This window comes from Pseudocolwellia sp. G5-9 (assembly GCF_055808995.1).
Genome location: NZ_CM147893.1, coordinates 519,042 through 576,712 on the forward strand (window position 1 = coordinate 519,042; position 57,671 = coordinate 576,712).

Sequence of the window (57,671 nt, forward strand, 5' to 3'; positions counted from 1 at the left end):
CTAAAAAGCTTTCTACCATTAAACCAAATATAGATGTTTCACCGTTTTTAATTTGATCTGCAATTGAATTTGCAACATCTATCTGTTTTTTATGATCTTTGTAGCTATTTCCATGACTACAATCCACCATTAATTTGGTCTGAATACTCGCTTTTTCTAATGATTCACGCGTTTTTTTTATATCTTCTTCATGGTAATTCGGAGTTTTGCCACCACGTAAAATTACATGAGCGTGCGGGTTACCATGTGTTTGATAGATACACATTTGGCCACTTTTGTCTGGTGAATATAAAACATGAGGTACACTTGAAGCTTTAATGGCATCTAAAGCTATTTGAATATTACCGTCAGTTCCATTTTTAAAACCTACTGGACATGAAAGAGCTGAAGCCAATTCTCGGTGAACTTGGCTTTCTGTTGTACGTGCACCAATAGCTCCCCAACTGATCAAATCAGAAATATATTGTCCGGTTACCATATCTAAAAACTCAGTACCGGCAGATAAACCTAATCTATTAATGTCCATTAACAAATTACGCGCAAGGTTTAACCCTTTGGCTACGTTGAATGATTTATCTAAATTAGGATCACTTATTAAACCTTTCCAACCTACGGTTGTTCTAGGTTTTTCAAAATAAACACGCATTACAATTAACAGCTCGTTTTTATGCTTATTACTTAATACTTTAAGTTTTTTTGCGTAATCAATAGCGGCTTCGGTGTCATGAATTGAACAAGGACCAATAACAAGAAGTAGTCTGTCGTCTTCACCGGTTATGATGCTTTCAATGTTTTTTCTACTTTCGATAATAAAATCAGCGGTTTCTTGATCAAGAGGAATTTGATTAGCTAACTCTGCTGGAGAAACTAAGTTATCAATAAGGGTTGTACGTAATTCATCAGTTTTAATTGTCATGGGCATTTCTAAAAGAGTTGTACTCAAAGTTGATCGGTAAATATTATGAATAAATTGTACAGGTAAAAAGCATGTTAGTTAATGATTAGCGTAATTATTATTTTTATAAAACGCATTCAAAGTACACATTTATTAACATACACTTTATAAGTAAAAAATTTTGAATGATTTAGGTTTGTGATCATCATTTATTAATTATGGCGTGATATACTAGCAAACATCTTAAACGTTGCTGAAATATAATAATTACATGTTACCTAGGATTGATCACCTCGAAGTCGTAGCTCCGCTATATCAAGAATTTGCCCGTTTATTACAAACTAAGCCCTATCAAGGCGATATTAGTTGTCAATATAGCGCTCGTTTATCTGTTGCAACAGATAACAGCGTATATCAACAATTACCGCAATTAGTGTTAAATCCACGTAATAAATTCGATATTCAAATAATTACTCAACTCGCTAATGAAGAAAAATTTAATAACATTAAATTTAGCGCAAGAGGTGGTGGCACAGGCACTAATGGACAAAGTTTAACACCGGGTATAGTAGTTGATTTATCTAAATACATGAATCGTATTTTAGAAATCAACATAAAAGAAAATTGGGTTAAAGTTGAAGCAGGCGTAGTTAAAGATCAACTTAACGATTACTTACGTCCATTTGGTTTCTTTTTCTCTCCTGACTTATCTACAAGTAACCGTGCAACTATTGGGGGCATGGTTAATACGGATGCTTCAGGACAAGGTTCTTTGGTATACGGGAAAACCTCTGATCATGTTTTAGGGTTGGAGTCTATTTTAGCGAATGGTGATTTTTTAAAAACATCACCTATGAGCATGGATGAAGCTGTAGAGCTTTCTAAACAAGAAACAAGTTTAGGTAAAATTCTTAAGCAAATTCTTTCATCTTGCAAAGATAACCGTGAACAAATTATTGAAAAATTTCCACGTTTAAATCGTTTTTTAACAGGATATGATTTAGAGCATGTGTTTAATGATGACTTAACGCAAGTTGATTTAAGTAGAATAATTACAGGCTCTGAAGGTTCATTAGCATTTGTATGCGAAGCGAAACTAAACCTAACACCTATATTAAAAGCTAAAACGTTAATCAACATAAAATACGATAGCTTTGATTCAGCGTTAAGGCATTCACCTGCATTAGTTGAAGCAAAAGCCACATCTGTTGAAACCATTGACAGTAAAGTCCTTAATCTTGCTAAACAAGATATTATTTGGCATTCAGTAAGTGACTTAATTACTGATGTTGAAGGTAAGGTGATGGATGGTCTTAACGTAGTTGAATACAATGGAATTACTGTTGAAGGCTTAGCTGATCAGGTTGCGGAATTAACAACTCGACTCGACCACGATATTGCAAACAATATTGGCGGGATTATTGGTTACCAAGTTACAAGTGACTTAGCCAGTATTAATAAAATGTACGCTATGCGTAAAAAATCTGTAGGTTTATTAGGTAATACTAAAGGTATTCAAAAACCACTCGCTTTTGCTGAAGATACGGCAGTACCACCAGAAAATTTAGCTGACTATATTGGCGAATTCAGAGCATTATTAGACAGTTATGATTTACAATATGGAATGTTTGGTCATGTAGATGCAGGGGTTTTGCATGTACGCCCAGCGCTTGATATGTGCGATCCAGAACAAGAAGTTTTGCTCAGAGAAATATCAGATAAAGTTGTCGCATTAACAGCAAAATATGGCGGTTTAATGTGGGGCGAGCATGGCAGAGGTTACCGTAGTGAATACGGACCAGAATTTTTTGGTGAAGCACTGTTTTTAGAGTTGCGTAAAATAAAAAGTGTTTTTGACCCATTTAATAAAATGAATCCAGGTAAAATTTGTACACCTATTGAATCTACTGAAGAGTTAGTCTCGGTTGATGCAATTAAGCGTGGTTTTTATGACAGACAAATTCCGGTAAAAGTTAAAGAGTCATTTCAGTCAGCATTAGATTGTAATGGTAACGGATTATGTTTTAACTACGATGCCGACAGCCCTATGTGTCCTTCAAGTAAAGTAACGCGTGACCGTAGACATTCGCCGAAAGGTAGAGCTGGTCTAATGCGCGAGTGGCTACGCTTACTAGAGCATAGGGGAGTAGATATTCTACAATTAGAGAAAGACGTTAATGGCTGGTCAGTAAAACAACTACTTGACCAAACATTATTTAAAATGAAAAGTCGTTTCTCTAGTGAATATAAAAACGATTTTTCTCATGAAGTGATGGAAGCTATGTCAGGCTGTTTAGCATGTAAAGCATGTGCTAGCCAATGTCCGATCAAAGTAGATGTTCCTGACTTTAAAGCGCGTTTTGTTAACTTATACCACACGCGTTATTTCCGCCCTTTGAAAGATCACTTAGTCGCAAACGTAGAAGTTATTACGCCATTATTAGCTAAGGCACCAAAGTTAGTTAACAGTGTTTTAGGTACTAAAATTTATGACGCGTTTTCAAGTGCAACAATTGGCTATGTAAACACGCCATTGTTATCAGTACCAACGCTTGATGATAGTGTTAATACTCATGTTAATAATGGATTATTTGAAGCGTTCGATTTAGAAAAGTTAGAAGCATTAACCGAAGAAGAAAAACAACAATATATATTGATAGTACAAGATCCATTCACGTCGTTTTATGATGCTAAAACGGTTGAGTCTATGATGTTGTTAGCAAAAAAATGTGGATTTAAACCGGTATTGTTGCCGTTTAAACCGAACGGTAAAGCACAGCACGTAAAAGGCTTTTTAGCGCGTTTTGCTAAAACAGCTAAAAATGCTGCAGAGTTCTTAAATAAAATACATGCTCTTAATTTACCTATGATTGGTTTAGATGCTTCTTTAGTTCTTTGTTATAGAGATGAGTACAAACAAGTTTTAGGTGAAGATCGTGGTGAGTTTAATGTTATGTTAGCCCATGAATGGTTACTGCCAAAGCTAGATGTTATTAAAAGTAAATTTCAACTTGCCTCTCCAATAGAATATAAGTTGTTCTCACATTGCACAGAAAAAACAGCTTTACCTAAAAGTGAAGCACAGTGGATAACTATATTTAATGAGTTAGGCTTGTCTTTACAAAAAGAGAGTGTAGGTTGTTGTGGTATGGCTGGTACATATGGTCATGAAAAAGTGAATTTAGAAAAGTCTAAAACATTATTTAAATCAAGCTGGGAGCCTAAGTTAGAGCGTTTAAACGCACAACAAATTGTGGCAACTGGGTTTTCATGTAGAAGCCAAACTAAACGATTTGCTGATTTAAAAGCGCGACATCCTGCGCAAGTGTTAGCTGAGTTGTTATAATTTTTTATCAAGTTATTGATTTTAAAGGTTAAAAATAATAAAACAAAAAGGTCAGATAAAATTTTATCTGACCTTTTTATTTGAGGTGGAATTTGTAGTTAAATAGATACAAGAATTATTATTTATTTATTTTCTGCTTTCTCCAGCCTAACAAACCAATAATTATAAACATAAACCAACCCATCGAACCACCTGAGTCGCTACTTGAGTTGCTTTGATTTTGATTATTCGTTACGGTTGTTGCAGCACTAACAGTTATGTTATTGCTCACAGTTTGTGTTTGATCATCAGCATCTGTTATCGTTAAATTCACCGTATAAGTACCGGCAGCAGCATAAGTATGGCTAGGTGTTGCTGAAGTATCTGTTTGGTTATCACCAAAATCCCATAAGTAAGTGTAGGGTTTGCTTCCTCCTGTCACATTACTCGTAAAGCTTGCGATTAAATTATTTTTGGTTGATGTAAACGAAGAAATCAAGGGATTGTCTATCGTAATACTTTTACTGAAAACAAACGATTCACCTGTTTCATCTGTTACCGTTAACGAGACAGTATATGCGCCAGAATTCTTGTAGTTATAAACATCAGAAACCAAGGTTGAAACACCTTCGCTATCACCAAAGTCCCAACGATAAGTAAAGCTGCCTTGGCCACCCGTTAGTGTGGCACTATAATTCAACTGCGTATTACTAGCTGATAAGTTGATGTCACCTTGTATGGGTTCAGCAACGGTAATTGATTTTGATAATTGTTTTTCGCCACTGTCGGTTGAATAAGACACCTCAACATTATAAGTGCCCGCATTTTGATAAGTGTGGTTAATGGAACTTCCCGTTAATTGAGTACCATCGCCCATCTCCCAAATAAAACTACTGCTATTGGTTACTTCATCGTCTGTAACTGAAAGGCTAACAGTTAATCCGTTTTGTGTTTTTACTAAGCTACTCACCTCATTTTTTGTTAATAAAATAGAGGCTGTTGAACTGTTAGATGCTTGCGTAATAACTTCCATATTTAAACCTAACGTAGGGAGTTTGATACCTGATTCAGGTTGAAGTGGTGAAGCGTAGTTGTTTCGATCATTAAAAATAGCGTTATTCGTTAATGAAGTATCGAAATTCGATACGCTTTGCGTGTATAAACTAAAAGCGGCATCACGTAATTGTTTTTCAGTGGACATTATTGAGTTATTACGTTTTATTAAGTTTTGGTCTGCGTCAACTACGCCAATAAATACTTCACCTATATGTTGACTTATGTTGTTATCTTCAACACCTTCATTTCTATACCAAAGTAAAACGCCTGGGTCGTAATCTAACTCAGGTAATGCTGAATCGGTTACGCTATGGTTACGTAATTGAACATAGTAGTAATGCTCAGCTCCATCTATTTTATCGGTTATTCTGCTAAAGCCATTTAACGTCACTGGAGAGAGGGTTTCAGCACCATTATTAAATAAGGTGCCAGTACTAGAGGTTATTTTAATATCATCGGTTACAAATCCATAGCCTGATGTAGACTCATCAGTCACATACTCAATTTCAATATTGACATTTTGATTACTAAAACTTGATAAGTTAAAGGTTAAATCAACCCAACCTAACGGTAATGATGAGCCAGTGAGGTTAGTTGATTCACCACTAATAAAGTTTTTTACTTGTGGGTGATATTCGTTAGTAGCCTTTGTATGATTTCCTACAAGTACCTGATTATTTACTTTCACAAGAATGTAATCGTAATCTTGCTCTATATCCCATCTAGCTTTCATACTTAATACTGGGTTGCTACCAGAAATTGAGGCGTTGAACCTTAAGGTATTATTTAATTCATCACCTTTATCGGAATAATATTGGTAAGTACCAGAAAAAGGTTGGCCAAAATCTTCAGGAATATTAGGTAAGTTAATCTTTATTTGATTAACTCCACCACTGTGGTTGGTCGCGCTATTTATTGTTAATGTTTCGTTTAATGAATCTGTTAACGTGATATTTTGTTGGTTGATCCAATTTCCTTCATATCGTGTTTGAAAATATTCTCTAGCATAAGGGCTAAAGGATACCGGTTGCGATCCTCTAGGGCTTCCTAACCAGCTACCACTCCCCATAACAGACCATGCTTGAACGGGAGCACCAATATCATCGTTACCTGTATCGTATTCGTCAGGTACACCTAGATCATGTCCAAATTCATGCACTACTACACCAATAGAGGAATCTATTGGTGTTATGGTATAACCAAATATTTTAGTGGTTGAGCCTTCAACATTTATAGGTTGGTTGTTGTCATCAAATACAAAAAATCGATGCGACCAAATAGCGTCTGAACCTAAATTTCCTCCGCCAGATTCTTCACCAATACTTGAATGAAATATCATTAAATGATCTACAATACCGTCTGGTTCGTTAATGATGCCATCGTTATCGATATCAAAGTAATCCGTTTTGTCGTAATCGCTTAAATCTATTTGGTTCTGTGTTATCGCTTTAGTTACGGCTTCAATAACGAGTTCACCTACATTACTATCATTTTCATCGTTATTATTCGCACCATAATATTTTGCATTGTTATCTGCTGTTATCCAGCCATAAGTGTTACCTGTAAACGAAAGGCTTTCGCCTGATTCATGCTGATAATATTGATAGGCAGACTGTAAATTTTGATCAGAAGGGCCGTTATAACCTGTAGCTGAAAACAATAAATCTTCATAATGAGATTTAGGGTACTCATTGTAAAACATATCTGTATCGCCAGCACTTAAACCATGGTTATCATGCTTCAAGTCTTGAAAATCAATCATAATAGCGAGTACTTTTACCGTGTTTTTTACATCGGCTGAGGCAAAGTTAGGGCTATTGATTTTTGATAATTGATTTTTTGATTTTGATGCTGAAGTATTTGACATAGCATCAAGGGTTGCTTGATGTTGACCCAATATTTGTTTGTTTAATCGGTTAAAGCTATCATTTGCTGGTGCTCTTTTTGACAGATAAAGATTAACCGCTTCTTGTTTTTCTATTTCTGTAGCATTTGAAAATAATATGCCTCGTTTTTCTAACCAATAAACAATTCTTTCTTTATTAATTACACCAAGATCTGTCGGTGTAACAATTTTAGGTATTGTTTCAGCATAAGAGAAATTACTCGATATAACGATGCTGGTTAAAAGGGAGATTTTAAAAATTTTATGCATAATGAGTTTTCTCTAATAGGGGAGTCAAAGTTGCCTGTTTCGACGAAGGTTTGCACGACTTACTTGATTTCTTTTTAATAAAGTCATTAACATACTGAGTTATTTCTTCATCAGTCATACTATTATTTATTTTACCTTCTTTAAATAACATATCTTTAATTTTACTTTTGTCTTTAATTGGTGGAGCAGTGAAATTTTTACAAGGACTAGTAAGTGAGGGAAGAGTTGAAGCCTCACTTGTGCTTTCTTGAGTATCTTCAATACTATTAGTTTGTTGATTTTGACAAGCCATAGCACTTATTGAAAATGATATATATATCAATGGTTTTATAATCCGTGTCTTCATATTGTTCCTTAATGTAAAAAGCGATAACTAAACATTTATTATAATTGCATAATCAATATTCAGCGTTATTAATTGAATGTTTTATTATAATATTTATTTTAAGCTTATTTGTAAGTAAAGTTACGATTTAATAGGCTTTAAGCTAAATTTAAGTAATACATTGTTAATGTTAGTCATTTAGCTATAGAATAAACCTATTCATATTATTTCTATTTTTAGATGCCATGCAAAGTACTTATATAGCTCGACAAGCAATCTTTAATCGACAATCAAAAACTATTGGATATGAATTATTGTTCAGGGATAGTCCAGATAATAAGTTTCCTGAAATAGATCAAGATGTAGCTACATCTAAATTAATTATTCAAAATCATATTCATGGCAGTATTAGTGCTATAAGTTTAGGTAAACCTGCTTATATTAACTTTACCGAAAAAAGTTTAATTAACAAGTATCCATTAATGTTTGATAAGAGCTCTATTGTAATAGAACTTGTTGGCCATGAAAAAATTACAGACAGACTCATAAAGATTATTAAATATTATTTTGATAAAGGCTACAAAATAGCGTTAACAGAGTACAATTTAAGCGAACAATGGGATGCTTTGTTTCCGTATCTTTATTTATTAAAAGTAAATTTAGACAAGGTAAATCCTAAGCAGTTACCTGCTGTTGTTAAACGCTTAAAACCTTTTAATATAAAAATTTCTGCTGAGCGAGTTGAAACAAGATTTCAATATTTGTCATTAGTTGAAGTGGGGTTTGATTATTACCAAGGTTTCTTTTATCACGAGCCTGAAATTATTGAAGGTAAAGCATTAACACCTATTAAAACTCAAATGCTTGAATTAATGAGTGAGACCTTTAATTCACCATTAGTTTACGAGCGCATAGCCGATATTATCAGCCATGATGTAAACCTTAGTGTTAGTTTACTTAAAATGGTAAACAACGTTGCTACAGGGACTCGGGTTGAAATCACCTCACTTAAGCAAGCTACAGCATACTTGGGTGAAGAAAAACTTAAACAATTTGTAGCAATACTTGCTTTATCTAAATTAACCACCGACAAAACAGATGAAATATCTAAGCAAGCGTTAATTACAGGTAAGTTAATGGCATCTATTGCGTCTCATAGTAAATTTGCTTCAGTACGTGATTATGCATTTATAACAGGGTTATTAAGTTCAATCGAAGTCTTACTTGGTATGCCTATTAGCGATATTGTTAAAACCATGCCGCTAGCTAAACCTATTGAAGACGCATTAATTAATCGTTCAGGTGTTTTAGGGGAATTACTTGATTTCACTATGCATTATATTACCGGGCAAGATGTTGATATTGTTGAGCAAATGAACGCGTATGAGTTAAACAGCGAAACACTACATCAAGAGTTTATTGATGCAAGTTTATGGTGTCAGCAGCTGGCAAGTTAATTTATATGAAAATGATGTACACCACTATTGGTACAAATAACATGAGTAAAGCCGTTGAGTTTTATGATGCTTTATTTGAATCTGTAAATATTGAAAAATGGATACCAGACGGTAGAATTGTTGTTTACAGAGGTGATGGTTTTCTTTTTGGTATCGCAGAACCTTTTGACGAAAAGCTAGCAACGCCAGGAAATGGCGCTATGTTAGGCTTTATGATGGATTCGGTACCACAAATTGCTGAATTTCACGATCTAGCGATTAAGCTGGGAGGAACGTCAGAAGGATTACCAGGACCTCGCTCAAAAGGTCCTGCTGCTTATGTAAGAGATATTGACGGAAACAAGCTTTGTTTCTTTTGTATGGATTAGATCGCCTTTTATATTTGACATAGCATTAATATAAAGTGTGATTTCTACAACCTCTTAATTATTTTTAAAATTCAAAACACTTATATTTTTTTCATTCAAACAATCAAAAGGAATATTATTTGAAAAAAATTAAATTATCTCAAGATGAGAATCTTTCGATAAAAACTAGCTTTAGATTACTTCCTCAAGAGTTTCAACAACTAGATTTATACATTTCAATTCCAGAAGAAATGGGTATTAGCGCAAGTACATTAACCGAAGAGCAGTTTTTTTATAGTAGTCTTTCATTTAACAGTGCTTACTTTTCTGAAAATTTACATCTACCTTTAGTACGTAGTAGATTTGTCAGTCAACAAAAGGGTGAGCAAAGTGATTATCGTAGTAATTTAAATCTTTTTTCATATCAACTGCGTGTTGCAATAGAAACAGATATAAAACATACCCTTAAAATTACTGATGTTGATGAATTTTATGAAAGAGCTATTGATGTTGCCAAACAAACAGAGTCATTACTTAAAAAATTAAGACGATATACACCACCAGACACAAAATTAAGTTCTTACTTTGAGAACATTGACAACTTTTTAAGCTGGAAAACAGAGCAGTCTTTTTTAAGGTTATTATCTAAAAGTCCAAAATCTACAGAGCATTTAGAGCAGAAAAATAAACTATTTGAACTCTGTAAAAATGAGTCTAATTATAGAATTGATAAAAAATATAATTCTACGGTAACACTGGAAGATCCAAATAGAATTACTAATAAAATGCAGTTGTTGCAACGCTTAGGTGAATACGGTGTTGTGTTTTCTAAAAAAACAACCCATTTAAACGTAAACCTTAAACGTTTAGTACGGGGCTCTGTAACGGCCATTATTATGGCATTTGTTATGTATATAGTGCTGAGCGCTCGTACTGCCTTTACCGAAGTCACTGTTGTACTTATTGCGTTTTTAGGTTTTATTTATGGTGTTCGAGAAACATTTAAAGACGAAATCACCAGTGCAATTTGGCGAATGATACAAAGAGGTCGACCTAAATGGAGGCACACTTTTTCAAATAGTTTAACTAAAGCTAAAGTATCGATTCAAACGGTGTGGCTTGAATATATAAAGAATACCGATCTTCCTAAAGATGTAGATGAGCTATTTCAAAAAAGAAGGCAACAAAACAAGCTCGATGCACATCTTTTACATTTTAAGTGCGACTCAAAAGTTACCGTTAAAGCTTTTTTACCAGGTTATGAAGAAATACAAAATCAAATTATTTTTAATTTAACTCCTTTTGTTCGATATTTACGAAGAGGGGAAGGGCGATTATATAGTTTTGAAGGTAACAAGGTATCAAGTGAAGGGGTAGAAAAGCGATACCAACTCAATATGGTATTAGTACAAAAAAATAATAAGCAGCGTTACTTGCAACGAATTAAGATCACGATGAACCGTTCAAAAATTATTAATATTGAAACCGTTGGAACTGAAGGAAGTCTTTCGGAAATAAAGTAATTATTAGCACTGCGATCGTTAGTTTCACGTTTTTAGACTGGTAATTTACAAAAAATTAACATTATAATGTCTAAATAAAGTTATAATCTTGATATTTATGCATCAATAAACAGAGAATTAGGCAACTTCAATGAAAACATTATATAAATATATCGGTTTAGCATTTTTATTTATTAGCTTAACTGCTTGCCAATCTGCATATTACTCTGCAATGGAAAAAGTGGGTGTGCATAAACGTGATATTATGCTTGATAGAGTTGAAGGCGCTCAAACTGCACAGCAAGAGGCACAAGAGCAATTTAAATCAGCACTTGAACAACTCTCTACACTTATTTCATTTGATGGTGGTGACTTAGCTGAACAATATGAAATAACGGAAGAACAGTATGAAGCAAGTAAAGCGGCGGCTGAAGAAGTTACAGGTAAAATTGAATCGATAGAAAGCGTGTCAGAAGCACTATTTGATGAATGGCAAAATGAAATTGAACAATACAGTAGCGCGAGTCTAAAAAGACAGAGCCAAGCTAAATTAAAAAGCACGCAACGCCAATATAACGCTTTAATTAAGTCTATGTATAAAGCTAAAAGTAAAATGGATCCTGTTTTAGCTACCCTTAAGGATAATACTCTTTATTTAAAACATAATTTAAATGCACGAGCTATAGGCGCATTGCAAGGCGAATACAAAACACTACAAAAAGACGTAGCGATACTTGTAGATGAAATGAGTAAATCTATCAGCCAATCTCAGAAGTTTATTGACCTTTTACAAGATAATTAATATTTATTTTTCTGGTATTTCAAAAAGCATTAATCGTTGATTAATGCTTTTTTTTAAATATAAATTAATGATTTAGGTTGCGAAACTGTTATAGTCGATTAAATCAATATTTCTTGAGGAATATAAAAGTGAGAAAAAATAAAACGATAAACACTGAAGATGTTCTGGTTATGTTATGTCAATCAGTATCAAATATTCTCTCTACGGCGACGGGAAATAAAATCACATATTCAGGTATGGTACAAAAAATCAGTCGTACTTGTTTAAGACCTGATGTTGGTTGTTTTGTTTTATTCGATGGTGGATTTAACGGTATTGTTGTTAATAATTTTACAGCCGCAGCAGCGGTAGAAGTTTATAAAGATTACATGACAAATATGGGAATGCCTGAATCAGAAATTTCCAAGTCTCATTTATCTGACGATGTTGCTAATGTTTTAGGTGAGTTGATGAATCAAATCGTTGGCGGTTTCACTAGTAAAGTGCGCAGCGAGCTTCAAACAAATATTACTCAAAGCCAGCCTAAAATGTTGGTTATTAGTAAATCTGTTAATCTTTCAGTTGATACGGTGATGGATAAGCCACAAGCTTACCGTGTTACTTTTACGACGAAAAACAATAATATTTTTTACCTTGAGTTAGCAATGGATAAAACGGAGTTTATTAAGTTACATGATTTTGAACTGGAAGAAGAAGTAGATCCAGACGATATTATAGCGTTGTCACAAGAACAAAATACAATCAAAAAAGTTGATATTGTTGATTCAGCAGATGATAGCTTTATGGCTGAGTTGGGGTTTTAACATCAGTACAACCTCCTTATTGTTTAAAATTAGGGGAGTTGCTGACTGAAAAACATTTTACCACCGAGAACACGGAGTTGTGCTTCGCACAACACAGAGAAGTTCAAAACACTTTGTTGTTGTTGTTTTAAAAATATTGTCAACGAATTACGCTAATTTCACGAGTTATTCAGAGCAATCAAAACTTTCTTTACTGATCTTATCTCGGTGTAGGACTTAGGCCCTTAGTGCCCTCTGTGGTTAGTTGTTTTTAATTAGGGTAATTCGTGTAATTGGCTGGTCGTTATTTATGAAAAGATAGCTCTTTTTTACCACTGAGAACACGGAGTTGTGCTTCGCACACACAGAGAAGTTCAAAACACTTTGTTGTTATAAAAATATTGTCAACGAATTACGCTAATTTCACGAGTTATTCAGAGCAATAAAAACTTTCTTTACCGATCTATTCTCGGTGTAGGACTTAGGCCCTCAGTGCTCTCTGTGGTTAGTTGTTTTTAATTAGGGGAATTCGTGTAATTAGCTGGTCGTTATTTATGAAAAGATAGCTCTTTTTTACCACCGAGAACACGGAGTTGTGCTTCGCACACACAGAGAAGGTTAAAATACTTTGTTGATGTTTTAAAAATATTGTCAACGAATTACGCTAATTTCACGAATTATATAAAATAAAAAATCTCTTCTCGGTGTAGGGCGAAGCCCCTCAGTGTTCTCTGTGGTTAGTTATTTTTAATCAGGGTAATTCGTGTAATTGGCTGATAGTAACTTCTGAAAAGATAAAATATTTTTAATCACAGAGATGTGCCACAGAGGAAAAATCAGAGAAGTTCAAAACAATAAACCTCTTGAATAAAACCTCGTGTCCACTGTAGTTAACTATTGTTGTTAATTAGACTGTAGTGCTCCTGTTACTTCCAATTAATTGTCGATTTTTCTAATGCTTTTCTATGTAATTGTATAAAATTTATATGATTTGACTAAATCTATTACAAACCTATACTCAGAGAATAACCTCAAAAATAAGTTTTAGATTTATAGTTATGCTGACTATTGAACCTCTTTTTGCTTTTTTATCAGTAACCATACTATCCGTTAGCCTTATTATGTTTTTTGCTTCGGGATTACTTTATGCTTTGAATACTCAAATGGGGTATTTTTATCAAAAATACTGGGCTATGGCTTGGTTTATGATGGCGGGCTATACATTTTTTGGTGGCCTAACGATGATTATGAGAGTTCAAGGGATTCACGAACATTGGTCATTAATTGTATGTACGGGGTTATCTCAAGTTTTTGGATATAGCGGACCTGTCTTATTACTTGCGGGTTGCTTAACAATGAAAAGTAAACATAAAGTTAAATTTCATTGGTGGTTAGTTGCTTTAATTATTATTGCTTTTTCTGTAGGTATGACATTTTCTTTTAATTCACCTGAGCAATGGCAAGAGCGTTATATATCACGTGTTGGATTGAGAAGTTTATTCTGCCTTGTGGTTTCCTCTTGGGTAGCGATAAAAACAATTCAATTTTTTAAAGATGATCCCAAGTCTGGGCCTAAAATATTTGCATACGCCATGCTTACCTACGGCCTTTCATGGAGCGTATATGTTATCGCAAGTATAGATATGCTGTTTGGCGGGCTATTTTATCGCTATCTTGGGATTTTCGGAATTATTGAGTTTGCTTGCCAAGTGGTACTTATTTATGGCTTTACTATTTGGGCTATTCAAAATGAAAAAGAAAAAGTATCTAACGCGCAAGAAAAACTTGAAGAGATGGCTTGGCTTGATAGCTTAACAGGATTATATAATCGACGTTGGTTAGATTGCCATGCTGAACAGTGGTTGCAGCAGCATTGTATTCCAGTAAGTAGTGTAGCGGTTATGTTTATTGATCTAGATGGGTTTAAGCAAATTAATGATCGTTTTGGACATAAAGTAGGGGATGAATTATTACAAAAGGTTACCGCTGTATTAAAGTTAGAAGCAAGTAATACTGATATTCTTTGTCGGTTAGGCGGGGACGAATTTATTTACGTATATACGTCAAGCAGCTCACATGACGATATGAAAAACAAAGCAAATAAAATACGAACCAGTATTCGATCTATAAGAGATATAGGTAATAATCCCGTCAAACTTTCTTGTTCAATTGGAATTTCTTGTCCGGAGCAAGTTTTTAATATTGAGGCTCTAACCTTAGCGAGTGACAAAGCCATGTATGTTGCTAAACACAAAGGTAAAAATACAATACAGTTTGCATCAGATGATTCTTATTATAATAGCCAGCATTGGTCTCATGAAACATTGTAATGTTTTTATATTTTACAAAAAAAATATAATATTTAATCTGTTAAAAGCTTTTATAATCTATATGATAGCATTCAAATCTTATGTTTTAAGTTAAGGATACGGATGTTATCTCATTTCAGTAGTTCACGTGTTTGGACTATCACTTTTTTTGAATTAGCTCGGCTATTTGCGTCTAAACGCGGACTGATTGTTCTTGCTGCTTTTTCATGTCTTTGGTTTTTAATTTTTACTTATGTTATAGGGTCTGCGGCTGAGTTTATAACTTCTGAAAGTTTTAAAGACCTTGCTCAACAAGCGTTTGGGAAACTAAACTTGTTAGCGCTCTTGGAGTGGGAATTACCTGAATTAAGTATTTATTGGATTATTTCAGCTTATTTATTACCTACATTTGCAATTTTATTTTCATGTGATCAAACTTGTTCTGACCGTGAACGCGGTACGCTACGCTTTATTTTACTAAGAACCAGTCGACCAGAATTACTTTATGGTCGATTTTTAGGGCAAGTACTCATCCTCGCTATTCTTATATTTATTACATTAATTGCTAGCTTACTTTTTTCATTATTCAATGAACAAACGGTGAGTTTTGGTTCATTGATTTTGTCTTTTAGTATTTTATTGAAACTTATTATTATTAGCTTACCTTTTATTGCGGGAATGACGCTGATTAATGTGTTTGTTAAATCAGCTAAAATGTCATTAATAGTGTATTTTTTAATTTATATAGGCTCTGCAATAATCATTAATTTAATGACTCGTTTTGTTATGGATTTATCATTTTTGTTTTATTTATTTCCAGGTGAACAAATTGAATCTGTTGTAGGTTTTGAAAGTCATTACGTTAATAATTATATTATTCCTCTAACACAAACTGTTGTTTATTTGGCATTAGCGCAATTTATTTTTAAAAGGTCATCACTATGAGTTTATTAATTAAAGTCGAAGGCTTAAATAAAAGATATTGCAACAAACATGCGTTGAAAAATGTAAACTTTGAAATAAATAAAGGTGAACCTGTTGCTTTAGTTGGGCCGAACGGAGCCGGTAAAACAACACTCTTTAGTATTTTATGTGGTTATATTCCTTATGATAGCGGTAATGTATCTATTTTAGGTGAATCACCTAGTATTGCAGCCGTTAATCAAACATTTAGTGCATTACCACAAGATGCTCAATTAGATCCCAAATATTCAATAGAAAGCCAATTAAAATTTTATGCTCAACTGCAAGGCTTTAGCACTAAGCAAAGCATTATTGAAGCCCATAAAGTACTCGATATGGTTGGCCTTGAAGACAACTACAAAGTAAAACCTTTAGAGCTTTCTCATGGTATGCGTAAACGTGCTGCCATAGCGCAATCACTTATAGGTTCGCCTCAATTAGTTATTTTAGATGAAGCGACTGCGGGATTAGATCCTAAACATGCAAAAGATATTCGTGAAATTATCTCAAATTTATCAAACGAAATTACTTTTGTGCTAAGTTCGCACGATTTAAGTGAGCTAGAACGTTTATGTGATCAGGTGTTGTATCTTGAAAATGGTGAATTAAAAGAGCATCAAACACTAACGTCAAAAGATGATTTTAATTATTTAACGCTACGTATGAAGCAACACTCAGATAGCTTTGTAAAAGAAGTATCTATGTTGCCGTCTGTACAAAACGTATCTCAGTTGCAAGGTAAAGAATATCTTATTAGCTACACCCAACTAGACAATACTGAACCTTTTGATATTACTTTTTTAAAATATTGCCACGAACAAAATTGGGTGTATTCACAGTTAGTAAATGGTAAAACCCTTGAAAATCAATTGTTCTAAAAACAAATAAATATACGAAAGATATGAAACCTAATACACAAAAACTTTATGAGCTAATTGCAGAAGCCACAGACTTGTTTATTCAAAAAAACACTGGCATAAATACATCGGTTGGATTAATGGATAAAGCCCTTAGAAATAAAGGCTTAGAAGCTGATGCCGTAACCGTAGATGCTATAGCCTCTAAGAATCGATTAATATTTGTTTTACTTGATGCCAATACTGACATAGTTGGTATTGGCTTAGGCAATATTATTGAAGACAATATTGATCTGGTGGATCAAATAGCACTTAATGAACTTAATCCTAAAGTTGCTGCTGAATTACTGGTTAAGTATTTGAAATAGTAATACTTACCTTATTAAATGAAATAGATGTAACTTGTAGAATTGTAACTTAAAAAGAAATTAATTATGAATAGTCTTGAATTATTATTAAATCGTCAATCTAATCCTCATCTTTGTGAACCCGCACCAGCAGGTGATGATTTACACCATATATTAAGTGCTGGTATGAGGGTGCCTGATCATGGCTGTTTAACACCATGGCACTTTACGGTAATACAAGGAGAAGGCTTAAACACATTGAGCCAACACTTTGTAAACGCGGTAAAAATTGATACTGACGACGCTGCAAAAATAGAAAAAACCAGCAAAATGCCGTTTAGAGCGCCTATGATTATTGTGGTTAGCACCCAATATAAAGAACATAAAGTGCCTCAGCAAGAACAGCTCGTTGCAGCAGGTTGTAGTGTACATGCCATGCAAATGATGGCGTATAGTTTAGGCTTTGGTGCTGTATGGCGCACAGGGGAGTTAAGTTACAATAATTCGGTTAAGTACGCGTTAAACATTAACAGACAAGACGACATTGTTGGGTTTTTATATATAGGTACAGAGAAAAAACAATTACCCACAAAACCAGTAAAACCTTACGAAAGCCATGTAACTTACTTAAACTAATCTTATAGTTACTTCTTAAGTTTAAGTAGCTAATGAACTATTAGTTACTTAAACGGCTTAAATTATTTTATTTAACATGAATTCTTCTACAATTTGCTAGTCTTCAAATCTCTCAGCTAAACTCAGTGTTAACTCTTACAAAATATTGTAGCTTTGTTTTATCTATTAAGATCATAGCGTTTCATGATCACCACATATATAAAAATTTAGGGTATAACAATGAGTGCCTATCTAATAATAAAAGCACTACTTACTGATAAATAAAAATTTCAGACTACGTTAATACTGTTCGCGTAGTGGGAAACCTTTGGTGGTTTTTATATTCTAATAGTATATTGGCTGAAAGTTGTGTTGATTATTTTTAACTTCTAAAAGGATTATAGTATGGAAAATTTAGGTTTTATCTTCGGTGTGATGGGAATGTCGATGGGCGTTGCTGGGTTTGCTTTTGGTTTAATATCTATGACTAAAATAGATAAACTTGAGAAGAAACTAAAAGCACTTAATGTTTTAAATCAGGATTAAAATAAAATTAGAACTTGCAAAATGGATACTGTTTTTATATACAGCACTCTGTATTTCTCGCTTTCTACAACAAAGCAGGGTTTTTTCCTTCTTTCATACAGCTGCTAGCGTACTTAAAAAAGTTATATTGTTGATATTTCGATTAAAGTGACATAATCTAGGTTTTTAAAGTTGTTTGTAAATGTTTTGTGGAAAGCGGGAAATTTGCAAACTAATAAGCTGTTATGTTTTCCCGACTTAGAGTAACTATTTTTAAATAATGAAAAGGATTATTCTATTACCGGTAATCGTATTAGCAATTTTTATAATCTGCTTATTTCAATTACCTGAAATTTCTATTACTAATATCTTTAGTTGGTTAGGTTTTTCTATTGCAGTTGGTTCGATTTGTTTCTTTACAGTTTTTTCGCCTTATGGAGTTAAAACACATACAAGCGTATTTGGCCATCGCCAAAAATATCGTCATCCCGTTGCATATATACCAAGCAAGGTCATTATTGTAATATTAGGATTAGTTGTTTTATCTTTAGGGGTAAGTTTTACTATTAACATTCTTTAATGTATAAAAACATAACAAGTTGCTCAAGGCGGATAAAAATTGCTGTGGTTCGCCTTCGGCTCACTATACCACAGCAACTTTTACCGCTTAGCAAAGCGTTATGTGTAAACGGATATCGTCGAGTATATGGATATTTTCAAAGGTATAGATTTCAATGACTCGTTTGTTCTCGGTTGGAGTTCAAATGACACAGAAATCACATTCAAAATTGAGGCTAGCATTTGGCCTGATTCGCCTCATTATCTAAGTCCAAAACCTGATGAATATACTTGCTACCGTAAATGTGAAATTCAATTTACGGGTTTTACTTCATATTCAGGGCTTGCTGAACAAAGTAGTGTTAAACCAATCAAAGATATAAATGGTTCATTTGATTATGGCAATATAGATTCGTTAATTAAGACAAATCAAGGCTTTAAGGTTGTTGGTGAGTTTGGTAACTTAGAAATTATAAACGGCAAAGTTCAGCTAAAAATTTACACATAACAAGCTGTTCAAGCGGGACTTCTAACAGTTGGCTGGTTTCGCTTCGCTTCACATTTTAGCCAACTATTATAAGCCCCTTAACAGGGCGTTAGTTTGCTAAATGGAGTTAAGTTAAACTAGTCATGATAAGTCTCACTTTTGTAATTATATCTTTTGCAGTGTTTTTTGGTTTTGCTTATACCATGCAATTTATGGAGACCAAAAAAAGTATTTCTCTTAATAAAATACGAGATAACTTTTCTGTAGTTCTTGAATCGGATAATCAAAAATACAAATCTGAAATGGTTTATATTTGGCTTGAGAATGAAAAGAAAAACTACTTTAATGGTATGTTAACTTCATCAAACCAAGATGGCTTATTTATTAAAGGCGGGATTCTATTCTTTTGGGTTAAAGAGATATTTATCCCATGGTCTGAACTTGAAGCATCTGGTAAGATTTGGTGTTTTCTTTCTAGAAAAAATAAATATTATATTTCATCTCTTAATGTTTATGTGGCTGTTTTACAAGAGTATAGTTAGGTGTAAACCACAAACTAACAAGGCGTTCAAACGGACAAAAAACAGTTGGCTGTTTCACTCCGTTCACAATTTTAGCCAACAATTTTTTGCCGCTTAACGTGGCGTTATATGCAATTCATGAAGTAGGGTGGTTTAGCTAATAATTCGGTTATTAACTTTTACTTTTTAATGCGCTGCTACGAGTTTCGCTATTGTGGTTTTTCAATAGTCACTAATAAGCTTTGCCTTGTTAAAGAGACTTTTGTTGGCAAAGCTATTATTTCGTTCTGGCATTTGTGGGTAGCTCAATTTATAGTGCATTTATTACTACCGTCTTTTACTTCTGACTTATGTGTTTTAAGTTAAAGTTAATCAGGCATATAACAAGGCATTGCAAAGGACTAAAAACAGCTGGCCATTGCTCGTGCCTCGCTATTTTGGCCAACAATTTTTAGCCTCTGAATGAGGCGTTATATGCACTCAAATAGTATGGTTTGTTTAGCTAAAAATGTTTTTATCAAAGGTGCTTTTGTAAACGCTGCTACGAGTTTCGCTATTATAGTTTTTCAATAGTCACTAATAAGCTTTGCTTATTTAAAAGACTTTTGTTGGCAAAGCTATTATTTCGTTCTGGCATTTGTGGGTAGCTCAATTTATAGTGCGTTTATTACTACCGTCTTTTACTTCTAACTTTTGTATTTAAGTTCAGTTTTATCAGGCATATAACAAGCAATTTAACGGGACTTTTACAGCTGGCTGTGCTCGTTCCTCGCAATTATAGCCAGCAATAAAAGCCCATTAATTGGGCGTTATACGTACAGGGAGGATTAGTGCATAAATCTATTATATTTATCTTTCTCACTTTTATTTCCTCAGGGTTAACAAATGCTGCTGAATGGGATTATGCTAAAGCAGCGTGCAGTGATCTTGCTAAAAATGGAGAAAGTAAAATTGAACGAGAACACTGGTTTTACTTAATGTCTAAAGTTAATGGTATGGAAGCCGCAATTCGCCTTGCGTATTCTAAAAACAAAATTGATGCGGCACTAGTCCCAGAATTTCATGACTGGAAACATACTCTTGCTAAATCATGCAACGAAGTAGTCGAAGATCTATCCAATGAACGCGGATTGGATGTTCTTCATAATATACTGTACAAAAATCTAACGACTGGTTAGGTGGCTTGTACGTATAACAAGTCACTCAAAAGGACAAATAACAGTTGGTTTTTGCTCCTTCGTCGCTTATTTTAACCAACTATTATTTGCCTCTTAGTGAGGCGTTATATTTTCAAAGCAGGTCGAGTATGCGAATTCTATTAGCATTATATTTCTTTTCATTCTTTGCCAGTGCAACAAGTTGTGTTGAAACTGAAGAACAAAATGCAAAATGGGATGCTGCCTATGCGAGTAAATTTAAAATAAATAGTGAGTTAAATGAAAGCACATACAGTATTTCAGTTTCAATTCCTCAAGAGATTGACGGGCAACCATTTAATTTAGCCGGGATGATTATAGGTGATAAAAATAATCCAGCGTTTTATTCCGCACTAAAAATATTTGAAGACGAAGGTGAGGCTAAAGTGTGGTTCCTCGTTAAAGCCGATGCTATTGAAAAGCATAACTTAATTTTTAGTTACGGAGATGGGTGTGGTATATCTATAAACGTACCTGTTGCTGTGAACTGAAAATATAACAAGTCATTAAAGCAGGACAAAAACAGTTGGTTTTTGCTCCTTCGTCGCTTATTTTAACCAACTATTTTTTGCCTCTTAATGAGGCGTTATATGCAATTCATGTAGTAGGGTGCTTTAGCTAAAAATATTGTTATCAAAAGTACTTTTGTAAACGTTGCTACGGGTTTCGCTATTATCGTTTTTCAATAGTCACTAATAAGCTTTGTTGTTTTTATTACTTCGTAATGTAACAAAGCTATTATTTCGTTCTGGTATTTGTGGGTAGCTCAATTTATAGTGCATTTATTACTACCGTCTTTTACTTTGAACTTTTGTATTTAAGTTTAGATTTATCAGGCATATAACAAGCAATTCAACGGGACTTTTACAGCTGGCTGTGCTCGTCCCTCGCAATTATAGCCAGCAATAAAAGCCCATTAATTGGGCGTTATATGCAATTCATGAAGTAGGGTGCTTTAGCTAACAATTTGGTTATCAACTTTTACTTTTGTAAACGTTGCTATGAGTTTCGCTATTGTCGTTTTTCAATAGTCACTAATAAGCTTTGCCTTGTTAAAGAGACTTTTGTGGCAAAGCTATTATTTCGTTTTGGCAATTGTGGGTAGCTCAATTTATAGTTCATTTAAAACTACCGTCTTTTACTTTGAACTTCAGTAATTAAGTTAAAGTTTATCAGGCATATAACAAGCAATTCAACGGGACTTTTACAGCTGGCTGTGCTCGTCCCTCGCAAATTATAGCCAGCAATAAAAGCCCATTAATTGGGCGTTATATGGTAACAAAAGGATTCATTTGCTAAGGGATCTGTGGAAAGAAGGAGTATTGCCGCTTTTCTACAGCATAAGCGTTGAGTTTATCCAAACAACAAATTCTATTTAAAATCCCTTGACGCGTGCTAAGCTTCTTTTTAATCCTTAATCTTAAGTAAAGTTGCGTAAGTAGTGTCTTTTACTTGAAGCAACTTTACTTAAGATTAAGGTTTGTCGCACAAGTTAAGGTGATTTTTTTATTTTATTTTGTGTTTGATTTTACGCTTATGGTTATGTTGGCTCGAGCGCTTAGTGTTTATCTGAGTTACCATCTAACAAGCAATTGAACTGGGACACGTACAGCTTGCCGTGCTCGTTCCTCGCTATTTTGGCAAGCTTTACTTTGCCCGTTAATATGGGCGTTAGAAGCCTCTCAAACATAGGTGTATTCCTGTAAACTAAGGATGGTAAATGTATTCACTAGACAGAAAACTAAATAAATTAATACATATCAATAGAATATTAAACACAGGCATAAATAATTTTATACCTTTCGTACTGTATTTATCATTTGGTTGGCTATTTATAATATTGATTAGTTCATATACCTTAGTTTTTTTTGATGTATTAACTCTAAATATTACCAATAGATTTAATGAGTTGGATTTATTTAAATTTAAGTATTTTTCATTTATCGCCCCGATAGTCGAAACTATTATATTTCAATTTTTTTTACAAAATATTTTAAGGAGAGGATTTAAGAGTGTTACTCTTTCAGTAGTGCTAACTGCTGTACTATTTAATCTCGCACATTTAACCAGTTCGTTTACCAATTTTATTACGACAATTGGGCTGATAACCTCTCTAGTGTTAATTTTTGAGTTTGTTCGTTATAAGCACGGCCAATTATGGGCGGTACTTATAACAGCGGTTAGTCATATACTTTGGAATATTTCAGTTGTTTTATTTTCGTATTTTATATTTATAGAATCAGATAAAAAAATGATCATTGAGGAAGTATATAACCTCACAGAATTACCGTATGAGCTATGCGCATCAAAAGATAAAGAAAACTTTAACCTTTCAATACAAAAATTTCATAAAAAGTACCCCGATTTAATTAGGTTGTATCATGAGTCAGAGCATTTAAATTTCTTGAGAAGAAGATATGATACCGGGATTGAAAAAAGTACAGATAAACCTATTAGTGAACTTTCGAATAATTGTCTACTTTATCAAAGAACGTTAGATACTTACTCCTCATATATAGATGATAGGGTTACTCAGTGGGTTATAACTCTGAGGCAATAAAAGGCTTCTAACAAGAAATTGAAGCGGGACAAAATACAGCTGGCTGTTTTCACTCCGTTCAACATTTTAGCCAGCTACATTATTGCCCCTTAATTGGGCGTTATATGCCCTTAAAGGATTGTGCATGAATCAAAATTTATATTTCAAAACAGACAAGTTTGATTCTTCAAAAACTTTAGCTGAGTATGTGCACTCAGAACTAAAAAAGTTAAGCTTCAATCCTCAAGAACCTATTGACTCGGATTATATGTATTCCATTGAAATAAATGTCGAAGGCGATTTTGTTGATATTTTCATGGGTAAAAACGACGAAGAAACGGTAGTTCCGTTATGGCAAATTTGGCCAGAGCAGAGGGTTCCATTTCTTAAAAAAATATTTGGTAAAGCTGACAGATCAGCAGAGTTCAAAGTTAAAGAACAACTCGAGACTATTATTAAAAACATCGATGGCGTAAGTGCTGTCGAATGGGGCATATAACAAGTCATTCAAAAGGACAAAAAACAGTTGGCCATGCTCGTGCCTCGCTGATTTTGGCCAACAATTTTTTGCCTCTTAATGAGGCGTTATATGCAATTCATGTAGTAGGGTGCTTTAGCTAATAATTTCGTTGTTAACTTTTACTTTTGTAAGTTCTGCTACGGGTTTCGCTATTATAGTTTTCCAATAGTCACTAATAAGCTTTGTTGTTTTTATTACTTCGTAATGTAACAAAGCTATTATTTCGTTCTGGTATTTGTGGGTAGCTCAATTTATAGTGCGTTTATTACTACCGGTTTTTACTAGTTGCTTATGTATTTATGTTTAGGTTTATCAGGCATATAACAAGCAATTGAACGGGACTTTTACAGCTGGCTGTGCTCGTTCCTCGCAATTTTAGCCAGCGATAAAAGCCCATTAATTGGGCGTTATATGCAATTCATGAAGTAGGGTGCTTTAGCTAATAATTTGGTTGTTAACTTTTACTTTTGTAAACGCTGCTACGGGTTTCGCTATTGTAGTTTTTCAATAGTCACTAATAAGCTTTGTTGTTTTTATTACTGCGTAATGTAACAAAGCTATTATTTCGTTCTGGCATTTGTGGGTAGCTCAATTTATAGTGTGGCTATTACTACCGTCTTTTACTTCTGACTTATGTGTTTTAGTTCAGGTTTATCAGTCATATAACAAGCAATTCAACGGGACTTTTACAGCTGGCTGTGCTCGTTCCTCGCAATTTTAGCCAGCAATAAAAGCCCATTAATTGGGCGTTATATGCAATTCATGTAGTAGGGTGCTTTAGCTAACAATTTGGTTATTAACTTTTACTTTTGTAAGTGCTGCTACGGGTTTCGCTATTATCGTTTTTCAATAGCCACTAATAAGCTTTGTTGTTTTTATTACTACGTAATGTAACAAAGCTATTATTTCGTTCTGGCATTTGTGGGTAGCTCAATTTATAGTGTGTTTATTACTACCGGTTTTTACTAGTTGCTTGTGTGTTTATGTTTAGGTTTATCAGGCATATAACAAGCAATTCAACGGGACTTTTACAGCTGGCTGTTTCGTTCCTCAACATTATAAGCCAGCAATAAAAGCCCATTAATTGGGCGTTATATGCACTCAAATAGTATGGTTGGTTTAGCTAAAATTATTGTTATCAAAGGTGCTTTTGTACACGTTGCTTCGGGTTTCGCTATTATCGTTTTTCAATAGTCACTAATAAGCTTTGCCTATTTAAAAGACTTTTGTTGGCAAAGCTATTATTTCGTTCTGGCATTTGTGGGTAGCTCAATTTATAGTGTGGTTATTACTACCGCCTTTTACTAGTTGCTTGTGTATTTATGTTTAGGTTTATCAGGCATATAACAAGCAATTCAACGGGACTTTTACAGCTGGCTGCGCTCGTTCCTCGCAATGTTAGCCAGCGATAAAAGCCCATTAATTGGGCGTTATATGCACTCAAATAGTATGGTTGGTTTAGCTAAAAATGTTGTGATAAAACGTACTTTTTTAAGTGCTGCTACGGGTTTCGCTATTATAGTTTTTCAATGGCCACTAATAAGCTTTGCCTATTTAAAAAACTTTTGTTGGCAAAGCTATTATTTCGTTCTGGTATTTGTGGGTAGCTCAATTTATAGTGCATTTATTACTACCGTCTTTTACTTTGAACTTCAGTAATTAAGTTAAAGTTTATCAGGCATATAACAAGCAATTCAACGGGACTTTTACAGCTGGCTGTGCTCGTTCCTCGCAATTTTAGCCAGCGATAAAAGCCCATTAATTGGGCGTTATATGCAATTCATGTAGTAGGCTGCTTTAGCTAAAATTGTTTTTATTAAAAGTACTTTTGTAAATGCTGCTACGGGTTTCGCTATTATAGCTTTCCAATAACCACTAATAAGCTTTGTTGTTTTTATTACTTCGTAATGCAACAAAGCTATTATTTCGTTCTGGCTTTTGTGGGTAGCTCAATTTATAGTGTGTTTATTACTACCGTCTTTTACTTTAAACTTCAGTAATTAAGTTTAAATTTATCAGGCATATAACAAGCAATTCAACGGGACTTTTACAGCTGGCTGTTTCGTTCCTCAACATTTTAGCCAGCAATAAAAGCCCATTAATTGGGCGTTATATGCAATTCATGTAGTAAGGTGGTTTAGCTAATAATTTAGTTGCTAACTTTTACTTTTTTATGTGCTGTTATGGGTTTCGCTATTTATAGTTTTCCAATAGTCACTAATAAGCTTTGTTGTTTTTATTACTTCGTAATGTAACAAAGCTATTATTTCGTTCTGGTATTTGTGGGTAGCTCAATTTATAGTGCATTTATTACTACCGTCTTTTACTAGTTGCTTGTGTATTTATGTTCAGGTTTATCAGGCATATAACAAGCAATTCAACGGGACTTTTACAGCTGGCTGTGCTCGTCCCTCGCAAATTATAGCCAGCAATAAAAGCCCATTAATTGGGCGTTATATGCACTCAAATAGTATGGTTGGTTTGGCTAAAAATATTGTTATCAAACGTTCTTTTGTAAACGCTGCTACGAGTTTCGCTATTTATAGTTTTCCAATAGCCACTAATAAGCTTTGCCTATTTAAAAGACTTTGTTGGCAAAGCTATTATTTCGTTCTGGCATTTGTGGGTAGCTCAATTTATAGTGCGTTTATTACTACCGTCTTTTACTAGTTGCTTGTGTATTTAAGTTTAGGTTTATCAGGCATATAACAATAAATTCAACGGGACTTTTACAGCTGGCTGTGCTCGTTCCTCGCAAATTTAGCCAGCAATAAAAGCCCATTAATTGGGCGTTATATGCCATGGAGATTTAGGTGAAAATTCAAATAAAATCATTTTCTTCGCATCAATCGAGTAAGATCATCGCACTTACTTTTTTTGTTTTGATGTTACCGTTTAGCGTTATTAGTATTTTATTTTTTTTCTTGGTTCCAGAGATTGAAACATCTAATGGAAATACAATGCCGAGCTTTCCATTTTTATTTTTTGCATTAGCGCCTATATTTTATGGTGTTATGTTTTATTTGATGCAGCGTTTATTCTTTTTTGTTTATAATCGTTTAGCTAAAAAGTTTGGTGGTTTCGAATTTGAAACTTCAGAGTAAATTGGCATATAACAAGCAAATTAACAGGACTAAAAACAGTTTGTTGTTTTTCGTTCCTCAAAATTTTAACAAACAATTTTAAGCCTGTTATTTGGGCGTTATATGCAATTCATGTAGTAAGGTGGTTTAGCTAAGAATTTAGTTACTAACTTTTGCTTTTTTATGTGCTGCTACGAGTTTCGCTATTTTAGTTTTTCAATAGTCACTAATAAGCTTTGCCTATTTAAAAGACTTTTGTTGGCAAAGCTATTATTTCGTTCTGGCATTTGTGGGTAGCTCAATTTATAGTTCGGTTATTACTACCGTCTTTTACTTCTAACTTAAGTGTTTTAAGTTTAGGTTTATCAGGCATATAACAAGGCATTGCAAAGGACTAAAAACAGCTGGCCGTTGCTCGTGCCTCGCTATTTTGGCCAACAATTTTTAGCCTCTGAATGAGGCGTTAGTGCTACAGGAGTATTTTTTGAATTCTAGTGAAAGTTATCAGGTTTTCATACGCTTTGTTAGTGAAAGACATAATGATTTAATAAGTTCACTTGATGATTTGGTAAAGTCATTGGTGACTGTAAATTCATCAGGAAAAAAAGAAAATGCTGAATCAAGCTTTAAAAAATCAAAAGATTTAGAATCTGCAACAGCTGAAGGAGACCGCCCATCTTGGGTTTCCGATGTTACTTTGGCTTTACAAAGGTATATCAAAGGAGTACATGACTCACATCAGCTAATTACATATTTAGTTGATAATATGGCAATTATAAAAAATCATAAATGGGTCTTTGGTGATCCATCAGAAGATGCGTTTGATTTTGACTCTATATTTGAACATTATAAATCTCAAAGCCGTTTACCTGAATTATTTGAAGAAATAATAAAAATATTAGAAGAACTTAAAAGTAGTGATGAATTAGATAGTCGGTTAATGGTTAAAGGTCTTGGAAAAGTAATTTCTACTTTGAAAAAGAGTAAAGATGGTTCATACTTTTCAGTAAACGGAGCTTGGGAGTTTTTAGTTACCTTTCTGCAAAACTACATGTGGAGTGAGTTAAGTAAGATCCCTGCTCTGGGTAGCGTAATGCAAGCGTTAGAGAAAACAATTAAAGAAACAAATGAAGAAATGTTTAAAGTTCATTCTAATGTTCAAACTGAAATGGAAAACTCTATCGAGTCGGATATTAAAGCTCTAAAAAATAAGACTTCATTTGATTTTATTTCTTACAACAAGTCAGGATTGAAACTTACAAATAAAAATGAATCTTTGATGCTAGATAAAAAAGTGTAGCACTAACAAGTTGCTTAAACGGACACAAACAGCTGGCTGTGCTCGTTCCTCGCTATTGTAGCCAGCCATTTTTAGCCGCTTAGCAAAGCGTTATATGCAATTCATGAAGCAGGGTGCTTAGCTAACAATTTGGTTATCAACCTTACTTTTGTAAACGCTGCTACGAGTTTCGCTATTGTAGTTTTTCACTAGTCACTAATAAGCTTTGCCTATTTAAAAAACTTTTGTTGGCAAAGCTATTATTTCGTTCTGGTATTTGTGGGTAGCTCAATTTATAGTGTGGCTATTACTACCGTCTTTTACTTCTGACTTTTGTATTTTAGTTCAGGTTTATCAGGCATATAACAAGCAATTTAACGGGACTTTTACAGCTGGCTGTGCTCGTCCCTCGCAAATTTTAGCCAGCAATAAAAGCCCATTAATTGGGCGTTATATGCAATTCATGTAGTTGGGTGCTTTAGCTAAAATTATTTTTATCAATCTTACTTTTGTAAACGCTGCTACGAGTTTCGCTATTTTAGTTCTTCAATAGTCACTAATAAGCTTTGCCTATTTAAAAGACTTTGTTGGCAAAGCTATTATTTCGTTCTGGCATTTGTGGGTAGCTCAATTTATAGTGCGTTTATTACTACCGTCTTTTACTAGTTGCTTATGTACTTATGTTCAGGTTTATCAGGCATATAACAAGCAATTCAACGGGACTTTTACAGCTGGCTGTGCTCGTTCCTCGCAATGTTAGCCAGCAATAAAAGCCCATTAATTGGGCGTTATATGCACTCAAATAGTATGGTTGGTTTAGCTAAAAATATTGTTATCAAACTTACTTTTGTTAACGTTGCTACGAGTTTCGCTATTCTAGTTTTCCAATAGTCACTAATAAGCTTTGCCTTTTTAAAGAGACTTTTGTTGGCAAAGCTATTATTTCGTTCTGGCATTTGTGGGTAGCTCAATTTATAGTGCGTTTATTACTACCGGTTTTTACTAGTTGCTTGTGTATTTATGTTTAGATTTATCAGGCATATAACAAGCAATTCAACGGGACTTTTACAGCTGGCTGTGCTCGTTCCTCGCAATTATAGCCAGCAATAAAAGCCCATTAATTGGGCGTTATATGCACTCAAATAGTATGGTTGGTTTAGCTAAAAATATTGTGATCAACCTTACTTTTGTAAACGCTGCTACGGGTTTCGCTATTGTAGTTTTTCAATAGTCACTAATAAGCTTTGCCTTTTTAAAGAGACTTTTGTGGCAAAGCTATTATTTCGTACTGGTATTTGTGGGTAGCTCAATTTATAGTGCGCTTATTACTACCGTCTTTTACTTTGAACTTCAGTAGTTAAGTTAAAGTTTATCAGGCATATAACAAGCAATTCAACGGGACTTTTACAGCTGGCTGTGCTCGTCCCTCGCAAATTATAGCCAGCAATAAAAGCCCATTAATTGGGCGTTATATGCCTTAACCAAAAGTTTTTAAAATAATTAAATTTTGGTGTGTTTCGTCATTGTTAATTTAGGTGCAAACACTAATCAGCTTTACGCTATTGCAAACAAGTTTGCGGTAAAGCTATTATTTATTCTAGTTTGGGTTTACATGGCTCAAGGTAAGTTTGTTATCAAGGTAGCTTCGTATTAGCTTATCTGTAATTCGTTACCATTTTGCATATAACAAGCAAATTAACAGGACTTAAAACAGTTTGTTGTTTTTCGTTCCTCAAAATTTTAACAAACAATTTTAAGCCTGTTATTTGGGCGTTATATTTCATGGATGATCAATGCGTATATTTCTATTCTTACTTCTAATTACTATTTCTTTTTATTCTAATGCCAATGCTATTTGGCCGTTTGTGATAATGAATGCCACTTCTTTTGCTTGGTGGGCAATTTTAATTGGTTTAATGATTGAGTTTTTGTTTGTACAAAGACTTTTTAAAATTCCTCCCAAAAAGGCAATCAAAGCTACTATCTTCGCTAATTTGGCTTCTGCAGTACTCGGAATAGTTTTTGTTGGATTGTTTAAAGTAGTTCCCGGTTTGTATTTTTTTCTTATATTTGGTTTAGGACGATTAGGAATAATTTCTTGGATTTTAGTTTTTATTTTCGCATGCTTATTTAATGTTCTTATTGAAGGCATGGTTTATAAACGGAGCTTTAAATTATATACAAAGCTCAGTAAAAAACTGTTTTGGAGTTTCCTTTTAGCAAATGCAATCACAATCAGTGTTGCGATATTTAGTTTAGTAATACAAGCTATGGCAAAATGAAATCTAACAAGCTAATAAATAAGGACAAAAAACAGTTGGCTGTTTTCGTTCCTCAACATTTTAGCCAACAATTTTTTGCCCATTATTAGGGCGTTATGTGTATAGAACAACTTCGAGTTTGAGGTTATAAATGAAATACAATATCTACCTTTCTATCGTAGTGTTACTCGTAGCAGGTTGTGCGGCAGGCCATCAAGATTATTTGGATTTTAAAAATAGTAGGATTGGTAAAAAAGAAACTAAAACCGAACCATATAAATGGGATAACTCAGGTGAATTAATTCGTGCAGATTTTTTGATTTCTGGTCAAGGGCTTACAGAAATAACTGAAGATGATGACGGTAATTTAATTTACCACTATAGTGACCAAGAAGTTTTGCCTACTAACCCAAGAGAAGAATGGGTAGGTAAATGTTTAACTTACAATGTAGTAAACCCTGAAACAATGGTTATCATTGATTGGGGTTTTGATAAAGGCGGCAACCCTTTAAGTTGTAGAACTTGGCCTTAGAGTAAATATACACATAACAAGGGTTTTCAAGTCGGACAAATTACAGTTGGCTTTTTGTTCGTGCCTCACTTATTTTAGCCAACTGCAATTTGCCGCTTAAAACGGCGTTATGTTTTTTGAACACTGGTGTCTGGGAGTCAGGTTAAGCTTGACCAACCGAGGCACTTTGTGAGGAGTGCAGTTATTGTGAGTTTCTCGAATTCTCGGCAGTGCCGAACTCGAAACATAAACTTGCTTTAGCTGGTACTACACTCCGTTGGTAATGTTAGTACCATTACCACAATCCATACTTTGGGCAGCAATCCATTGTATGGCGTCACTGGCCTGTGACGTAAAGCTCAGGTGTTTAATTTTCCTGAGCCGGCTCGGGGTTTAATTTAGGAACTATTATGTTCACATTTAAAACTTCGAAAACAGAGGTTTCAGTGAATATAGCTGCCATTTTGATGGCTTCAGCTTGCCTTGTGCGTGCTGTTGCTTATCTAATGTCAGTTATGCCGCTGTAACCATTGGCGAGGGAGGCATTTGTCTCCCTCAAGCCAAAAACATAACAAGAAATTAAACAAGGACAAAAAACAGTTGGCTTTTTGTTCACTCCGTTCACTTATTTTAGCCAACAATTTTTTGCCTGTTAATTAGGCGTTATATGCAATTCATGTAGTAGGGTGCTTTAGCTAATAATTCGGTTATTAACTTTTACTTTTGTAAACGTTGTTACGGGTTTCGCTATTTATAGTTTTCAAATAGTCACTAATAAGCTTTGTTGTTTTTATTACTGCGTAATGTAACAAAGCTATTATTTCGTTCTGGCATTTGTGGGTAGCTCAATTTATAGTGCAGTTATTACTACCGTCTTTTACTTCTAGATTTTGTGTTTAAGTTAAGGTTTATCAGGCATATAACAAGCAATTCAACGGGACTTTTACAGCTGGCTGTGCTCGTTCCTCGCAATGTTAGCCAGCAATAAAAGCCCATTAATTGGGCGTTATATGTTTCTCGAGGTTTGCAGATTATGAGTACATTAAAAGGTAAAACTGAAGGCGGCAGCGGGGGTAAACGCGGCCATTCAAATATGACTCATTGGGCTTATACCGAAGAAATAAAAGAAGCCAGTAATATAAATCGTCGAAACAATAGTAAAACGATTATACGTAATGAGTTAAAACAAGTAAGCAGTCAAGATAAAGAGTAAACCACAGGGTTAACTATCTGTTTTGTATGTTTATCAAACATATAACAAGCTATTCAAGCGGGACAAATAACAGTTGGCTAGTTCCGCTTCGCTTCACATTATAGCCAACTGCAATTTGCCCCTTAATAGGGCGTTACAAGGCAGTTCAAATTATTTTGCAGTGTCGTTAAACACCTGCCACGAGCAGAGAAATAGCATCAAGGAATGTGCTGGTTTTTAGCCCCTTCCGTTCGTACCGGTGCCATTTAAAAGTGAACCGTATTGGCAAGTCCACTCCATTTAATCTGGGTGGCCAATAAGTAGGTGCAAGGCATCTTCGGCTTAGGTATTCTTAGGGTCTACTTGTTTACTATCGGTCTTAAGGTGCTTCGTAGTAGGTGAACACGCTGCCGCTGTAACAAAAAAAATCAATTTGACCTCCGCAAGCTGTCGTCTTTTTTGCGGAGCAAAAAAACCGCCAGCTTGCTCTGGCAAATTATTTTGGCGTTAAGTGTCATCGTCAACGGAGAGTTCAGTGACAGAAAAAAATAATGAAGAGTTCTTTGAAAAGGTTCGAGAACATAATCAAAACCTTTCTAAAAACCAGAAAAAAATTAGAAATTTTTCCTCATCCGTTGCGGGTATATCTGCTTCTATTGCATTAGCCATTACAGCTTCTATGACATTTAATATTTTCTTCGATTCTAAAAAGATATTAAGTAATGACGAACTAACAAATGAAGTTTCAGTGCAAAATACTCAAGTAAAGGGTATGTACCAAGATTTAAGTAATTTACAAGACATAGTTACTTTGCTTAAATCGAAAATGGATTCAGTTGAAAAATTCCCTGAAGGTACTGAATGGAAATCTGAGATTATTAGGCTTGAAGAAAAAATTGATAGTATTAGTATTAGAGTTACAGAGTTTGAGAACGCTATAACTGCAGATCCACTTAAAGCTCTAGCTGTTCCAATCTTGCGTAAAGATCTTGATAATGTCCGAAGCTCACTTAACACTGAGATTCGCCAGTCAAAAGCAGAGATTGATAGAATTTATGACCAAAATAAATGGTTTATTGGTTTACTATTCTCTATTGCTATAAGCGTTCTTGGTATGGTTATAACTAATTACGTAAATAGCAAAAAAGACACTTAACAAGACCTTCAAACGGACAAAAAACAGTTTGCTGTTTTCACTTCGTTCAACATTTTAGCAAACAATTTTTTGCCGCTTAAGGTGGCGTTAGCTGCCCGAGAGTGTTCGTTACTCCTTGCAGATTATTAGTAACTCGTTATTATGTAAGAACTCCCTTATGGGGATAACGGTGTTACCTTCTACCAGTTAGAAATGACTAGTCTTCAGTTGTGATGATTCACACTGACGGGGGAAAGGGGTCAAATCCTATCCAACCATGTGATAACTTACTTTTACTTGGGTTAACACCGTGAAAAAGCCTGAGTCTAACTCAGGCTTTTTTGTTTAAGGAACTTATGAAATTAGAGCAGCAGATTGCAAAAATTATCCGTGAAGAGGCAGAAAAGTTAATTGAACGCTATCACGAATATCACAATAGGGTTCACCTAGAAGCTAAGCGGAATCAGAAGCGATTAGGTGACTCTGCACCGAAAAAGAAAATTCATACTCCAGACTATTGGTCTTTTGATAGGAAGTTCAATCCATTTTATGTTAAAGCAAAGCATAAAAGCATTGCTCGATCTATCGCCAACAAAATTGAGAATAGAACCTATTCTCCGAATAGCCCATATATAAAAGAAGTTCCAAAGTCTGACGGTGGTATTAGAAAAGTAGCGATTTACAAAATACCGGACGCAGCTATATCAAAGTTTTTCTTTAACCGGCTTCTGGCAAAAAACCGACACCGGTTTAGTTCATTCTCATATGCTTATAGAAATGATAGAAATGTTCACTTCGCCATTCAGGATATTTCTGTCGATTTAAAAAGAAATGAGCGCACCTTTTTGGCTGAATTTGATTTCTCTGATTTTTTTGGGTCAATATCCCATGAATTCTTGAAAGGGCAATTTTCTGAAAACGGCTTCTACATCAGTCCTGAAGAAAAATTTGTTATTAATTCGTTTTTGAAAGAGAGGAAAGTCGGTATTCCTCAAGGAACGTCAATAAGCTTATTTCTTGCCAATCTAACCTGCTGGAAATTTGATCAAAATCTTGAGCGAGAGGGAGTTAAGTTCTCTCGATATGCTGATGATACTATTGTGTGGTCACCTGAGTACGCAAAAATATGTAATTCCTTTGGTTTGATTAATGAATTCTCTAGAAGCGCTGGAGTAAAAATAAACCCTACTAAGTCAGAAGGAATATCTCTTTTAACAACAGATGGTTTGCCATCAGAAATCGTAGCTAAAACTAGCCTAGATTTTTTGGGTTATTGCCTGTCCGTTGACAAGGTTTCCATTAAAGATAAATCCGTTAGGAAAATTCAAAAGCAAATATCATATATTCTTTACCGAAATTTAATTCAGCCACTTAAGCAAGCAGTGCTGGCTGGGCAGCGAATTCCTGCAAATGATAGAGATAAAAATTTTCTATCAGCAATGTGTGAAATTCGGCGATACATGTATGGTGGATTAAGCAAAAAGCAAATTAAAGACTACTTATCTGGTAGAACTAAAAGAATATACTTTAAAGGTGTAATGAGCTTCTATCCTCTAGTAGACGATGTTGATCAATTAACTCAGCTGGATGGATGGTTGCTCTCCGTAGTGCATAGAGTATTGAAGCTAAGGTGCAAGCTACTTTCAAGTCACGGATTTCATCGCTCGCATAGCTTTCCATTCAATGTATCAAGGTCGGAGCTTTTAGAACGTTGTGCTGTTGAAGTAGTATCAGGAAAGCATCTTCTTGAGATTCCAAGTTTTCTTCTAATACATAGAGCCCTGAAAAAAGGATTGGAGGAGTCGGGTATAGAGAGAGTAATGAACCCTGATTCACTGAATTATGACTATAGATAATGCAGCGTCCGCAGCTAACAAACGCATGTTGTCGGACTGGTTTTCCGCTGCGCTCCAAATCAGCCGCAAATGCGGGCGTTATGTGTTTGTAACTAAAGAAAAAGAAATATTAAAAAATAAGTGGTGTGTTTCGCCATTGTAAGTTTGGTTGCCACCACTAATAAGCTTTACGCAATTACAAAACAAGTTTTGTGGTAAAGCTATTATTTCATTCTCGTTTGGGCTTAAATGGCTCAAGGATAATTTTAATTAAGGGCAGCTTCGTTATTGCTCAGGCTAAGTTTTGTACTTGGTTTTACACATAACAAGTTGCTTAACAGGACAAAATACAGTTTGCTCGGCTCGTACCTCGCCAATTATAGCAAACGGTATTTTGCCCATTAGCAAAGCGTTATATGCAATTCATGTAGTAGGGTGCTTTAGCTAAAAATATTGTTATCAAAAGTACTTTTGTAAACGTTGCTACGGGTTTCGCTATTGTAGTTTTTCACTAGTCACTAATAAGCTTTGTTGTTTTTATTACTTCGTAATGTAACAAAGCTATTATTTCGTTCTGGCAATTGTGGGTAGCTCAATTTATAGTGTAGTTATTACTACCGTCTTTTACTTTAAACTTCAGTATTTAAGTTTAGGTTTATCAGGCATATAACAAGCAATTCAACGGGACTTTTACAGCTGGCTGTGCTCGTCCCTCGCTATTTTAGCCAGCAATAAAAGCCCATTAATTGGGCGTTAAATTGCAAAGGAGGCATCGTGCCATTTTCAAGTCTAATGAAAGATAAAGTTTCCGTACTAAAAAGTAATGGTGAGATTTTTAAGGATATTCAAGCAAGTGTTCAAACGAAGAAAACATTTATTCAACGTTCTGATATTTTGATCGAAACTGGCGACTTAATCCAAAGAACTATGTCAAATGGCGCAACTGAAACATATGAGGTTGTAGATCCTGGCTTTCATGAAGGACTTGGAGGCATACCTGCGGGCTATCAAATTGTTCATAAAAACCTAGGGTTGCCAGAGGCAGAGAAAGCAATTCAATCTATCACTTACAACCTCAACGGGAATAATACTAGAGTCAATAATAACTCAACTGATAACTCTACCAATGTAGTAAATATCAATAATGATATTGCTGAACATATATCTATGCTCAGAGATGAGATTAAAAAACTTGTTGAATCCAGTGAAAAGCAAAATGAAGCTTATGAAATTGTTGATGCAATCGAAGGACAATTCGAGTCCCCTAAGCCAAGTAAGGCAGTTTTAAATACTCTTATTAACGCATTACCTAGTGCGGGCAGCATAGCTTCTATAGGTTCGTTTTTATTGTCTTGTGTAGGTGGTTAATATGAAATTAGATAAATACGTAGAAGAAACTATAAAACAAGTGATCACTGGTATCGGTGCTGCTAAGTCGTTTGGTGAACAACATAATGCACAAGTAAACCCGGCCTCAGCTTCATTTTCCTCAGGCAGTCATAACAGTGTTATATATTGCTCGAATACAGGTGTTCCAATTCAAGAAATAAAATTTGATATTGCAGTTTCAGTTAATGAAGGAAGCACAGAAACAGAGGCTCCTGAAATAACTGTAGGAAGTGCCACCGTTGCTGGCCATAACTCAACAACTGAAACCTCAAATAGTTCAGTGAATAGAATACAATTTAGCATTCCTGTACTTTTGCCTATTTCAGGACGCAGGGGGTAATGCAATTTAACAAGTTGCTTAAACGGACACAAAACAGTTGGCTGTGCTCGTTCCTCGCAAATTTTAGCCAACGTTTTTTAGCCGCTTAGCAAAGCGTTAGGCCATAGAATCAACATATTCCGTTTAATCAAAGTTAAATAAAGGAGATAGAAAATGAAGATAATTAACCTATTTGGTGCAAAGTTCTCGATTGACGACAAAGCACTAAACTTTATCGAGCCAGCACTTGAGTCTAATAAGACAGATTATTGTAACGGAAATGCTTGCGATGATATTTATTGGGAATGGGATGACGATACCCGTTCTTATCATTTTTTTAATGAAGGGGAAAAAAGGGTGAGGCTAAAGGTTGAGGGGGCAAATTATCTTGGTTGTAATGGTGTCATAAAACGAAAGACTATGAGACCAGGTACGGAGTGGGAATGTAAACTTGGCGGAATATGTGAATTTAGCGCCAAATATACAGATTAATGGAGAATTTTTTATGACTAATAAAGTTAGTTTTAAAAAAAATGGTGAGCGCTGTACGGTAACATTATCTAACAGTAGTAAGACAGATGAATGCACTACTACTTATGAGATTTCCGTTTTTGATTCAGATGACGACCGTTGGGAGGATCATGCTAAAACAACTTCAACATTGAAACCTAAAACGGTCTTGTCCAAGGAGTATCATAAATATGGTGCCACAGACTGGGATTACACCATAGTAGATAATTACTGCGAATGAGGCCTAACAAAACCGTGCACACGGACAGCCCACTGCGTGGCTCAAATTATGTTTCCATTTCATTACAACATTATTTGTACCACTACGTGAGCTGCCGGTGACGGCGGCGTTATATGCACTCAAATCGTATTGCTGGTTTAGATAAAAATGTTGTTATGAAATTTACTTTTGTAAGTGCTGCTACGGGTTTCGCTATTATCGTTTTTCAATAGCCACTAATAAGCTTTGTTGTTTTTATTACTACGTAATGTAACAAAGCTATTATTTCGTTCTAGTATTTGTGGGTAGCTCAATTTATAGTGCGTTTATGACTACCTGTTTTTACTAGTTGCTTGTGTATTTATGTTCAGGTTTATCAGGCATATAACAAGCAATTCAACGGGACTTTTACAGCTGGCTGTGCTCGTCCCTCGCAAATTTTAGCCAGCAATAAAAGCCCATTAATTGGGCGTTATATGCACTCAAATAGTATGGTTGGTTTAGCTAAAAATGTTTTTATCAAACGTACTTTTGTAAACGTTGCTACGGGTTTCGCTATTGTAGTTTTTCACTAGCCACTAATAAGCTTTGTTGTTTTTATTACTTCGTAATGTAACAAAGCTATTATTTCGTACTGGCATTTGTGGGTAGCTCAATTTATAGTGCGTTTATTACTATCGGTTTTTACTAGTTGCTTGTGTATTTATGTTTAGGTTTATCAGGCATATAACAAGGCATTGCAAAGGACTAAAAACAGCTGGCTGTTGCTCGTGCCTCGCTATTTTGGCCATCAATTTTTAGCCTCTGAATGAGGCGTTATATGCAATTCATGTAGTAGGGTGCTTTAGCTAACAATTTGGTTATTAACTTTTACTTTTGTAAACGCTGCTACGGGTTTCGCTATTATCGTTTATCAATAGTCACTAATAAGCTTTGTTGTTTTTATTACTTCGTAATGTAACAAAGCTATTATTTCGTTCTGGCATTTGTGGGTAGCTCAATTTATAGTGTGTTTATGACTACCGTCTTTTACTAGTTGCTTGTGTATTTATGTTTAGGTTTATCAGGCATATAACAAGCAATTCAACGGGACTTTTACAGCTGGCTGTGCTCGTTCCTCGCAAATTTTAGCCAGCAATAAAAGCCCATTAATTGGGCGTTATGTATTACACGGAGTTTCGCATTGAATTCATCTAAAATTTCTAAAAAAATCATTCTAAGTATTATATTTTATTTATTTATCAACTCTGCATTAGCCATTAGTTGTGAAGATATAATCATAAAAAAATACGTCTCAAACATAACATATAGTCCCGCTAAAACATTATGTGGAGTAGATCTTAATTTATTGCTTATCAAATTAAAGAAAACTTCTAATAACAATGAAACGAGTTTAGGGGGGATAAGCTTAGATGTAAAAAATTCAAATGATGTTAGTGTTACTAGATATGCTTTAAAATCTATGAACTCTAGTAGCAATAAGATAATGACAGCATGTTTAAATAAAAATTATATTGAAAATAGTTCACTGATTTTTTCAATTACTCGTGAAAAAAGTGAACACAGTACTAATCACCGTAGTTTAACTCTAAAAAGTACACATACAACATGTAAGTTAAAGTCTCTTGTAAGTAATACATAACAAGTCATTGCAAAGGACTAAAAACAGCTGGCCGTTGCTCGTGCCTCGCCATTTTGGCCAACAATTTTTAGCCTCTGAATGAGGCGTTATATGCACTCAAATAGTATGGTGGGTTTAGCTAAAAATATTGTGATCAAACGTATTTTTTAAGCGCTGCTACGGGTTTCGCTATTATAGTTTTCAATAGTCACTAATAAGCTTTGTTGTTTTTATTACTGCGTAATGTAACAAAGCTATTATTTCGTTCTGGCATTTGTGGGTAGCTCAATTTATAGTGCATTTATTACTACCGTCTTTTACTTTAAACTTCAGTCATTAAGTTTAAATTTATCAGGCATATAACAAGCAATTCAACGGGACTTTTACAGCTGGCTGTGCTCGTTCCTCGCAATTATAGCCAGCGATAAAAGCCCATTAATTGGGCGTTATATGCACTCAAATAGTATTGTTTGTTTAGCTAAAAATATTGTTATCAATCTTACTTTTTTATGTGCTGCTGCGGGTTTCGCTATTATCGTTTTTCAATAGCCACTAATAAGCTTTGTTGTTTTTATTACTGCGTAATGTAACAAAGCTATTATTTCGTTCTAGCATTTGTGGGTAGCTCAATTTATAGTGTGGCTATTACTACCGTCTTTTACTTCTAACTTTTGTATTTATGTTTAGATTTATCAGGCATATAACAAGCAATTCAACGGGACTTTTACAGCTGGCTGTGCTCGTTCCTCGCAAATTTAGCCAGCAATAAAAGCCCATTAATTGGGCGTTAGCCTTACAAGGATAGTCATGAGAAAAATTTTACCTTTTATATTATTGTTCATTTCTTTTAGTGGAATTGCTAGTGACGACTTTCATTGGAAATTAGCTAATGGTGATCAAGCGCCCGAAACTGAAAATCAAAAAAGTGTAAAAGGATTTGGTGGTTGGCTATTAGTAACGCCTGATAAAGATTGGGAAGAAAAATGGATGACTCCAAGCGAAAATGTGCCTTACTTTAACGAAGCCAAGGACGTAAAGTTGGGTCAAGAACTCACTATTCTTCCTTTCTTTGCTAACCCAAAGTTAGATAATGCACGCAATTTTAATATTTTGTGTGATATTAAAGTTGAAAAGCCTGACGGAACATTTTCAATTAATGAGTTAAATGTCCCTTGTGCACAAGGGACATTAGAAGTAGATCCAATGTCTATATTTTTAACTCAAACAGTTATTAAATACATTGGCGAAAATGGAGACCCTTTTGGGCAATGGACAGTTTACTTTGAGATTAAAGATTTGATCAGAGGCGTTTCAGTTCCTTTAAAAACATCTTTTAACTTGGTGAAATAGTAAGGCTAACAAGCTGTTCAAGCGGGACAAATTACAGTTGGCTGTTTCGCTCCGCTCACATTATAGCCAACTACAATTTGCCCCTTAACAGGGCGTTATACGTACAGGGAATATCGGTGTTTAATAAAGATTACAATGTAATTAATCAGCTTGAAATCGAAAGTATAGGGCTAGTTAAAACAGGAACTTTGGTGGAGCACCCTGAATATGGGAAAGGTAAAATCGAAGAAATTTGTCAAGTTAAAGGAGATGACAACATTCTTAAAGTGAATTTTGAATCATATGGTGTAAAAGCTCTGGTAGCACTTTATGCGAGGCTTAAAATCATTGATGTCATAGATCGTGAACCGACGGTTTTAGGTAAAATAAAAAACCTTTTAAAATCAGTGTAAGTACGTATAACAAGCACTTCAAGCGGGACAAAAAACAGTTGGCTGTTTCGCTTCGCTTACATTTTAGCCAACAATTTTTTGCCCCTTAAGTGGGCGTTATATGCACTCAAATAGTATGGTTGGTTTAGCTAAAAATGTTTTTATCAAAGGTGCTTTTGTAAACGCTGCTACGGGTTTCGCTATTATGGTTTTTCAATAGTCACTAATAAGCTTTGTTGTTTTTATTACTACGTAATGTAACAAAGCTATTATTTCGTTCTGGTAATTGTGGGTAGCTCAATTTATAGTGCGTTTATTACTACCGGTTTTTACTTCTGGCTTTTGTATTTAAGTTCAGGTTTATCAGGCATATAACAAACAATTCAACGGGACTTTTACAGCTGGCTGTGCTCGTCCCTCGCAATGTTAGCCAGCAATAAAAGCCCATTAATTGGGCGTTATATGCACTCAAATAGTATGGCTGGTTTAGCTAAAAATGTTGTGATCAATCTTACTTTTGTAAACGCTGCTACGAGTTTCGCTATTATAGTTGTTCACTAGTCACTAATAAGCTTTGTTGTTTTTATTACTTCGTAATGTAACAAAGCTATTATTTCGTACTGGCATTTGTAGGTAGCTCAATTTATAGTGCGGTTATTACTACCACCTTTTACTTTGGACTTGTGTATTTAAGTTTATGTTTATCAGGCATATAACAAGCAATTCAACGGGACTTTTACAGCTGGCTGTGCTCGTCCCTCGCAATTTTAGCCAGCAATAAAAGCCCATTAATTGGGCGTTATATGCACTCAAATCGTATTGCTGGTTTAGATAAAAATGTTGTTATGAAATTTACTTTTGTAAGTGCTGCTACGGGTTTCGCTATTATCGTTTTTCAATAGCCACTAATAAGCTTTGTTGTTTTTATTACTACGTAATGTAACAAAGCTATTATTTCGTTCTAGTATTTGTGGGTAGCTCTATTTATAGTGCGTTTATTACTACCGTTTTTTACTTCTAACTTTTGTATTTAAGTTCAGTTTTATCAGGCATATAACAAGCAATTCAACGGGACTTTTACAGCTGGCTGTGCTCGTTCCTCGCTATTTTAGCCAGCAATAAAAGCCCATTAATTGGGCGTTATATGCAATTCATGTAGTAAGGTGGTTTAGCTAAGAATTTAGTTACTAACTTTTACTTTTTTATGCGCTGCTACGAGTTTCGCTATTATAGTTTTCCAATAGTCACTAATAAGCTTTGTTGTTTTTATTACTACGTAATGTAACAAAGCTATTATTTCGTTCTGGCATTTGTGGGTAGCTCAATTTATAGTGCGTTTATTACTACCGTCTTTTACTTCTGACTTTTGTATTTAAGTTTAGGTTTATCAGGCATATAAAAAGCAATTCAACGGGACTTTTACAGCTGGCTGTGCTCGTTCCTCGCAATTTTAGCCAGCAATAAAAGCCCATTAATTGGGCGTTATATGCACTCAAATAGTATTGTTTGTTTAGCTAAAAATATTGTTATCAATCTTACTTTTTTATGTGCTGCTGCGGGTTTCGCTATTATCGTTTTTCAATAGCCACTAATAAGCTTTGCCTTGTTAAAGAGACTTTTGTGGCAAAGCTATTATTTCGTTCTGGTATTTGTGGGTAGCTCAATTTATAGTGCGGTTATTACTACCGTCTTTTACTTTGAACTTGTGTATTTATGTTCAGTTTTATCAGGCATATAACAAGCAATTCAACGGGACTTTTACAGCTGGCTGTGCTCGTCCCTCGCAATTTTAGCCAGCAATAAAAGCCCATTAATTGGGCGTTAGCAGTTTCAATAATTCAGGTTAAGCAATTTAAGGAAGTTATATGTCAGGAAGTGAAATTATTGCACAAGGTGGCCAATTCTTTGTAGGAATGGGAACTTTAGCTTTATTAAATGCGGGATTAGCACAAAGTAAAAATAGGAGAGGGTTAGTATGGTTTTTGCTTTCTTTATTTTTAGGGCCTATAGCTACATTTCTTTTGGTTGTGCTAGAAAAACAACCGGAAGTTCAGGGTACAAACAGCTAACAAGGCATTGCAGCAGGACAAATAACAGTTGGTTGTTGCTCGTGCCTCGCTATTTTAACCAACAATTATTTGCCTCTGAATGAGGCGTTAGCTATACAGGATAGATAATGGAGTATCTCGCAATATTAGGAATATCTTTGGCTTTCTGGTTTCCAGCCTACATAGCTGGTTTCTATGTGGCATTTTCCAAATTAGAGATCCCTAAAAAGTTTATATTTTGCATAGTGTGTTTGGTGCTTTCGTATGGCTCTATTGCTTTAGTTGCACCAATTATAGTGTTGTTTGAGTGTGTATCTTCTTTCTTAGTCTACGATTGGACTCAACAAGGTCGAGACGAACTCGCATACTTCTTTATGGAGTATGGTGAAATCCCTAGTTACATTGCATTATTTATACCTGTAGTTGCATCTTTTTTAGTGCCTTTCAAGCTAAGTAAAAAATGGGAAAGCTTGGTGGCTATGTATAGCTAACAAGAAATTAAACAAGGACAAAAAACAGTTGGTTTTTGCTCCTTCGTCGCTGATTTTAACCAACTATTTTTTGCCTGTTAATTGGGCGTTATGTAACTAAAAAAATATGATGCAATCTAAAGGTAATGTTAAAGAGTTACGACAATTGATAAAAGATGCTCGTTGGGCAATTTGGGCGTTTGTTATTATTAATTTTTTTGTAATCGTATTTTTTATTGTTGACGGTCTGGGTAATGAGTTTGTTTTTATAGCTTTGTTTGTTCAGGTGGTTTTATTTGTTATTTGGTTATTACCCGTGTTTTTTTATCAAGTATTTATTAAAAAGCTAAGCGTAAAATATGCCTTTTATACATCTATGGCATCTTATAAAGAAGTACTCGGTCACGTATCGTGGTAGCGTTACATAACAAGAAAATCAAGCAGGACTAAATACAGCGGGCTGTTCGCTTCGCTCCATTTTAGCCCACTATATTTAGCCTCTTATTTAGGCGTTATATGCAATTCATGTAGTAGGGTGCTTTAGCTAATAATTTGGTTATCAACTTTTACCTTTGTAAACGCTGCTACGAGTTTCGCTATTTTAGTTATTCAATGGTCACTAATAAGCTTTGCCTATTTAAAAGACTTTTGTTGGCAAAGCTATTATTTCGTTCTGGCTTTTGTGGGTAGCTCAATTTATAGTGCATTTATTACTACCGTCTTTTACTTTGAACTTTAGTATTTATGTTCAGGTTTATCAGGCATATAACAAGCAATTCAACGGGACTTTTACAGCTGGCTGTTTCGTTCCTCAACATTTTAAGCCAGTAATAAAAGCCCATTAATTGGGCGTTATGTACAAATTGTGTAAATCTAACTATGGAGAGTAATATGGATATAAATTTAACAACGGGTTCGGTAGCTTTTTTATTTGGGATTTTGAGTGCTAAATGGGCAATGGAATTAGGTTATTCACAATTCACCCAGATAATTATCTTTTGTTTAGGTTTAATAGCTGGACCGCTAGTATTATTTTTCTTATACATTCGTCTTTTATATCAGCGTAAAGAAAATAATCAATCAGGTACTAAGTTTTTTGGCTATCAAGAAAAAGAAGTTAATCAAAGCAGTAATTGTACATAACAAGCAATTCAACGGGACTTTTACAGCAGGCTGTGCTCGTTCCTCGCAAATTTTAGCCAGCAATAAAAGCCCATTAATTGGGCGTTATATGCAATTCATGTAGTAGGGTGCTTTAGCTGAAATTGTTTTTATCAAAGATACTTTTGTTAGTGCTGCTACTGGTTTCGCTATTATAGTTTTTCAATAGTCACTAATAAGCTTTGCCTTTTTAAAGAGACTTTTGTGGCAAAGCTATTATTTCGTTCTGGTATTTGTGGGTAGCTCAATTTATAGTGCATTTATTACTACCGTCTTTTACTTTGAACTTCAGTAATTAAGTTAAAGTTTATCAGGCATATAACAAGCAATTCAACGGGACTTTTACAGCTGGCTGTGCTCGTTCCTCGCAATTTTAGCCAGCGATAAAAGCCCATTAATTGGGCGTTAGCAGTACAAGGAAGGTTTCGTGGACTCATCTAGTTTCAGAGATAAAATGCTATCTCAAATCACTATCGGATACGATTGGGAAACATCTAATAATTTCGCTGAAGTTAAGCTTATGACAAATGATGGCACCTCTTATTCATACAAGATTCATAACCTTACTGAATATTTACTTTACGAAGACTTTTCAGCTAGTTACATTAGTCAATGCAAGCTTATTGTAAATGACGGTATGGTTTATTTAAGTTTGGATCCATACGATGAGTTATCTAACGAAATAGACTTAGATAATGATTGCTTGTGGTTTAAGGGCAGTAACATTGAGGCAGTGTAATGTACTGCTAACAAGTCATTCAAAAGGACAAAAAACAGTTGGCTGTTGCTCCTTCGTCGCTGATTTTAGCCAACAATTTTTTGCCTCTTAATGAGGCGTTATATGCAATTCATGTAGTAGGGTGCTTTAGCTAATAATTTGGTTATTAACTTTTACTTTTGTAAGTGCTGCTACGAGTTTCGCTATTCTAGTTTTTCAATAGTCACTAATAAGCTTTGTTGTTTTTATTACTTCGTAATGTAACAAAGCTATTATTTCGTACTGGCATTTGTGGGTAGCTCAATTTATAGTGCGTTTATTACTACCGTCTTTTACTAGTTGCTTGTGTATTTATGTTTAGGTTTATCAGGCATATAACAAGCAATTCAACGGGACTTTTACAGCTGGCTGTGCTCGTCCCTCGCAAATTATAGCCAGCAATAAAAGCCCATTAATTGGGCGTTAGGTGCTATAGGAGTCACGGATGAGTCTTGGTAAATTAATCTGGCATGTTGGATGCGATGAATCAGGTATTGATGGGCAAGTCTATTATGGGTTTGGCTCTCTGTGGATGAAATACCAAAGACGGGGGGATTTCACTCGAATAATCCGTGAACTTCGTGAAAAGCATCGCATGCATGATGAAATCAAGTGGCAAAAAGCGCACAGTAAAAGGTATGCAGAGTTTTATTCCGAACTAATTGATATGTTCTTTAAAAATTCTTGGTTAGCATTCCATTGTATTGTTATTAGAAAAGGTATGGTCGACAAATCTTTTCATGATGGTGATTACGATTTAGCAATGAGAAAACACTTCACACAGCTTATTTCCGCGAAAATTAAGGCCGTGTTAAAGGCTCACCCTAATCGTGAATGTGAATTTCGAATTGAAGTAGATCCTCTACCATCAAGATATAAAAAAGCAGATGAAGCTTTTCATAAAATAGCTAACAGCATGTTAAAAAAGGAACTTGGTGGTGAAGCACTAATTAAAAGTGTAGTTACTAAAGACTCTAAGGATTCTGAGCATATCCAAATAGCAGATTTTTTATTGGGTGCTGTAATGAGTGCATTTCAAGGTAAAGCATCTTCACCTGCTAAATTGGCAGTAGCAAATAATATTGCTTCGTATTTGGGATGGGATAACCTTAAGCATGACACTTGGAATAGTGAAAGAAAATTTAATATTTGGTACTTCTTCGATCCAAGGTTTGGTTCACGAGAAATAAGTACAGAGAAAATCACATTAAAATATCCTCTGCCATTTCGCACCTAACAAGGGTTTTCAAGCCGGACAAATTACAGTTGGCTTTTTGTTCGTGCCTCACTTATTTTAGCCAACTGCAATTTGCCGCTTAAAACGGCGTTATATGCAATTCATGAAGTAGGGTGCTTTAGCTAATAATTTGGTTGTTAACTTTTACTTTTGTAAACGCTGCTACGGGTTTCGCTATTGTAGTTTTTCAATAGTCACTAATAAGCTTTGTTGTTTTTATTACTTCGTAATGTAACAAAGCTATTATTTCGCTCTGGCATTTGTGGGTAGCTCAATTTATAGTGCGTTTATTACTACCGTCTTTTACTTTGAATTTGTGTATTTATGTTTAAGTTAATCAGGCATATAACAAGCAATTCAACGGGACTTTTACAGCTGGCTGTGCTCGTTCCTCGCAATTTTAGCCAGCAATAAAAGCCCATTAATTGGGCGTTATATGCACTCAAATCGTATGGTTGGTTTAGCTAAAAATGTTTTTATCAAAGGTGCTTTTGTAAACGCTGCTACGGGTTTCGCTATTGTAGTTTTTCAATAGTCACTAATAAGCTTTGTTGTTTTTATTACTTCGTAATGTAACAAAGCTATTATTTCGTACTGGCATTTGTAGGTAGCTCAATTTATAGTACGTTTATTACTACCGTCTTTTACTTTGAACGTCAGTAATTAAGTTAAAGTTTATCAGGCATATAACAAGGCATTGCAAAGGACTAAAAACAGCTGGCCGTTGCTCGTGCCTCGCTATTTTGGCCAACAATTTTTAGCCTCTGAATGAGGCGTTATAAGCCAATGAGATTTCGGCATGAATGAAAAGCCTTGGGTGAAAATCAATAGTGAAACTTATGTTGATTGTGTTGTAGGAAATGAAGCAGGTTTAATTGCTTTAAAGGGAGCTATTGATCAAGCGTTGAATGAGAAAAATTCAAATGTAGACGAGTTCTTCAAAGCTGATTTTAATTCGGTTGTGCTAACTGATGATAAATGGGATGAAACCGAAGCAACAGAAGTTCCATGGTGGCAAGCTCTAATATTTCAAATGTCATTAGGGTTATGGTTAGTGCTTCTGCCAATATACGCACTTTATAAATTAATAATTGAGTAGTTGGCATATAACAAGCCAATTAATACGGGACTGCTAACAGTTTGCTCGGTTCCGCTCCGCTTCACATTTTAGCAAACAATTATCAGCCCCTTATTGGGGCGTTATGCTTTTCTGAAGTCATGAGTATTTAATCAGTACTGGTTGAATTGTCAGTACTTCGTCCCCATGTAATTTAATGAAGTCGTTGCTTCGAACTTTAATAAACCACATGGAGGCACTATGCCTAAAAACACAAAAGCTACATCGAAAAAGGTTGCATCAAAAGCAGCTAAAACCTTGACGGATAATAACGCTTCGCAAACAGCTAAAAAGCTTGCTGCATCAGCTTTATCTCAAAAGTCTAAAAGTAAACAAACTGGAGCTGAGTTGGAAGATTTAGCTTCTAAAGTATTAAAAAGTACCAAGTATAATTCTGATACCAAAGAGTTAGCTGCTTCCGTCCTTTCCCAATCAAATAAAGAACGGTAAACTAAAAGCATAACAAGCAATTCAAGTGGGACTAAAAACAGTTGGCTAGTCTCACTTCGTTCGCTATTTTAGCCAACTTATGTGGACTCCCTCCTGTCAACAACAAAACTTAAAACAAAGAAATTAATGCATACTTATGTACGAGCTCTAAATGAGAAGCTATCTCAGGCTCTTTGATATTTACGCGAACTGGTTGTCAAATCTATAAAGCGAGCGCTAGGCTCTTAGTTGGCTACTGACTAAACCAGTTGATTTTTATCTTCGTTAGTGCATTTTGTCGTTTGAACTCGTATTAAGCTGCGAGTAATTCAGCTTTGTATTCTGTACCTTGCGTTAACATCGCAAACGCTGTTCTTACTGTTTTATTTGCTAACGCTACTGCAGCACACTTTTTACCTCTACGTTCAACTAAGCTTTGGATCCAGGCATCTTTTTTTGTTTTAGCTTTTCGCTTCATTGCGTGCTGAACTGCTGCAGTTGCGCCACAGATTAGTTGACTTCTTAGCCGACTATTTTTGCAAAACTTCCCTATAGAGCCTAACTTAACTAAGCCGCCTGATGAATGCTGTATCGGCGTTAAGCCAATACAGGCTGAGGCGTCTTTTCCTTTACTGAAATACCCAATATCTAAACAGCCCAACGCAATATAAAGGTTAATCGCATTCATTGGACCAACACCTTCTAGCTTAGTGAGCTTTTTACATTCTGGGTGGGCAGAAACCGAACGTTCCATACAGTTATCATAATGCTTAATATCTTCAAACAGCCCTCTCAAGTGCTCTTTTGCTAAGAAAATAGCCCTGCGGAACTCTGTTGACAAGCCATTGCAGGCATCTTCTAACACACCTTCTATTGCTGAAATTATTCCTCCTCTACGACTTGAAATTTTGATGTTTAATTCAAAAAGCAAAGCAATGAGTTGTTTTTGAGAGGCGTCGCGTTGTTTAACCGATAATTCTCTTAAGCGTTTAATGGACTGTAGTTGTTGTTGCTCAACCGTTTTTCCGCCAATATAAGTCACATCTGGCATGAAGGTGGTCTGAACAATAGCGAGGGCATCGTTTTTATCTGTTTTTTGACTTTGTCTGACGACTGATACCAGTTTCGCTGAAACTAACCTGGCATCATGACCTGCTTCAATGGCTTTTTGTTTCCAGTAGTTAGACGTACTACAAGCTTCAAATATTATCGTAACGGGTTTATTGTTGATAAGCCAATAAAGGAATTCTTCCGGTGTCATTTCGATATTCGACTGCACTTTATTGTTTCTATAAATACAAACTTGAATAACTTTTTTTGCTAAATCAACGCCAACTCTAGTACGATACATATTAGGACTCTTTATAATATTTTGGTGTGGTAACTACAATATTACCTCACTCGTTAAGGGTGAGGGAGTCCAATTATCTATTTATTAGCCCCTTAATTGGGCGTTATATGCACTCAAATAGTATGGTTGGTTTAGCTAAAAATGTTTTTATCAAAGGTGCTTTTGTAAACGCTGCTACGGGTTTCGCTATTATGGTTTTTCAATAGTCACTAATAAGCTTTGCCTTGTTAAAGAGACTTTTGTGGCAAAGCTATTATTTCGTTCTGGTATTTGTGGGTAGCTCAATTTATAGTGCGGTTATTACTACCGTCTTTTACTTTGAACTTGTGTATTTATGTTCAGTTTTATCAGGCATATAACAAGCAATTCAACGGGACTTTTACAGCTGGCTGTGCTCGTTCCTCGCAAATTATAGCCAGCAATAAAAGCCCATTAATTGGTAATGCCGATCAGTTAAGAAATGTTTAACGATCCATTGACCGATCTTCTGGTTAGTATATAAAGGCTTCTGAATTTATTCAGGAGCCTTTTCTTTTGCAACTCTCTACCGCCTTATCACAAGTTTCACAAAATAGTTTTACTGAATTTACAGGATTAAATGAATTATTAGACCCAAGCATCGTTGATGAAGCGTTGGCTCAGTCAGGTATTGCGACCATAAGGAAGCGCAAGCTTCCTATGGAGCAAATGGTGTGGGCTGTTATTGGTATGGCTTTATTTCGTAAAATGTCTATTCGCCAATTAGTTAATCAGCTTGATATCATTCTACCTAACGGTGCCCCCTATGTTGCACCTAGTGCCGTAACACAAGCAAGAAAGAAACTTGGTCATAAAGCAATAGAATCTATTTTTAATAAAACACAATCGCTATGGCATGAGGAGTCTACTCACCCCACATGGTGTGGATTGACACTATTAGGTGTTGATGGCGTTGTATGGCGAACACCTGACTCAAAAGAAAATAATGAATATTTTGCACGTACAGGAAACTCTCATGGCAAGGCAAGTTACCCCCAAGTGCGCATGGTATGCCAGATGGAATTAACAAGTCATTTATTAACACAAAGTGCTTTTGATAGTGTTGATATTAACGAAATGAAATTAGCTGGCTCGCTAGTTGAAACAACACCAGATCATAGCTTGACACTATTTGATAGAGGCTTCTACTCGCTTGGATTACTTTATCGTTGGCAATCCACGGGAATATCACGTCATTGGCTGATACCGCTAAAAAAGAACGTACAATATGACATTGTTCGTTCATTAGGACGCCAAGATAAAATAGTTCGTTTAACCGCCTGTCCCCAAGCACGAAAGAAGTTTCCTGAATTACCTGAATCAATTGAAGCTCGATTAGTATCGAGAAAGGTTAATGGTAAAGCGTGCGAAGTGTTAACGTCTATGACGGATGCAATGAAGTTTCCTGTCGCTGATATTGTCGATTTATACGGACATCGGTGGGAGATAGAACTTGGTTTTAGAGAAATGAAGCAGTCACTACTTGATAGCCAATTTACCTTGCGTAGTAATCAACCTGAGCTTATAAAACAAGAGTTGTGGGGGATATTACTCGCTTATAATCTGATCCGTTATCAAATGGTATTAATGGCAAAGTCACTCGATTCAATACATCCAAACCAATTAAGTTTTCATGGTGCTTCAATGCACATAATTTATCAACTGACTATGTTGCCATTTTGTTCGCCAGGAAATGTGTCAAAATTTGTTATGGATATAACCAAAAGTGCCAAACAGTTTGTATTGCCAGCACGTAGAGAGCGGAGTTATCCGCGAGAATTGAAGTGTTCTAAGAATAGGTACCCTGTTAAAAAAAGAAATGCCGCTCACCTTAAGTGAACGGCATTACATTAATTGGGCGTTATATGCAATTAATGTAGTAGGGTGCTTTAGCTAATTTTGGGTTATTAACTTTTACTTTTGTATGTGCTGCTACGGGTTTCGCTATTATCCTTTTTTAATAGTCACTAATAAGCTTTGCCTATTTAAAAGACTTTTGTTGGCAAAGCTATTATTTCGTTCTGGCATTTGTGGGTAGCTCAATTTATAGTGCGTTTATAACTACCATCTTTTACTAGTTGCTTATGTATTTATGTTTAGGTTTATCAGGCATATAACAAGCAATTCAACGGGACTTTTACAGCTGGCTGTGCTCGTTCCTCGCAATTATAGCCAGCAATAAAAGCCCATTAATTGGGCGTTATATGCAATTCATGAAGCAGGGTGCTTAGCTAACAATTTGGTTATCAACCTTACTTTTGTAAACGCTGCTACGAGTTTCGCTATTGTAGTTTTTCACTAGTCACTAATAAGCTTTGCCTATTTAAAAAACTTTTGTTGGCAAAGCTATTATTTCGTTCTGGTATTTGTGGGTAGCTCAATTTATAGTGCGTTTATTACTATCGGTTTTTACTAGTTGCTTGTGTATTTATGTTTAGGTTTATCAGGCATATAACAAGCAATTCAACGGGACTTTTACAGCTGGCTGTGCTCGTCCCTCGCAAATTTTAGCCAGCAATAAAAGCCCATTAATTGGGCGTTATGTGCAAGTCATGAAATGAAAGTTTTCGATTTATTAAAATGGATAATATGGCTTCCTGTGTTAGCAATAGGCACGGGTGTCGCGTTCTTTTCTCAGTTGCTCGAAAAGAGAGTCGAAAGAAGTCGCGAAGAAGTTGAAGCTATATTGCTTAAAATGGAATCAGGAGTTGTGAGTGAAGATCTATGGGATGATTTTCTAAGTGTTCCAATTTTCGATAAGCAGTTGGATAAGATCAGAGAGCGTGTAGAGGTTCTTTGGGCGTACGATGATTTTCAAGCCAAAAACGATGATGGTTGCTACGTGCTAAATGAAAAGGGTCTATCAGAAATCAGAGAGATACTTGGTGAGCTTAGCAGCACATAACAAACAGCTCAAACCGACCTCCACTGCGTTGCTCGTTTTGTGCTTTTCCGCTACGCTCGCACAAAACAAACAACTCCGTTCCGGCGGCTTAGCTGGGCGTTATATGCCTAAGGGAACTATGCGTAGAATTCAACTTTTAGCACTAATTTCAATATGTTTATTTTGTAATTTCGCAAAAGCTATTGAGCTATGTGTTAACGAAATCGAATTGGATATTGATAAACCTCTTTTAGATAAATCCCTTGATAAAGTCGCCGTATACGCTGACGAAATTTACGGTAAAAGTTGCTTGGTTTGCGCTGAGGTTTTAGAACTCGATAAAGACAGAATTGAGTTTCATATAACAAGTCCAACCAATAAAGATGTAATTCTAAATACCTCTGCAACTATAGCAATAGCAATCCCAAGTGGTAAGATTCTAGATAAAAAGTTGTATCATAGTTGCAAAGTACGGGCGGTGGCATCCGGCATATAACAAGCAATTCAACGGGACTTTTACAGCTGGCTGTGCTCGTTCCTCGCAAATTTTAGCCAGCAATAAAAGCCCATTAATTGGGCGTTATAAGGCGCGTGCACTTGAATCAGAATCGGTACAAAGCATCTTTTCCAACACCTAACTCAACTAGTGAATTTTTTGATTCATCTACTTGGGTATTATATGGTTTTTGGGGAATGCTGGTCGTCTGCTTTTTTGCACATGGTATTTTTTATTATCACCCAGATACAGGCTTCGCTCACGAAGATGACTTAAAAATTATAGTCGTTAATGTTATTGGTTTGGCTGTTTTATTTATCTTAAAGTTATTTGCTCAAAACATTTATATTATTGGTAGAGTTATGGCTGCGTTATGCTTGATTGTATTTTTAATAATCATAGGCTTAACCATTTATATTACTTTAGTTGATCACTTCCCAGTTGCATATCTAGGTGGTGCCCTGTATTTTGGTTTTGCAAGTTATCTATTAAATAAAGACTATATAAAGTTAAAGTAAGCGCCATATAACAAGGCATTGCAGCAGGACAAATAACAGTTGGTTGTTGCTCGTGCCTCGCTATTTTAACCAACAATTATTTGCCTCTGAATGAGGCGTTATATGTTTGTAACTAAAAAAAAAGAAATATTAAAAATTAAGTGGTGTGTTTCGCCATTATAAGTTTGGTTGCCACCACTAATAAGCTTTACGCAATTACAAAACAAGTTTTGTGGTAAAGCTATTATTTCATTCTCGTTTGGGCTTAAATGGCTCAAGGATAATTTTAATTAAGGGTAGCTTCGTTATTGTTCAGGCTAAGTTTTTTACTTGGTTTTACACATAACAAGTTGCTTAACAGGACAAAATACAGTTTGCTCGGCTCGTACCTCGCCAATTTTAGCAAACGGTATTTTGCCCATTAGCAAAGCGTTATATGCACTCAAATAGTATGGTTGGTTTAGCTAAAAATATTGTTATCAATCTTACTTTTGTAAACGCTGCTACGAGTTTCGCTATTGTAGTTATTCAATAGTCACTAATAAGCTTTGTTGTTTTTATTACTACGTAATGTAACAAAGCTATTATTTCGTTCTGGCATTTGTGGGTAGCTCAATTTATAGTGCAGTTATTACTACCGTCTTTTACTTTAAACTTCAGTAATTAAGTTAAAGTTAATCAGGCATATAACAAGCAATTCAACGGGACTTTTACAGCTGGCTGCGCTCGTTCCTCGCAAATTATAGCCAGCGATAAAAGCCCATTAATTGGGCGTTATACGGTAAACGGAGTATTGATGAAGCCGATAGTTTTAGTTACGGGCGGTAGTCGAGGGATCGGTGCTGCGACATCTAAATATCTAGCAAAACAGAATTATGTTGTATGCGTTAATTATATTTCGAATAAAGCTGAGGCAACCAAGGTTGTATCGTGCATAGAAAAAGACGGTGGTACGGCTATCGCCGTACAAGCGGATGTATCAAAAGAAGATAATGTAATTCGTTTATTTGACACCATAGATAAATCATTAGGTCAAATAACCCATTTAGTAAATAACGCAGGTATATTGTTACCGCAAATGCGTGTGTCAGAAATGACAGCAGAAAGAATTAATAAAATTCTCACGACAAATGTCACCAGTTATTTTTTGTGTTGTCGTGAAGCAATCAACAGAATGAAAAATGGTGGTTCAATTGTTAATGTATCTTCGGCTGCATCAAGGCTAGGCTCTGCTGGTGAGTACGTGGACTATGCTTCATCAAAAGGAGCAATTGATACATTAACAATTGGTTTGTCTCTTGAAGTTGCTAATCAAAATATTCGGGTAAACTGTGTTCGACCCGGCTTTATATATACTGATATGCATGGAGATGGCGGTGAACCTAATAGAGTTGAACGCGTTAAACCATTAATACCTTTACGACGTGGTGGTACACCTAAAGAGGTTGCTGCTTCTATTGCGTTTCTGCTATCAAATGAAGCATCATTTATCACAGGTACGTTCGTCGATGTTGCTGGTGGGAAATAACCGTATAACAAGCTATTAAACAAGGACAAAAAACAGTTTGCTGTTTTCGTTCCTCAACATTTTAGCAAACAATTTTTTGCCTGTTAATAGGGCGTTATATGCACTCAAATAGTATGGTTGGTTTAGCTAAAAATGTTTTTACCAAAGGTGCTTTTGTAAACGCTGCTACGGGTTTCGCTATTATGGTTTTTCAATAGTCACTAATAAGCTTTGTTGTTTTTATTACTGCGTAATGTAACAAAGCTATTATTTCGTTCTGGTATTTGTGGGTAGCTCAATTTATAGTGCGTTTATTACTACCGTTTTTTACTTCTAACTTTTGTATTTAAGTTCAGTTTTATCAGGCATATAACAAGCAATTCAACGGGACTTTTACAGCTGGCTGTGCTCGTTCCTCGCTATTTTAGCCAGCAATAAAAGCCCATTAATTGGGCGTTAGGCATATTCGTAGGGATGCGATTTAATGAAATTTTTGAGTGTTATAATATTTAGTATTACTTTATTGGCGTGTTCTTCTACTGAAGTTCATTTATATACGCGTTATTTATCTGATATAGAAATAGAAAAAATAAGCTTAAAATTAGACCAGTCTAACTTTAACGTTGTAACCAATAATCTTTCATTTCCAGAAACAATTCATCAATCAACACTCCTTTATTCTCCATTTATTAAAGGAGATAAAACTTTAGATACTTTAATAAATTCACTTTCTGAAATAGGTTGGACTATTCCTAGTGTGGAAGCACTTGTGTCTGGTAATCATTGGTACAGCAAAAATAGTGTTGGTTTGTTTTTACTCCCAGAAGGAATAAAACAAAAAGATAAAATTGCTAATCAAGATCTAGCTAATGATTACGAAAGTCGAAATTGCGATACTTTAGTGAGCCTTCGTATAAACAAGGATAACACCTATCTACTCACTTTTGCTAACAAAACGCACGAGCGAACAGATCATCTCAAAGGACATTGGAAAATAAGAAGTTATCCTTATATAGAATTTACATCATTTAACGAACGTTGGTGGTTTTACTTTGAAATTGAGCAAAAAGTAGAATCTGATAAAGTAAGTAAAATAAATATTATTGAGCTTAAGCCCGTCGATCGTTATCCTTTCTTTCCTAATTGCAGTTTTGCAAATGGTGTAAGAATTTAATAATAATCAGCTAGGTGTAATATATGCCTAACAAGAAAATCAACAAGGACTAAAAACAGCGGGCTGTTCGCTCCGCTTCATTTTAGCCCACTATTTTTTAGCCTGTTATTTGGGCGTTATATGCACTCAAATCGTATTGTTGGTTTAGCTAAAAATGTTTTTATCAAAGGTGCTTTTGTAAACGCTACTACGGGTTTCGCTATTCTAGTTTTCCAATGGTCACTAATAAGCTTTACCTTGTTAAAGACATTTTTGTGGTAAAGCTATTATTTCGTTCTGGCAATTGTGGGTAGCTCAATTTATAGTGCATTTATTACTACCGTCTTTTACTTTTAACTTATGTATTTAAGTTCAGGTTTATCAGGCATATAACAAGCAATTCAACGGGACTTTTACAGCTGGCTGTTTCGTTCCTCAACATTATAAGCCAGCAATAAAAGCCCATTAATTGGGCGTTAGAGTTTTGGAGTGTTCATTGACGAACAAGTATCGTTATAAATTAAATTTTGTAGATCCTGACTCCGGAATTAATAAATGTTCTACGATAATCGGTGGTATTGGAATCTTGTTAGGGCTTTGGTCGCTTGCATTTTTTGGTCATGCTGAAGTTCATGGTTTAACTTTAATTTATGTGTTTTTTCTAGTAGCTCTTAACTTTTTAAGTTATCACTTTGAATTTCTCAGAAAGGTTATTGCTGTATTTTCTGGATGTATAGCAGTTTTCTTTTTAATATTTTCATTGCCTGATTTTATATCTAGCAATATGATACGCTCTAAATCTGGTTTGTATTTTATGCTGGTAGGTTTATATTCAGCTGCCGTGTATTTTTGTCAATACAAGACGCTATCAAAAAAACTCTAACAAGGCATTGCAAAGGACTAAAAACAGCTGGCCGTTGCTCGTGCCTCGCCATTTTGGCCAACAATTTTTAGCCTCTGAATGAGGCGTTATATGCAATTCATGAAGTAGGGTGCTTTAGCTAATAATTTGGTTATTAACTTTTACTTTTGTAAACGCTGCTACGGGTTTCGCTATTATCGTTTTTCAATAGCCACTAATAAGCTTTGCCTTGTTAAAGAGACTTTTGTGGCAAAGCTATTATTTCGTTCTGGCTTTTGTGGGTAGCTCAATTTATAGTGTGGTTATTACTACCGCCTTTTACTAGTTGCTTGTGTATTTATGTTTAGGTTTATCAGGCATATAACAAGAAATTCAACGGGACTTTTACAGCTGGCTGTGCTCGTTCCTCGCAATTTTAGCCAGCAATAAAAGCCCATTAATTGGGCGTTATATGCAATTCATGTAGTAGGGTGCTTTAGCTAATAATTCGGTTATTAACTTTTACTTTTGTAAACGCTGCTACGA

General features: G+C 35.1%; 53 protein-coding genes (1 of these 53 only partly in view). 49 read left to right on the forward strand and 4 right to left on the reverse strand.

Features of this window, described 5'->3' with window-relative positions:
* Positions 1 to 916, reverse strand: partial view of a 3-deoxy-7-phosphoheptulonate synthase gene (locus AC0L5Q_RS02185; RefSeq protein ID WP_473614082.1) — the 5' portion only. Its footprint begins 140 nt before the window's first position; 916 of the gene's 1,056 nt are visible here — the first part of the coding sequence; the start codon lies at positions 914 to 916; its stop codon lies off the left edge, out of view.
* A gap of 250 nt (positions 917 to 1,166) precedes the next feature.
* On the opposite strand from AC0L5Q_RS02185, the gene ydiJ reads away from it, so the two are divergent.
* Positions 1,167 to 4,241, forward strand: coding sequence for a D-2-hydroxyglutarate dehydrogenase YdiJ (gene ydiJ, locus AC0L5Q_RS02190; protein ID WP_473614083.1), 3,075 nt, complete (start codon positions 1,167 to 1,169; stop codon positions 4,239 to 4,241).
* Between the two features lie 118 nt (positions 4,242 to 4,359).
* Here the strand turns inward: ydiJ and AC0L5Q_RS02195 are convergent, their stop codons facing one another.
* Together AC0L5Q_RS02195 and AC0L5Q_RS02200 are read right to left on the reverse strand one after the other, a co-directional pair.
* Positions 4,360 to 7,431, reverse strand: coding sequence for an immune inhibitor A domain-containing protein (locus AC0L5Q_RS02195; protein ID WP_473614084.1), 3,072 nt, complete (start codon positions 7,429 to 7,431; stop codon positions 4,360 to 4,362).
* On the reverse strand, positions 7,424 to 7,777 hold the full coding sequence (locus AC0L5Q_RS02200) for a hypothetical protein (protein WP_473614085.1): 354 nt from the start codon (positions 7,775 to 7,777) through the stop codon (positions 7,424 to 7,426). Before AC0L5Q_RS02200 ends, AC0L5Q_RS02195 begins: the two co-directional genes overlap by 8 nt.
* Before the next feature lie 224 nt (positions 7,778 to 8,001).
* Here AC0L5Q_RS02200 and AC0L5Q_RS02205 point away from each other — a divergent pair, with 224 nt between their 5' ends.
* The 40 genes from AC0L5Q_RS02205 to AC0L5Q_RS02400 all read left to right on the forward strand — a co-directional run bounded on the left by AC0L5Q_RS02205 (position 8,002) and on the right by AC0L5Q_RS02400 (position 48,399).
* The gene (locus AC0L5Q_RS02205; RefSeq protein WP_473614086.1) at positions 8,002 to 9,213 is read left to right on the forward strand and encodes an EAL and HDOD domain-containing protein; all 1,212 of its coding nucleotides are present in this window, start codon (positions 8,002 to 8,004) and stop codon (positions 9,211 to 9,213) included.
* A gap of 5 nt (positions 9,214 to 9,218) precedes the next feature.
* Complete coding sequence (locus AC0L5Q_RS02210; RefSeq protein WP_473614087.1) at positions 9,219 to 9,581, forward strand: VOC family protein; 363 nt, start codon at positions 9,219 to 9,221, stop codon at positions 9,579 to 9,581.
* Between the two features lie 119 nt (positions 9,582 to 9,700).
* Positions 9,701 to 11,083, forward strand: coding sequence for a hypothetical protein (locus AC0L5Q_RS02215; RefSeq protein WP_473614088.1), 1,383 nt, complete (start codon positions 9,701 to 9,703; stop codon positions 11,081 to 11,083).
* Positions 11,084 to 11,213: 130 nt separating this feature from the next.
* Positions 11,214 to 11,864 carry a DUF2959 domain-containing protein gene (locus AC0L5Q_RS02220; protein WP_473614089.1) on the forward strand — a complete coding sequence of 217 codons (651 nt, stop codon included), beginning with the start codon at positions 11,214 to 11,216 and terminating at the stop codon, positions 11,862 to 11,864.
* 128 nt (positions 11,865 to 11,992) lie between these two features.
* Positions 11,993 to 12,667: a DUF3334 family protein gene (locus AC0L5Q_RS02225; protein WP_473614090.1), complete on the forward strand. Its 675-nt coding sequence runs from the start codon at positions 11,993 to 11,995 to the stop codon at positions 12,665 to 12,667.
* A 1,037-nt stretch (positions 12,668 to 13,704) separates the two neighbouring features.
* Complete coding sequence (locus AC0L5Q_RS02230; protein WP_473614091.1) at positions 13,705 to 14,976, forward strand: GGDEF domain-containing protein; 1,272 nt, start codon at positions 13,705 to 13,707, stop codon at positions 14,974 to 14,976.
* Positions 14,977 to 15,078: 102 nt separating this feature from the next.
* Positions 15,079 to 15,900 (forward strand): ABC transporter permease subunit, encoded by an 822-nt coding sequence (locus tag AC0L5Q_RS02235; protein ID WP_473614092.1) that lies wholly within the window; start codon positions 15,079 to 15,081, stop codon positions 15,898 to 15,900.
* Entirely contained in the window at positions 15,897 to 16,796 is a 900-nt protein-coding gene (locus tag AC0L5Q_RS02240; protein ID WP_473614093.1) for an ABC transporter ATP-binding protein, read from the forward strand. The genes AC0L5Q_RS02235 and AC0L5Q_RS02240 overlap by 4 nt, the downstream gene beginning before the upstream one ends.
* Before the next feature lie 23 nt (positions 16,797 to 16,819).
* Positions 16,820 to 17,143, forward strand: a complete 324-nt coding sequence (locus AC0L5Q_RS02245; protein ID WP_077341969.1) for a hypothetical protein — start codon at positions 16,820 to 16,822, stop codon at positions 17,141 to 17,143.
* A 66-nt stretch (positions 17,144 to 17,209) separates the two neighbouring features.
* Positions 17,210 to 17,758 (forward strand): NAD(P)H nitroreductase, encoded by a 549-nt coding sequence (locus AC0L5Q_RS02250; RefSeq protein ID WP_473614094.1) that lies wholly within the window; start codon positions 17,210 to 17,212, stop codon positions 17,756 to 17,758.
* 384 nt (positions 17,759 to 18,142) lie between these two features.
* Positions 18,143 to 18,283: a hypothetical protein gene (locus AC0L5Q_RS02255; RefSeq protein ID WP_473614095.1), complete on the forward strand. Its 141-nt coding sequence runs from the start codon at positions 18,143 to 18,145 to the stop codon at positions 18,281 to 18,283.
* A gap of 685 nt (positions 18,284 to 18,968) precedes the next feature.
* Positions 18,969 to 19,328, forward strand: a complete 360-nt coding sequence (locus AC0L5Q_RS02260) for a hypothetical protein (protein WP_192022262.1) — start codon at positions 18,969 to 18,971, stop codon at positions 19,326 to 19,328.
* A gap of 122 nt (positions 19,329 to 19,450) precedes the next feature.
* Positions 19,451 to 19,849 (forward strand): hypothetical protein, encoded by a 399-nt coding sequence (locus AC0L5Q_RS02265; protein WP_473614096.1) that lies wholly within the window; start codon positions 19,451 to 19,453, stop codon positions 19,847 to 19,849.
* An 809-nt stretch (positions 19,850 to 20,658) separates the two neighbouring features.
* Positions 20,659 to 21,006, forward strand: coding sequence for a hypothetical protein (locus tag AC0L5Q_RS02270; RefSeq protein WP_473614097.1), 348 nt, complete (start codon positions 20,659 to 20,661; stop codon positions 21,004 to 21,006).
* A gap of 128 nt (positions 21,007 to 21,134) precedes the next feature.
* Positions 21,135 to 21,515 (forward strand): hypothetical protein, encoded by a 381-nt coding sequence (locus tag AC0L5Q_RS02275; protein ID WP_473614098.1) that lies wholly within the window; start codon positions 21,135 to 21,137, stop codon positions 21,513 to 21,515.
* 1,229 nt (positions 21,516 to 22,744) lie between these two features.
* Positions 22,745 to 23,584, forward strand: a complete 840-nt coding sequence (locus AC0L5Q_RS02280) for a lysostaphin resistance A-like protein (protein ID WP_473614099.1) — start codon at positions 22,745 to 22,747, stop codon at positions 23,582 to 23,584.
* Between the two features lie 124 nt (positions 23,585 to 23,708).
* A complete protein-coding gene (locus AC0L5Q_RS02285) occupies positions 23,709 to 24,062 on the forward strand; it encodes a hypothetical protein (protein WP_473614100.1) in 354 nt (117 codons plus the stop codon).
* Positions 24,063 to 25,517: 1,455 nt separating this feature from the next.
* Positions 25,518 to 25,742: a hypothetical protein gene (locus AC0L5Q_RS02290; RefSeq protein ID WP_473614101.1), complete on the forward strand. Its 225-nt coding sequence runs from the start codon at positions 25,518 to 25,520 to the stop codon at positions 25,740 to 25,742.
* Positions 25,743 to 26,896: 1,154 nt separating this feature from the next.
* On the forward strand, positions 26,897 to 27,187 hold the full coding sequence (locus AC0L5Q_RS02295) for a hypothetical protein (RefSeq protein ID WP_473614102.1): 291 nt from the start codon (positions 26,897 to 26,899) through the stop codon (positions 27,185 to 27,187).
* Positions 27,188 to 27,650: 463 nt separating this feature from the next.
* Positions 27,651 to 28,466, forward strand: coding sequence for a hypothetical protein (locus AC0L5Q_RS02300; protein ID WP_473614103.1), 816 nt, complete (start codon positions 27,651 to 27,653; stop codon positions 28,464 to 28,466).
* Between the two features lie 1,772 nt (positions 28,467 to 30,238).
* On the forward strand, positions 30,239 to 30,727 hold the full coding sequence (locus tag AC0L5Q_RS02305; RefSeq protein ID WP_473614104.1) for a hypothetical protein: 489 nt from the start codon (positions 30,239 to 30,241) through the stop codon (positions 30,725 to 30,727).
* A gap of 130 nt (positions 30,728 to 30,857) precedes the next feature.
* The gene (locus tag AC0L5Q_RS02310; RefSeq protein WP_473614105.1) at positions 30,858 to 31,238 is read left to right on the forward strand and encodes a hypothetical protein; all 381 of its coding nucleotides are present in this window, start codon (positions 30,858 to 30,860) and stop codon (positions 31,236 to 31,238) included.
* Positions 31,239 to 32,250: 1,012 nt separating this feature from the next.
* Positions 32,251 to 32,430, forward strand: coding sequence for a hypothetical protein (locus AC0L5Q_RS02315; RefSeq protein WP_473614106.1), 180 nt, complete (start codon positions 32,251 to 32,253; stop codon positions 32,428 to 32,430).
* Between the two features lie 514 nt (positions 32,431 to 32,944).
* The gene (locus AC0L5Q_RS02320) at positions 32,945 to 33,565 is read left to right on the forward strand and encodes a hypothetical protein (protein ID WP_473614107.1); all 621 of its coding nucleotides are present in this window, start codon (positions 32,945 to 32,947) and stop codon (positions 33,563 to 33,565) included.
* 335 nt (positions 33,566 to 33,900) lie between these two features.
* Entirely contained in the window at positions 33,901 to 35,400 is a 1,500-nt protein-coding gene (locus tag AC0L5Q_RS02325) for a reverse transcriptase domain-containing protein (protein ID WP_473614108.1), read from the forward strand.
* A gap of 753 nt (positions 35,401 to 36,153) precedes the next feature.
* Complete coding sequence (locus AC0L5Q_RS02330; RefSeq protein ID WP_473614109.1) at positions 36,154 to 36,747, forward strand: hypothetical protein; 594 nt, start codon at positions 36,154 to 36,156, stop codon at positions 36,745 to 36,747.
* A gap of 1 nt (position 36,748) precedes the next feature.
* Positions 36,749 to 37,108: a hypothetical protein gene (locus AC0L5Q_RS02335; RefSeq protein ID WP_473614110.1), complete on the forward strand. Its 360-nt coding sequence runs from the start codon at positions 36,749 to 36,751 to the stop codon at positions 37,106 to 37,108.
* A 153-nt stretch (positions 37,109 to 37,261) separates the two neighbouring features.
* Entirely contained in the window at positions 37,262 to 37,579 is a 318-nt protein-coding gene (locus AC0L5Q_RS02340) for a hypothetical protein (RefSeq protein ID WP_473614111.1), read from the forward strand.
* Between the two features lie 13 nt (positions 37,580 to 37,592).
* Positions 37,593 to 37,838 (forward strand): hypothetical protein, encoded by a 246-nt coding sequence (locus AC0L5Q_RS02345; RefSeq protein ID WP_473614112.1) that lies wholly within the window; start codon positions 37,593 to 37,595, stop codon positions 37,836 to 37,838.
* Positions 37,839 to 39,000: 1,162 nt separating this feature from the next.
* Positions 39,001 to 39,459, forward strand: a complete 459-nt coding sequence (locus AC0L5Q_RS02350) for a hypothetical protein (protein WP_473614113.1) — start codon at positions 39,001 to 39,003, stop codon at positions 39,457 to 39,459.
* 786 nt (positions 39,460 to 40,245) lie between these two features.
* Entirely contained in the window at positions 40,246 to 40,788 is a 543-nt protein-coding gene (locus tag AC0L5Q_RS02355; protein ID WP_473614114.1) for a hypothetical protein, read from the forward strand.
* A 116-nt stretch (positions 40,789 to 40,904) separates the two neighbouring features.
* Positions 40,905 to 41,180: a hypothetical protein gene (locus AC0L5Q_RS02360; RefSeq protein WP_473614115.1), complete on the forward strand. Its 276-nt coding sequence runs from the start codon at positions 40,905 to 40,907 to the stop codon at positions 41,178 to 41,180.
* A gap of 1,844 nt (positions 41,181 to 43,024) precedes the next feature.
* Entirely contained in the window at positions 43,025 to 43,228 is a 204-nt protein-coding gene (locus AC0L5Q_RS02365) for an antitermination protein NusB (RefSeq protein WP_473614116.1), read from the forward strand.
* A gap of 107 nt (positions 43,229 to 43,335) precedes the next feature.
* Positions 43,336 to 43,698, forward strand: a complete 363-nt coding sequence (locus AC0L5Q_RS02370; RefSeq protein WP_473614117.1) for a hypothetical protein — start codon at positions 43,336 to 43,338, stop codon at positions 43,696 to 43,698.
* A 106-nt stretch (positions 43,699 to 43,804) separates the two neighbouring features.
* Entirely contained in the window at positions 43,805 to 44,095 is a 291-nt protein-coding gene (locus AC0L5Q_RS02375; protein WP_473614118.1) for a hypothetical protein, read from the forward strand.
* Between the two features lie 473 nt (positions 44,096 to 44,568).
* Positions 44,569 to 44,820 carry a hypothetical protein gene (locus AC0L5Q_RS02380; protein ID WP_473614119.1) on the forward strand — a complete coding sequence of 84 codons (252 nt, stop codon included), beginning with the start codon at positions 44,569 to 44,571 and terminating at the stop codon, positions 44,818 to 44,820.
* A 445-nt stretch (positions 44,821 to 45,265) separates the two neighbouring features.
* Positions 45,266 to 45,577: a hypothetical protein gene (locus tag AC0L5Q_RS02385; protein ID WP_473614120.1), complete on the forward strand. Its 312-nt coding sequence runs from the start codon at positions 45,266 to 45,268 to the stop codon at positions 45,575 to 45,577.
* Positions 45,578 to 46,040: 463 nt separating this feature from the next.
* Positions 46,041 to 46,832, forward strand: coding sequence for a DUF3800 domain-containing protein (locus tag AC0L5Q_RS02390; RefSeq protein ID WP_077343698.1), 792 nt, complete (start codon positions 46,041 to 46,043; stop codon positions 46,830 to 46,832).
* Positions 46,833 to 47,631: 799 nt separating this feature from the next.
* Positions 47,632 to 47,931: a hypothetical protein gene (locus AC0L5Q_RS02395; protein ID WP_473614121.1), complete on the forward strand. Its 300-nt coding sequence runs from the start codon at positions 47,632 to 47,634 to the stop codon at positions 47,929 to 47,931.
* 219 nt (positions 47,932 to 48,150) lie between these two features.
* Positions 48,151 to 48,399: a hypothetical protein gene (locus AC0L5Q_RS02400; RefSeq protein ID WP_473614122.1), complete on the forward strand. Its 249-nt coding sequence runs from the start codon at positions 48,151 to 48,153 to the stop codon at positions 48,397 to 48,399.
* A gap of 292 nt (positions 48,400 to 48,691) precedes the next feature.
* Here AC0L5Q_RS02400 and AC0L5Q_RS02405 read toward each other — a convergent pair whose 3' ends face one another.
* Positions 48,692 to 49,729: an IS110 family RNA-guided transposase gene (locus tag AC0L5Q_RS02405; RefSeq protein WP_473614123.1), complete on the reverse strand. Its 1,038-nt coding sequence runs from the start codon at positions 49,727 to 49,729 to the stop codon at positions 48,692 to 48,694.
* 534 nt (positions 49,730 to 50,263) lie between these two features.
* On the opposite strand from AC0L5Q_RS02405, the gene AC0L5Q_RS02410 reads away from it, so the two are divergent.
* The 8 genes from AC0L5Q_RS02410 to AC0L5Q_RS02445 all read left to right on the forward strand — a co-directional run bounded on the left by AC0L5Q_RS02410 (position 50,264) and on the right by AC0L5Q_RS02445 (position 57,167).
* On the forward strand, positions 50,264 to 51,586 hold the full coding sequence (locus AC0L5Q_RS02410; protein WP_473614124.1) for an IS4 family transposase: 1,323 nt from the start codon (positions 50,264 to 50,266) through the stop codon (positions 51,584 to 51,586).
* Between the two features lie 718 nt (positions 51,587 to 52,304).
* A complete protein-coding gene (locus tag AC0L5Q_RS02415; RefSeq protein ID WP_473614125.1) occupies positions 52,305 to 52,652 on the forward strand; it encodes a hypothetical protein in 348 nt (115 codons plus the stop codon).
* Complete coding sequence (locus tag AC0L5Q_RS02420; RefSeq protein WP_473614126.1) at positions 52,633 to 53,127, forward strand: hypothetical protein; 495 nt, start codon at positions 52,633 to 52,635, stop codon at positions 53,125 to 53,127. The genes AC0L5Q_RS02415 and AC0L5Q_RS02420 overlap by 20 nt, the downstream gene beginning before the upstream one ends.
* A gap of 101 nt (positions 53,128 to 53,228) precedes the next feature.
* Entirely contained in the window at positions 53,229 to 53,645 is a 417-nt protein-coding gene (locus tag AC0L5Q_RS02425) for a hypothetical protein (protein WP_473614127.1), read from the forward strand.
* Between the two features lie 775 nt (positions 53,646 to 54,420).
* Positions 54,421 to 55,152: an SDR family oxidoreductase gene (locus tag AC0L5Q_RS02430; RefSeq protein WP_473614128.1), complete on the forward strand. Its 732-nt coding sequence runs from the start codon at positions 54,421 to 54,423 to the stop codon at positions 55,150 to 55,152.
* Between the two features lie 463 nt (positions 55,153 to 55,615).
* Positions 55,616 to 56,305 (forward strand): hypothetical protein, encoded by a 690-nt coding sequence (locus tag AC0L5Q_RS02435; protein WP_473614129.1) that lies wholly within the window; start codon positions 55,616 to 55,618, stop codon positions 56,303 to 56,305.
* Positions 56,306 to 56,425: 120 nt separating this feature from the next.
* Complete coding sequence (locus AC0L5Q_RS02440; protein WP_473614130.1) at positions 56,426 to 56,566, forward strand: hypothetical protein; 141 nt, start codon at positions 56,426 to 56,428, stop codon at positions 56,564 to 56,566.
* 214 nt (positions 56,567 to 56,780) lie between these two features.
* Positions 56,781 to 57,167, forward strand: coding sequence for a hypothetical protein (locus AC0L5Q_RS02445; RefSeq protein WP_473614131.1), 387 nt, complete (start codon positions 56,781 to 56,783; stop codon positions 57,165 to 57,167).
* Positions 57,168 to 57,671 lie beyond the last annotated feature (504 nt).

What these genes read in the sequence shown, in the direction of transcription:
- AC0L5Q_RS02430 (WP_473614128.1), top strand. Translation starts at nt 54,421, where the DNA reads ATGAAGCCGATAGTTTTAGTTACGGGCGGTAGTCGAGGGATCGGTGCT.
- AC0L5Q_RS02340 (WP_473614111.1), top strand. Translation starts at nt 37,262, where the DNA reads ATGAAGATAATTAACCTATTTGGTGCAAAGTTCTCGATTGACGACAAA.
- AC0L5Q_RS02200 (WP_473614085.1), bottom strand. Translation starts at nt 7,777, where the DNA reads ATGAAGACACGGATTATAAAACCATTGATATATATATCATTTTCAATA.
- AC0L5Q_RS02235 (WP_473614092.1), top strand. Translation starts at nt 15,079, where the DNA reads ATGTTATCTCATTTCAGTAGTTCACGTGTTTGGACTATCACTTTTTTT.
- AC0L5Q_RS02240 (WP_473614093.1), top strand. Translation starts at nt 15,897, where the DNA reads ATGAGTTTATTAATTAAAGTCGAAGGCTTAAATAAAAGATATTGCAAC.
- AC0L5Q_RS02245 (WP_077341969.1), top strand. Translation starts at nt 16,820, where the DNA reads ATGAAACCTAATACACAAAAACTTTATGAGCTAATTGCAGAAGCCACA.
- ydiJ (WP_473614083.1), top strand. Translation starts at nt 1,167, where the DNA reads ATGTTACCTAGGATTGATCACCTCGAAGTCGTAGCTCCGCTATATCAA.
- AC0L5Q_RS02205 (WP_473614086.1), top strand. Translation starts at nt 8,002, where the DNA reads ATGCAAAGTACTTATATAGCTCGACAAGCAATCTTTAATCGACAATCA.
- AC0L5Q_RS02415 (WP_473614125.1), top strand. Translation starts at nt 52,305, where the DNA reads ATGAAAGTTTTCGATTTATTAAAATGGATAATATGGCTTCCTGTGTTA.
- AC0L5Q_RS02230 (WP_473614091.1), top strand. Translation starts at nt 13,705, where the DNA reads ATGCTGACTATTGAACCTCTTTTTGCTTTTTTATCAGTAACCATACTA.
- AC0L5Q_RS02365 (WP_473614116.1), top strand. Translation starts at nt 43,025, where the DNA reads ATGTCAGGAAGTGAAATTATTGCACAAGGTGGCCAATTCTTTGTAGGA.
- AC0L5Q_RS02380 (WP_473614119.1), top strand. Translation starts at nt 44,569, where the DNA reads ATGGATATAAATTTAACAACGGGTTCGGTAGCTTTTTTATTTGGGATT.
- AC0L5Q_RS02325 (WP_473614108.1), top strand. Translation starts at nt 33,901, where the DNA reads ATGAAATTAGAGCAGCAGATTGCAAAAATTATCCGTGAAGAGGCAGAA.
- AC0L5Q_RS02305 (WP_473614104.1), top strand. Translation starts at nt 30,239, where the DNA reads ATGCGTATATTTCTATTCTTACTTCTAATTACTATTTCTTTTTATTCT.
- AC0L5Q_RS02345 (WP_473614112.1), top strand. Translation starts at nt 37,593, where the DNA reads ATGACTAATAAAGTTAGTTTTAAAAAAAATGGTGAGCGCTGTACGGTA.
- AC0L5Q_RS02310 (WP_473614105.1), top strand. Translation starts at nt 30,858, where the DNA reads ATGAAATACAATATCTACCTTTCTATCGTAGTGTTACTCGTAGCAGGT.
- AC0L5Q_RS02260 (WP_192022262.1), top strand. Translation starts at nt 18,969, where the DNA reads ATGGATATTTTCAAAGGTATAGATTTCAATGACTCGTTTGTTCTCGGT.
- AC0L5Q_RS02390 (WP_077343698.1), top strand. Translation starts at nt 46,041, where the DNA reads ATGAGTCTTGGTAAATTAATCTGGCATGTTGGATGCGATGAATCAGGT.
- AC0L5Q_RS02370 (WP_473614117.1), top strand. Translation starts at nt 43,336, where the DNA reads ATGGAGTATCTCGCAATATTAGGAATATCTTTGGCTTTCTGGTTTCCA.
- AC0L5Q_RS02220 (WP_473614089.1), top strand. Translation starts at nt 11,214, where the DNA reads ATGAAAACATTATATAAATATATCGGTTTAGCATTTTTATTTATTAGC.
- AC0L5Q_RS02285 (WP_473614100.1), top strand. Translation starts at nt 23,709, where the DNA reads ATGAATCAAAATTTATATTTCAAAACAGACAAGTTTGATTCTTCAAAA.
- AC0L5Q_RS02435 (WP_473614129.1), top strand. Translation starts at nt 55,616, where the DNA reads ATGAAATTTTTGAGTGTTATAATATTTAGTATTACTTTATTGGCGTGT.
- AC0L5Q_RS02195 (WP_473614084.1), bottom strand. Translation starts at nt 7,431, where the DNA reads ATGCATAAAATTTTTAAAATCTCCCTTTTAACCAGCATCGTTATATCG.
- AC0L5Q_RS02335 (WP_473614110.1), top strand. Translation starts at nt 36,749, where the DNA reads ATGAAATTAGATAAATACGTAGAAGAAACTATAAAACAAGTGATCACT.
- AC0L5Q_RS02355 (WP_473614114.1), top strand. Translation starts at nt 40,246, where the DNA reads ATGAGAAAAATTTTACCTTTTATATTATTGTTCATTTCTTTTAGTGGA.
- AC0L5Q_RS02210 (WP_473614087.1), top strand. Translation starts at nt 9,219, where the DNA reads ATGAAAATGATGTACACCACTATTGGTACAAATAACATGAGTAAAGCC.
- AC0L5Q_RS02400 (WP_473614122.1), top strand. Translation starts at nt 48,151, where the DNA reads ATGCCTAAAAACACAAAAGCTACATCGAAAAAGGTTGCATCAAAAGCA.
- AC0L5Q_RS02275 (WP_473614098.1), top strand. Translation starts at nt 21,135, where the DNA reads ATGCGAATTCTATTAGCATTATATTTCTTTTCATTCTTTGCCAGTGCA.
- AC0L5Q_RS02375 (WP_473614118.1), top strand. Translation starts at nt 43,805, where the DNA reads ATGATGCAATCTAAAGGTAATGTTAAAGAGTTACGACAATTGATAAAA.
- AC0L5Q_RS02440 (WP_473614130.1), top strand. Translation starts at nt 56,426, where the DNA reads ATGCACTCAAATCGTATTGTTGGTTTAGCTAAAAATGTTTTTATCAAA.
- AC0L5Q_RS02250 (WP_473614094.1), top strand. Translation starts at nt 17,210, where the DNA reads ATGAATAGTCTTGAATTATTATTAAATCGTCAATCTAATCCTCATCTT.
- AC0L5Q_RS02280 (WP_473614099.1), top strand. Translation starts at nt 22,745, where the DNA reads ATGTATTCACTAGACAGAAAACTAAATAAATTAATACATATCAATAGA.
- AC0L5Q_RS02315 (WP_473614106.1), top strand. Translation starts at nt 32,251, where the DNA reads ATGAGTACATTAAAAGGTAAAACTGAAGGCGGCAGCGGGGGTAAACGC.
- AC0L5Q_RS02290 (WP_473614101.1), top strand. Translation starts at nt 25,518, where the DNA reads ATGCACTCAAATAGTATGGTTGGTTTAGCTAAAAATGTTGTGATAAAA.
- AC0L5Q_RS02255 (WP_473614095.1), top strand. Translation starts at nt 18,143, where the DNA reads ATGGAAAATTTAGGTTTTATCTTCGGTGTGATGGGAATGTCGATGGGC.
- AC0L5Q_RS02265 (WP_473614096.1), top strand. Translation starts at nt 19,451, where the DNA reads ATGATAAGTCTCACTTTTGTAATTATATCTTTTGCAGTGTTTTTTGGT.
- AC0L5Q_RS02395 (WP_473614121.1), top strand. Translation starts at nt 47,632, where the DNA reads ATGAATGAAAAGCCTTGGGTGAAAATCAATAGTGAAACTTATGTTGAT.
- AC0L5Q_RS02405 (WP_473614123.1), bottom strand. Translation starts at nt 49,729, where the DNA reads ATGTATCGTACTAGAGTTGGCGTTGATTTAGCAAAAAAAGTTATTCAA.